Consider the following 51,240-nt stretch of genomic DNA (forward strand, 5'->3'; position numbering starts at 1 on the left):
TGAATAAAAGCGACCCCCCTCCCCACCTCCTCACCCCCCAGCGAGCAATTGGGCACACCCGCCGGAGCCATCCCCAGCCCCCCTTCCAACACCTCCACCACCAGCGAGGCATGGGGTAGGGCAGATGGAGGGTTGGATGTCAGGTTTGGAAAGGGCAAAAACCGATGCTCAAAGGCGCAGAACCGGGGCGTATAGTGGGTTGTGGCAATGTGTGCGCACACAGTCAGCGCAAGGGAGGTCATTTCCCTGCGCGGGCAGCTTGTTTTTGTAACAAAAATGACCATCAAGGGCGTGCTCGAGATGATTTTGGCGGTGAAAAATATATAAAAAATACAACTAACTGTTAAATTTTACTATCTGGAAGCGCTTTATAATATGTATAATTAGGTGGTTTGATAGAAAATATGTAACTTTGCAGCCCGAAACGGCATCATAAATACCGCCGCAATCGATTGATAATAACAAAAATAAATATATAAATTAAAAAAGTAAAACTATGCCTACAATTCAACAATTGGTAAGAAAAGGCAGAAACGTGTTGGTAGATAAGAGCAAGTCTCCCGCGTTGGACAATTGTCCCCAGCGTCGTGGTGTATGTGTTCGTGTCTATACTACAACACCTAAGAAGCCTAATTCGGCAATGAGAAAAGTTGCCCGTGTGCGTTTGACAAACCAGAAGGAAGTGAACTCTTACATCCCAGGAGAGGGCCACAACCTGCAGGAGCACTCTATCGTACTGGTACGTGGTGGTCGTGTTAAGGACCTCCCCGGTGTACGTTATCACATCGTTCGTGGTACTTTGGATACCGCAGGTGTCGCAAACCGTACACAGCGCCGTTCTAAGTATGGTGCAAAGCGTCCTAAGGCTAAGAAGTAATAGCCCGAAGATGTATATGCCGAAAGTTCACAGGCGGAGAAGCCTGAGGACTTGCGGCATGTAAAACAAAAGAAACATTATAATCGTTTTGCTGGAGAATAAGTCAAGGTTGAGTAAATGCCAGAGAGCTGGCGTTGAAGAACAAATGAGCAGCCTCCGCAGAATATTAATTTAACAAAAGCAATGAGAAAAGCAAAACCAAAGAAGCGCGTGATTCTTCCGGATCCCGTGTTCAACGACCAGAAGGTCTCTAAGTTCGTGAACCACTTGATGTATGATGGCAAGAAGAATGCTTCATACGAAATTTTCTACAAGTCTCTTGATGTCGTAAAGGAGAAGATGGCTAATGAAGAGAAGTCTCCCCTGGAGATTTGGAAGCAGGCCCTCGACAATATCACTCCCCAGGTAGAGGTAAAGAGCCGTCGTATCGGTGGTGCCACTTTCCAGGTTCCTACCGAAATCCGTCCCGACCGCAAGGAGAGCATCTCTATGAAGAACCTTATCGCTTTCGCTCGCAAGCGTGGTGGTAAGACCATGGCAGACAAGCTCGCTGCAGAGATTATGGACGCATTCAACAATCAGGGTGGCGCTTACAAGCGTAAGGAAGACATGCACCGTATGGCTGAGGCTAACCGCGCATTCGCTCACTTCAGATTCTAATCATTACATATATATAAGGAATAAAAGAAAATGGCAAACCGCGATTTACATTTGACTCGTAATATCGGTATTATGGCACACATCGATGCCGGTAAGACGACTACATCTGAGCGTATCCTGTTCTACACCGGTAAGACCCACAAGATTGGTGAGGTGCACGACGGTGCTGCAACAATGGACTGGATGGCACAGGAGCAGGAGCGTGGTATCACTATCACCTCTGCTGCCACCACTTGTAACTGGACTTGGAACAACAAGCAGTACAAGATAAACCTTATCGATACTCCCGGACACGTTGACTTCACCGCAGAGGTAGAGCGCTCACTCCGCGTTCTCGATGGTGCTATCGCTACTTATTCAGCAGCCGATGGCGTTCAGCCACAGTCTGAGACTGTATGGCGTCAGGCCGACAAGTACAATGTACCCCGTATCGGTTATGTGAACAAGATGGACCGTTCGGGTGCCGACTTCTTCGAGACCGTACAGCAGATGAAGGATATCCTGGGTGCCAACCCCTGTCCTATCCAGATTCCAATCGGTGCAGAGGAAAACTTCAAGGGTCTCGTTGACCTTATCAAGATGAAGGCTATCCTGTGGCACGATGAGACTATGGGCGCTGAATACGATATTGAGGATATCCCCGCCGACCTCGTTGACGAGGCCAATGAGTGGAGAGAGAAGATGGTAGAAAATGCTGCCAACTTCGACGACGACCTGATGGAGAAGTATCTCGAAGGTGCTGAGATTTCTGAAGAGCAGCTTATCGCCGCTATCCGTAAGGGTACCATCGCTATGGAGATTACTCCTATGTTGCTCGGTTCTTCTTACAAGAACAAGGGTGTGCAGCCTCTGCTCGACTATACTTGTGCATTCCTTCCCTCACCTCTGGATACAGAGGCTATCGTAGGTTCCAACCCCGATACTGAGGAAGAGGAGGATCGTAAGCCTTCTGAGGACGAGCCTACATCGGCTCTGGCATTCAAGATTGCCACTGACCCATTCATGGGCCGTCTGGTATTCTTCCGTGTCTACTCTGGTAAGGTTGTTGCCGGTTCTTACGTGTACAACCCCCGCTCAGGCAAGAAGGAGCGCATCAGCCGTCTGTTCCAGATGAACTCTAACAAGGAAATCCCAATGGAGTCAATCGACGCCGGTGATATCGGTGCAGGTGTAGGCTTCAAGGATATCCGTACTGGTGATACTCTCTGCGATGAGTCTAAGCCCATCGTTCTTGAGTCTATGACCTTCCCCGATACCGTGATCTCTATCGCTGTAGAGCCAAAAAGCCAGGCCGACGTTGCCAAGCTGGACAACGGTCTTGCCAAGCTGGCTGAGGAAGACCCCACATTCACCGTTCGTACCGACGAGCAGAGTGGTCAGACCATTATCTCTGGTATGGGTGAGCTTCACCTCGATATCATCATCGACCGTCTGAAGCGTGAGTTCAAGGTAGAATGTAACCAGGGTAAGCCCCAGGTTAACTACAAGGAGGCCATTATCGGCACAGCCCAGAGCCGTGAGACTTACAAGAAGCAGAGTGGTGGTCGTGGTAAGTTCGCTTGTATTGATGTTACAATCGGTCCTAAGGATGAAGACTACAAGGATGGCGACCTGCAGTTCATCAACGAGGTTAAGGGTGGTAACATTCCTAAGGAGTTCATCCCCTCTGTAGAGAAGGGATTCAAGGACTGCCTCGCCAACGGTGTTCTCGGTGGCTTCCCCATGACAGGTATGAAGGTTACTCTTACCGATGGTAGCTTCCACCCCGTTGACTCAGACCAGTTGTCATTCGAGCTCGTAGCTCACCAGGCATTCAAGGTTCTCTGTCCTAAGGCTAAGCCCGTACTGATGGAGCCCATCATGAAAGTCGAGGTAGTTACTCCCGAAGAGAACATGGGTGATGTAATCGGCGACTTGAACAAGCGTCGTGGTATGGTTCAGGGTATGGAGGAAGGCCGTAGCGGTGCCCGCGTGGTTAAGGCTATGGTTCCTCTGGCAGAAATGTTCGGTTATGTAACTGCTCTGCGCACCATCACCTCTGGTCGTGCTACAAGCTCTATGGAGTATGATCACCACGCTCCTGTATCAACAGCCATTGCCAAGGCAGTGTTGGATGAGCAGAACGGTCACTCAGAGCTCCTTTAATAGCAAAATCAATACTGGAAGAGAGACGCTGCTTAGCGAATGACTCTTAAGCAGCGTATCTCTCCTCCTATTACAATTACTAATATTAATAAAGTAAAAGACAATGAGTCAGAAAATCAGAATTAAGCTGAAGTCTTACGACCACCAGTTGGTTGACAAGTCAGCAGAGAAAATCGTGAAGGCTGTTAAGGCCACCGGCGCCATCGTCAGCGGTCCTATTCCATTGCCAACACACAAGCGCATTTACACTGTTAACCGCAGTACATTCGTTAACAAGAAAGCCCGTGAGCAGTTCCAGCTCTCTGACTTCAAGCGCTTGATTGATATCTATAGTTCAACTGCCAAGACAGTTGATGCGCTGATGAAACTTGAATTGCCCAGTGGTGTAGAAGTTGAGATTAAGGTCTAATTTGTAGTTTAATTATTTATTCATTAAAGAAATGCCAGGATTATTAGGAAAAAAAATCGGAATGACATCCGTTTTCAGTGCCGACGGTAAGAATATTCCGTGCACTGTTATCGAAGCTGGTCCTTGTGTTGTAACCCAGGTTAAAACCGTAGAGAAGGATGGTTACAAGGCTGTACAGTTGGGTTTCGCTGAGGCTAAGGAGAAGAATACTTCTATGCCTTTGCAGGGACACTTCAAGAAGGCCGGCACAACACCAAAAAAGCACTTGGCCGAGTTCAAATTTGATGAGGAGTACAATCTCGGTGACACTATCACTGTAGAGTTGTTCAATGACGCCGAATTTGTTGACGTAATCGGTACCTCTAAGGGTAAAGGTTTCCAGGGTGTTGTTAAGCGCCATGGTTTCGGTGGTGTAGGTCAGTCTACTCACGGTCAGGATGACCGCGCTCGTAAGCCCGGTTCTATCGGTGCTTGTTCTTACCCCGCAAAGGTGTTCAAGGGCATGCGCATGGGTGGCCAGATGGGTGGCGACCGCGTAACAACTCAGAACCTTAAGGTGTTAAAGGTAATTCCAGAACAGAACCTTCTTATCGTTAAGGGCTCTTTCGCTGGATGCAATGGTTCAACCGTTTTAATTGAGAAGTAAATGGAAGTTAGCGTATTAAATATCAACGGTCAGGAGACCGGAAGAAAGGTAGTTCTCAATGATGCTATCTTTGGAATTGAGCCTAACGATCACGTTCTTTATCTTGATGTAAAGCAGTATCTTGCTAATCAGCGTCAGGGTACAGCCAAGTCAAAGGAAAGAAGCGAAATGAGCGGTTCTACTCGTAAACTTGGACGTCAGAAAGGTGGCGGTGGTGCTCGCCGTGGAGATATCAACTCACCTGTACTCGTAGGTGGTGGTCGTGTATTCGGTCCCAAGCCTCGCGATTACGGTTTCAAGTTGAACAAGAAAGTTAAGGTACTCGCTCGCAAATCAGCCCTGTCTTATAAGGCACAGGAGAATGCTGTTGTTGTGGTTGAAGACTTCACTTTTGAGGCCCCCAAGACTAAAGATTTTGTAAATATTACTAAAAATCTTAAAGTTGAAGGCAAAAAGACCCTTGTTGTTTTGCCAGAAAGCAATAAAAACGTATATTTGTCGGCTCGTAATTTGAAGGGCTCTGAAGTTATCCTCGCTTCTGCAGTAAATACTTACAAAGTTTTGAACGCAGACGTGCTGGTAGTAACTGAGAATTCTCTCAAGGTTATCGACGAAATCTTAATGAAATAAGGAGAATTAGAATATGGCATTTATTATCAAACCATTGGTTACTGAGAAGATGAACAACATTACAGAGAAGATGTCGAATCGTTTCGGCTTCGTAGTTCGTCCTGAGGCTAATAAACTCCAAATTAAGGCTGAAGTCGAGAGTCTGTACAATGTTACTGTAGTAGATGTAAACACAGCAGTTTATGCTGGCAAGCGTTCTGCCCGTTACACCAAGGCTGGCTTGGTTAAGGGACAGAAGAACTCGTTCAAGAAAGCTATCGTTACTTTGAAAGAAGGCGATACAATTGATTTTTATAGCAATATCTAAATAGAAAATGGCAGTACGTAAATTTAATCCCGTTACACCGGGACAAAGACACAAAGTTATTGGCACGTTCGAAGAGATTACTGCATCCGTGCCAGAGAAGTCTCTCGTTTACGGTAAGCGTTCTACCGGTGGTCGTAACAACACCGGTAAAATGACTGTCCGCTATATGGGCGGTGGTCACAAGAAGAAGTATCGTCTTATCGACTTCAAACGTGAGAAAGATGGTGTTCCAGCAGTTGTAAAGTCTATCGAGTATGATCCTAACAGATCTGCACGTATAGCATTGCTGTATTACGCTGATGGTGAAAAGCGTTACATTGTTGCTCCTAACGGACTCAAGGTAGGTGCTACCGTAATGTCAGGTGCAGATGCTGCTCCTGAAATCGGTAATGCTCTTCCTTTGGCTAACATTCCTGTAGGTACAGTAGTTCACAACCTAGAGCTGCGTCCTGGTCAGGGTGCTCTGCTCGTTCGTTCGGCTGGTAATTTTGCTCAGTTGACTTCTCGTGAGGGCAGTTATTGTGTTATTAAGCTCCCTTCAGGCGAGACTCGTAAGATTCTCTCTGCTTGTAAGGCTACAGTAGGAAGTGTTGGAAACTCTGACCACGCTCTCGAGCAGTCTGGTAAGGCTGGTCGCTCACGCTGGTTGGGTCGCCGTCCTCACAACCGTGGTGTTGTTATGAACCCCCATGATCACCCAATGGGTGGTGGTGAAGGCCGTCAGTCTGGTGGTCATCCACGTTCACGTAAGGGTCTCTACGCTAAGGGTCTGAAGACACGTGCACCTAAGAAGCATTCTAACAAGTATATTATCGAAAGAGCTAATAAAAAATAAAGAGTAAATTATGAGTCGTTCTCTTAAAAAAGGTCCATATATCAACGTATCGCTCGAGAAGAAGATTCTTGCTATGAACGAAAGCGGTAAGAAGACCGTCGTAAAGACTTGGGCCAGAGCATCAATGATATCACCCGATTTCGTAGGGCATACTGTTGCTGTTCACAACGGAAATAAATTTATCCCTGTTTACATTACCGAGAACATGGTAGGCCATAAGCTTGGAGAATTCTCTCTCACACGTCGCTTTGGTGGTCACTCTGGTAATAGAAAGTAAATTAGGCAAACCATTTTAAAGTAAATAACATAACTAATGGGAGCAAGAAAACATGAAGCAGCTGAAAAGCTTAAGGCTGCTCGCAAAAATTTGTATTTCGCTAAGCTGAATGGCGTGCCCTCATCACCACGTAAGATGCGCTATGTCGTAGATATGGTTCGTGGCATGGAGGTAAACCGCGCACTCGGCGTATTACGATTCTCTAAAAAGCAGGCTGCCGCAGATGTTGAGAAACTGCTGCGCTCAGCTATCGCTAACTGGGAGAATAAGAACGAACGCAAGGCTGAAGACGGAGAGCTTTATATCAGTAAGGTCTTCGTAGACGAAGGCGTTACAATGAAGCGTATGAGACCTGCACCACAGGGTCGTGGTTACAGAATCCGTAAGCGTTCTAATCATGTAACTTTGTTTGTTGATGCCAAAACTAACGACGAAAAATAATAAATAGAATGGGACAGAAAGTAAATCCGATAAGCAACCGACTGGGTATTATCCGTGGTTGGGAATCAAATTGGTTTGGTGGCAAGAATTTCGGAGACAACCTGGTCGAAGACCGTAAAATCCGTAAATATCTCAATGAGCGTCTGGCTAAGGCTAACGTATCTAAGATTGTCATCGAGCGTACACTGAAGCTCGTCACCATCACTATTTGCACAGCCCGTCCGGGTCTCGTCATTGGTAAAGGTGGTCAAGATGTTGACAAACTGAAGGAAGAGTTGAAGAAACTCTATAAGAAGGATATTCAGATTAACATATTTGAAGTTAAGAAGCCCGATCTGGATGCTACAATTGTAGGCAATAACATCGCTCGCCAGGTAGAAGGTAAGGTTGCATACCGCCGTGCTATCAAGATGGCTATTCAGAATACAATGCGTGCTGGTGCCGAGGGTGTCAAGATTCAAATCTGTGGCCGTCTGAATGGTGCTGAAATGGCACGTAAGGAAATGTACAAAGAGGGACGTACTCCTCTGCACACATTCCGTGCCGATATCGATTACTGCCAGGCAGAAGCACTTACCAAGGTAGGTCTTCTCGGTATCAAAGTGTGGATTTGCCGTGGTGAGGTTTACGGAAAGCGTGACCTTACTCCTAACTTCACTCAGGAGAAGCAGAATGCCGGTCGCTCAAACAACGGCGGACGTGGTCGCGGTAATCGTAGAAGAAACAATAACCGTTAAAAGAAGAAGTTATCATGTTACAGCCTAAAAGAGTAAAATATAGAAGACCACAAGATGGACGTGGCAACAAAGGCAACGCTCACCGTGGTACACAGCTGGCTTTCGGCTCATTTGGTATCAAGACACTTGAGGCTAAATGGATTGACAGCCGACAGATAGAAGCAGCTCGTGTGGCAGTAAACCGTCACATGAACCGTCAGGGTCAAGTTTGGATCCGCATTTTCCCCGACAAACCTATTACACGTAAGCCTGCTGACGTACGTATGGGTAAGGGTAAGGGTGATCCCGCAGGATGGGTTGCACCTGTAACACCTGGCCGTGTCCTCTTTGAAGTAGAGGGAGTATCTTTCGACATTGCTAAAGAGGCTCTGCGCCTCGCAGCTCAGAAGCTCCCCGTTAAGACAAAATTTATTGTAAGACGTGATTACGACAAAAACGCTTAAGCTATGAAGATTAATGAAGTAAAAGAACTCGCCGACAAGGATCTGCGCGAGAAATTGGAGAATGCAGAGGCTGCACTTCACCAGATGAAGCTCAACCATAGTGTTACTCCTCTTGAAAATCCATCACAGATTAAGGCTGCACGTCGTGATATCGCACGCATGAAGACAGTGCTTCGTCAGAGAGAACTTAATAAATAACAATGGTCCAGATGGAAACAAGAAATTTAAGAAAAGTAAGACAGGGTGTCGTTATCAGCAACAAAATGGATAAAACCATTGTTATTGCAGCTAAGTTTAAGGAGATGCACCCTATTTATGGTAAATTCGTTCAGAAGACGAAGAAGTACCATGCACATGACGAGAACAATGAGGCTAATGTAGGTGATACAGTACAGATCATGGAAACTCGTCCTCTGTCTAAGACAAAGAGATGGAGATTAGTACAAATCGTTGAAAAAGCTAAGTAATTATGATACAGGCAGAATCAAGACTTACAGTATGTGATAACAGTGGTGCACGCGAGGCTCTGTGTATTCGTGTCCTCGGTGGTACACGCCGCCGTTATGCCAGTGTTGGTGACGTGATTGTCGTTGCTGTCAAGAACGTTGTACCTTCAAGTGATTTGAAAAAGGGAGCGGTATCTAAGGCTTTGATCGTTCGCACAAAAAAGGAAATTCGTCGTGCCGACGGTTCATATATACGCTTTGATGACAACGCTTGTGTGTTGCTCAACAATGCTGGTGAGCTCCGTGGAAGCCGTATCTTCGGTCCTGTTGCTCGTGAGCTCCGTGCCGTAAATATGAAGGTTGTTTCTTTGGCACCTGAGGTTCTTTAATTTTTAAAATTAGTAATCAATGACTAAGTTACATATTAGAAAAGACGATATGGTTGTTGTTCTTGCCGGACGTGACAAGGGCAAAACCGGTAAGGTGCTCAAGGTAATGGTTAGCGATAACCGTGCCATCGTTGAGGGCGTCAATATTGTATCTAAGAGTACAAAGCCTTCTGCAAAGAACCCACAAGGCGGTATTGTAAAACAAGAAGCACCTATTCATATCTCAAATTTGAGTTTGATAGATCCAAAGAGTGGTAAGGCTACTCGTGTTGCCATCAAGCACGAAGGCAAGAACGTAATCCGTATCGCTAAAAAATCAGGGGAGGTAATTAAGTAATGGATACAGCACAGTTAAAGAAAGTCTATAATGAGACTATAGCACCTGCTCTCCAGAAGCAGTTCAACTATTCTTCAGCAATGCAAATTCCTGTCCTGAAGAAAATCGTTATTAACCAGGGTCTCGGTGACGCTACACAGGATAAGAAAATCATCGATGTAGCCATTAATGAGATTTCAGCCATTACCGGTCAGAAGGCTGTTGCTACATATTCTAAGAAGGATATCGCAAACTTCAAGCTGCGTAAGAAGATGCCTATCGGTGTCATGGTAACATTGCGTCGTGAACGCATGTATGAGTTCCTCGAGAAACTTATCCGTGTAGCTCTTCCCCGTATCCGTGACTTCAAGGGTATCGAAAGCAAGTTTGACGGTCGTGGTAACTATACTCTCGGCGTTTCAGAGCAGATTATCTTCCCTGAAATCAATATTGATCAGGTAGATCGCATCCAGGGTATGAACATTACTTTCGTAACTTCTGCAAGCACAGATGAAGAAGGTTATGCTCTGCTCAAAGCTTTCGGTCTCCCATTCAAGAATGCTAAAAACGATTAATAGATATGGCAAAAGAATCAATGAAGGCCCGCGAGGTTAAGCGCGCAAAATTGGTAGCTCGCTATGCTGAAAAGCGTGCTGCTCTGAAGAAAATTATTGCGACCACTGACGATATCGCAGAGGCTTATGAGGCTGCTCGTAAACTTCAGTCTATTCCCAAGAACGCTAATCCAATTCGCCTGCACAACCGTTGCAAGATTACTGGTCGTCCAAAGGGTTATATCCGCCAGTTCGGTATCTCTCGTATCCAGTTCCGCGAAATGGCTTCTCAGGGTCTCATACCTGGAGTAAAGAAAGCAAGCTGGTAAGATATTTCAGAGAATGCGGAAGAAACTGTTTCTTCCGTGTTCTTCCGAAAAATCACAACGAATTTTTTTTAATATTGTCGGGGTAGTCCCGATTAATTAAACATTTATTTATATGACAGATCCAATAGCAGATTATCTGACAAGACTCAGAAACGCAATCATGGCTCATCACAGAGTTGTTGAGGTTCCTGCGTCAAACATGAAGAAGTCTATTACCAAGATTCTCTTCGAGAAGGGTTACATTCTGAACTACAAGTTCGTAGAAGATGGTCCCCAGGGTACTATTAAAGTTGCCTTGAAGTATGACAACAACACTAAGCAGAACGCCATTAAGTGTCTGAAGCGTGTGTCTACTCCTGGTCTCCGTAAGTATACCGGTTACAAGGACATGCCGAGAGTAATTAACGGATTAGGTATAGCCATTATATCTACATCTCAAGGTGTTATGACTGATAAGGAAGCAGCTGCCCTCAAGATAGGCGGTGAGGTTCTTTGTTATGTTTATTAATTAATTGGAGGATTTGATTATGTCAAGAATAGGTAAATTGCCAATTAATATTCCCGCAGGAGTTACAGTTAACTTCGACGAGAAGACCAACATCGTTAATGTTAAGGGTCCTAAGGGTGAGCTCTCTCAGTGGATTGACCCCTCAATCAAACTGACTTTGACCGATGGTAGCATCGTGTTCGAAATCGATGAGAACAGCCCCGTAAACTACAAGCAGAAGCAGGCTTTCCACGGACTTTACCGTTCACTGGTAAACAACATGGTAGTAGGTGTCAGCGCTGGTTATAGCAAGACATTGGAGCTCGTAGGTGTAGGTTATCGTGTTTCAAATCAGGGTAATCTTATCGAGTTCTCTTTGGGTTATACTCACCCTATCTTTATCCAACTTCCTAAGGAGGTTAAGGTTGAGACAAAGTCTGAGAGAAACCAGAATCCTATCATCATACTGGAGAGCTGTGACAAGCAGCTTCTTGGTCTCATCTGTGCAAAAATTCGTTCTTTCCGCAAGCCTGAACCATATAAAGGTAAGGGTATCTTGTTCAAAGGTGAGGTTATCCGCAGAAAGTCTGGTAAGACAGCTGCCGCTAAGTAATCTTTTAATTATTTACGATTATGACAACAAAGAAAGTAGAAAGACGAATCAAGATAAAATTCCGTATTCGCAAGAGTGTGAATGGTACCGCAGAGCGTCCTCGTCTCAGCGTATTCCGTTCTAACAAGCAAATTTATGCACAGGTTATCAACGACCTTACTGGTACAACTTTGGCTTCAGCTTCTTCTCTCGGTCTCGAAAAGATGGCCAAGATTGAGCAGGCCAAGAAGGTTGGTGCTCTCGTAGCCGAGAATGCCAAGAAAGCCGGTGTTGAGAGTGTTGTTTTCGACCGTAATGGTTATCTCTATCACGGACGTGTACAGGCTTTGGCTGATGCAGCACGCGAAGGTGGTCTTAAATTTTAAACGATTATGGCAATGAATAAAGTAAGAATAAATAGTGACGTTGAATTGAAAGACCGCTTGGTTGCTATCAATCGAGTAACCAAGGTTACCAAAGGTGGTCGCACCTTTACATTCGCTGCTATCGTCGTTGTAGGTGATGGCAATGGTGTTATCGGTTGGGGCCTTGGTAAGGCTGGCGAGGTTACCGCTGCAATTTCCAAGGGTACCGAGGCTGCCAAGAAGAACCTTGTTAAGGTTCCTGTACTGAAGGGTACCATTCCTCACGAGGTTGAAGTGGCTTTCAGTGGTGCCAAAGTTCTTCTCAAGCCCGCTGCTGCCGGTACTGGTCTTAAGGCTGGTGGTGCTATGCGTGCTGTACTGGAGAGCGTAGGTGTCAAGGATGTGATTGCAAAGTCTAAGGGCTCTTCCAATGCTCACAACTTGGTTAAGGCTACAATCTTGGCTCTTAGTGAGCTGCGTGATGCTTACACCGTAGCTGGCGAGCGTGGCATTAGTATGAACAAAGTATTTAACGGTTAATAGTAGAACTGACATGGCAACAATTAAAGTAAAGCAGATCAAGAGCAAAATCGGTGCTCCCCTGGACCAGAAGCAGACTCTTCAGGCACTGGGTCTCCGTAAAATTTCTCAAGTTGTTGAAATCGAAGATACTCCTAGCAACCGTGGTATGGTTCGTAAGGTGCATCATCTGGTTAACGTAATAGACTAATTAATTTTTTAACTACAGAAGATTATGAAATTAAGTAATTTGAAACCAGCTGAGGGTTCTACACATTCTCGTCGCCGTATCGGTCGTGGTCCAGGTTCTGGCTTGGGTGGTACTTCTACTCGTGGTCACAAGGGTGCTAAGGCACGTTCTGGATACAAGCGTAAGATTGGCTTCGAAGGTGGTCAGATGCCTTTGCAGCGTCGCGTACCTAAGGCTGGATTTAAGAATATCAACCATAAAGAGTATTTCGCAGTCAATCTATCTACACTGCAGAAGCTGGCTGAAGCTAAGGGCTATGCCAAGATTGGTATAGCAGAGCTTGTAGAGGCTGGTCTTACCAATGGTAAGGAGCTTGTAAAGGTTTTGGCTAACGGAACTCTTACAGCTAAGGTAGATGTAGAAGCTAATGCTTTCTCTAAGGCTGCTGAAGAAGCTATCAAGGCAGCTGGTGGTAACACAACTATTATCTAAACAAAGTAGATGAAAAAGTTTATAGAGACACTAAAGAACTGTTGGAGAATTGAGGATTTGCGCAAGCGACTCCTCATAACTCTCCTGTTTACGGCTATATACCGTTTTGGCTCGTTTGTTGTCCTTCCCGGCATCAATCCAGCCCAGTTACAAAACTTACAGTCGCAAACATCAGGTGGCTTGATGTCGCTGCTTGACATGTTCTCTGGTGGTGCATTCTCCAATGCGTCGATTTTTGCGCTTGGTATTATGCCGTACATCTCTGCTTCTATTGTCATGCAGCTTTTGGCTGTCGCTGTACCTTACTTCCAGAAAATGCAGCGTGAGGGCGAGAGCGGACGCAAGAAGATTAGCTGGTACACTCGTGTGCTGACAGTCTTCATCCTGTTCCTGCAGGGTCCTTCTTACCTTATCAACCTGAAGATGCAGGCCGGACAGGCCCTCTCTTCAGGTATTTCCTGGACGGTATTCATGTTCCCCGCAGCTGTCATCCTGGCAGCAGGAAGTATGTTCATACTTTGGCTCGGAGAGCGCATTACCGACAAGGGTGTAGGCAATGGCGTTTCGCTGATAATTGCCATAGGTATTATTGCCCGTCTGCCCCAGGCCTTCATTCAGGAAGTTACCTCACGCTTCACCGCTATTTCCGGTGGTGGTCTCGTAATGTTTATTGCTGAGATTCTCATACTCTTTGCCGTGGTTTGTGCTGCTTTGATGCTCGTACAGGCTGTGCGCAAGGTGCCGGTACAGTATGCTAAGCGCGTTGTCGGCAACAAGCAATATGGTGGTGCACGTCAGTACATCCCCTTGAAGCTGTTCGCTGCCAATGTGATGCCTATCATCTTTGCTCAGGCTTTGATGTTTATTCCTCTTGCATTTGTTTCATATGGAACAAGCAACGGAAGCTGGCTCGTACAGAATCTGATGGACAATAGATCTTTGCTTTATAATGCAATCTATGTAGCTCTGGTTATAGCGTTTACATATTTCTATACTGCCATTACCCTGAATTCCAATCAGATGGCAGAGGATATGAAGCGTAACAACGGTTTCATCCCCGGCGTTAAGCCTGGTAAGGACACCGCTGAGTATATCGATACAGTAATGTCTCGTATTACATTGCCAGGCTCATTGGCCATTGCATTTATCGCAATTATGCCAGCTTTGGCAAGCCTTCTCGACGTTCAGCAGGCTTTCTCTCAATTCTTCGGAGGTACTTCTCTGTTGATTTTGGTGGGTGTAGTCATCGACTCGCTTCAGCAAATTGAGAGCCATATGCTCATGCGTCATTATGATGGCTTGTTGAATTCTGGCCGTACTCGTGGCGGAAATGTTGCAGCATATTAAGGCTGTATCATAATGAAGATATTTCTGAAAACAGAGGATGAAATTTCGCTCATGCGAGAGGCTAATCGATTAGTCGGTCAGACTCTCGCTGAGTTAGCTAAACATATTAAGCCGGGTGTCAGCACACTCCAGTTGGACAAGATAGCCGAAGAGTTTATCCGCGACCACGGGGCTGTGCCTACTTTCAAGAATTTCCCCAATCCGTTTGGAGAGCCTTTTCCGGCAAGTATATGCACCTCTGTCAACGATGTGGTAGTTCATGGTATACCTGATGCCAAGACCATTCTTAAGGATGGAGATATTATTTCAATCGACTGTGGAACACTCCTCAACGGTTTCAACGGTGACAGTTGCTATACGTTCAGTGTAGGCGAAGTGTCCGCCGAAGTCAAACAGTTGCTTGAAGTTACCAAGGCCTCGCTATATAGGGCCATTGATGTGGCTCTGCCAGGTCATCATGTCGGTGATATCGGCTATACAGTTCAAGACTATTGCGAATCCCACGGGTATGGAGTAGTTCGTGAACTCACAGGGCATGGCATCGGAAAAGAAATGCACGAGGACCCCAAGGTGCCCAATTATGGTTCTCGTGGCAATGGCACAATGTTAAAAGCTGGTATGTGCATTGCCATCGAACCAATGATTACCATGGGTGACCGCAATATCTGGCTATTACCCGACAAGTGGAGCATTGTGACACGCGACGGCAAGCCAGCAGCGCATTTCGAACACACCATAGCTATCCGTAAAGGCAAGGCAGAAATTTTATCTGATTTTGAAGAAATAGAAAAGGTATTACACAATTAATATATGGCTAAACAGTCTGCAATAGAACAAGACGGAGTCATTGTGGAGAGCCTCTCCAATGCAATGTTCCGCGTAGAGCTGGAGAATGGCGTGCAAATCATTGCCCACATCTCTGGTAAAATGAGAATGCACTATATAAAGATACTCCCTGGCGACAAGGTCAAAGTAGAGATGAGTCCCTACGACCTCACTAAGGGCAGAATCGTTTTCAGATACAAGTAAACATTAAAGATATGAAGACAAGAGCATCATTAAAGAAGCGCACACCCGACTGCAAGATTGTACGTCGTAAAGGTCGTTTGTTCGTTATCAACAAGAAGAACCCTAAGTTCAAAATGCGTCAGGGTTAATGTTAAAATTGTGTAAATGTTTGATTAGGAGGATTTTTCTTACTAATTTTGCATGCTTTTAACAAACAACAGAAGTATTTTTTAATCAATTTTCTAAAATGGCAATAAGAATTGTTGGAGTAGATTTGCCCCAAAACAAGCGTGGCGAAATCGCATTGACCTATATCTATGGTATCGGTCGAAGTAGTTCAGCAAAGATATTGGACAAGGCAGGTGTTAGCCGTGACTTGAAGGTTAACGAGTGGTCTGATGACCAGGCAGCCAAGATCCGTGAAATTATCGGCGCTGAATTCAAAGTAGAAGGTGATCTCCGTTCAGAGATCCAGATGAACATCAAGCGCCTTATGGATATAGGTTGCTATCGTGGTATCAGACATCGTAATGGTCTTCCTGTTCGCGGTCAGAGCACAAAGAATAATGCTCGTACTCGTAAGGGAAAGAAGAAGACTGTTGCTAATAAGAAGAAGGCTACGAAGTAATTTTAGTTTAAGTGTTGATTGATTTCAATCGTAATTTTAAAGTAAGCTAAAAATGGCAAAGACAAAAGCAACATCAAAGAAAAGAAATGTAAAGGTTGACGCTTTAGGACAGCTTCATGTTCACAGCTCGTTCAACAATATTATCGTTTCCCTTGCTAATAGTGAAGGTCAGGTGATCTCTTGGTCATCTGCAGGTAAAATGGGATTCCGCGGATCTAAGAAGAATACTCCTTATGCAGCCCAGACTGCTGCCGAGGATTGCGCCAAGGTTGCCTTTGACCTCGGTCTCCGTAAGGTTAAGGCATACGTTAAGGGTCCAGGTAATGGTCGTGAGTCTGCTATCCGTGCCGTGCATGGTGCTGGTATCGAGGTAACCGAGATTATCGACGTTACTCCATTGCCACACAACGGTTGTCGTCCTCCCAAGCGCCGTCGCGTATAATTCAGAGTATTCTCATTATTACTCTATTCACATTTAATCAATAGCATTTATTAAATATTATGGCTAGATATATAGGTCCGAAATCTAAAATTGCACGTCGATTTGGTGAGCCCATCTTCGGCGCAGACAAAGTTTTGTCCAGAAGAAACTTCCCTCCTGGACAGCATGGCAACAGCCGTCGCAGAAAGATGTCTGAGTACGGTGTCATGTTGGCAGAGAAGCAGAAAGCTAAGTACACCTATGGTGTTCTTGAGCGTCAGTTCCGTAATATGTTTGAGAAGTCTGCAAAGGCTGAAGGCATTACCGGTGAGGTTCTTCTTCAGAATTTGGAGAGCCGTCTTGACAACGTCGTATTCCGCCTGGGTATCGCCCCCACTCGTGCAGCTGCACGCCAGTTGGTAGGCCACAAGCACATCGTTGTTGATGGCAAGGTAGTTAACATTCCTTCTTTTTCTGTTAAGCCTGGAATGGTAGTTGGCGTTCGCGAGAAGGCCAAGTCTCTCGAGGTCATCGAGAATGCACTGGCAGGTTTCAACCACAGCAAGTATCCATGGCTCGAGTGGGATGAGAACACCAAGAGCGGTAAGTTCCTCCACAAGCCAGAGCGTGCAGATATTCCTGAGAATATTAAGGAGCAGTTAATCGTTGAGTTGTACTCTAAATAATAAAAATCATTAAGTTAATGGCGATATTAGCATTTCAAAAACCTGATAAAGTCGTAATGTTAGAGGCCAATGAGCGATTCGGTAAATTCGAATTCCGCCCATTGGAGCCCGGCTTTGGTGTTACCATCGGTAACGCGCTTCGCCGCATACTTCTTTCTTCACTTGAGGGCTTTGCTATCAATACCATCCGTATTGCTGGCGTTGAGCATGAGTTTTCATCAGTTCCCGGTGTCAAGGAAGATGTAACTAACATTATCTTGAATCTCAAACAAGTTCGATTCAAGCAAGTAGTAGAAGAATTCGAGAACGAGAAAGTTAGTATCACTGTTGAGAACACTACTGAGTTCAAGGCCGGTGATATAAGTAAGTATCTGACTGGATTTGAAGTGTTAAACCCTGATTTGGTGATTTGTCATTTAGATAGCAAGGCATCAATGCAGATTGAGCTTACCATCAACAAAGGTCGTGGCTATGTCCCCGCCGATGAGAACCGTGAGTTCTGTACCGATGTCAACGTACTCCCAATCGATTCAATCTACACCCCCATCCGTAACGTAAAGTACGCAGTTGAGCCATATCGTGTCGAGCAGAAGACCGACTATGACAAACTCGTTCTCGAAGTTACCACCGATGGTTCCATCCACCCGAAGGATGCCTTGAAAGAGGCTGCCAAGATCCTCATCTATCACTTCATGCTGTTCTCTGACGAGAAGATTACTCTCGAGAATCCTGATCAGGAAGAGAACCAGGAGTTTGATGAAGAGGTACTCCATATGCGTCAGCTGTTGAAGACCAAGCTCGTAGACATGAACTTGTCTGTACGCGCGCTCAACTGTCTTAAGGCAGCTGAGGTCGAGACACTTGGCGACTTGGTACAGTACAACAAGACAGACCTCCTCAAGTTCCGCAACTTCGGTAAGAAATCGCTTTCAGAGCTTGATGATTTGCTCGAGAGTCTGAATCTGTCGTTTGGAACCGATACTTCTAAGTATAAATTAGACAAGGAATAATCCCTTGTAATTAAAGAACAAAACAAAAATGAGACATAACAAGAAATTCAATCATCTGGGCCGTACTGCAAGTCACCGTGGTAGCATGTTGTCCAACATGGCTTCCAGCCTGATTTTGCACAAAAGAATCACTACGACCCTCGCTAAGGCTAAGGCTCTCAAGAAATTCGTTGAGCCCCTGATTACTCGTTCTAAGGTAGGTGATACCAACAACCGTCGTGTTGTTTTCCGTTATCTCCAGAACAAGGAAGCTGTCAAGGAACTTTTCAACGTAGTTGCTGAGAAGGTAGGCGACCGTCCCGGTGGCTACACTCGCGTCATCAAGTTGGGTACCCGTCAGGGTGACGCTGCTCCCATCGCTTTCATCGAGCTCGTTGACTTCGATGAGAACATGGCTAAGGCTCCAAAGGCTGAGAAGAAGACACGTCGTAGCCGTCGTTCTGCCGCCAAGAAGGCAGAAGAGGCTCCCGTAGAGGCTCAGGCAGAAGAGACAGCAACAGAAGCTGCAGCAGAATAATCTTTGAATAGATATCTCACAACAATAAGAATCCCTGGTCTTTTTAAGGCCAGGGATTTTTTTCAGTATGCTCGGCATGAGCATTGTCTAACGGGTGCAACTCCCGAGTAAGCCCTTATAGAAGGCCCTTAGCCTCATGCCCTTAAGCAAGAATATTCCCCAAATCGGTCATTTGAAAGTGACAAGATTTTTTCTAATGACCAATTTGGGGTTATGAAACTTACATCAACCAACAGCAGAATCAAATCAGCTCTCGTCCATGGATGCACGAAATTTTCCTATTCCTTCTCTATGCGAATCTCTGTGGATCTGTTCTATAACATCCCGACATTTGTTGATGTCTAACTATATATAATCCAAATGTTTATGGATATATCTCAATATGGCTACTACCCGAGTTGCCATTCTTGATGATGCGAATCTGAGTCGTGATGCGTTCCGACATTGTATCAGTGTGGCTGATAACTCCGACCTTTTTGCCCTGCGATGTCTGAAGCATTGCAAGTGAGTCTATTACTGTGGCAAGTGTGTCGGGGTCGAGAGTACCGAAACCCTCGTCTACGAAAAGGTTCTCGAATGAGATGTTGCGAGAAGATAGTGAAGAAAGTCCCAAAGCTAGGCCGAGAGATACGATGAAAGTTTCACCTCCAGAGAGGGATGTTGTGTCGCGGATATCATCGGCACGGTCATGGTCTATGACGCGTATTCCCAGAGAGTTCTTCACCTGCTGAAGTTCGTAGCGGCTATTGAATTTTCGAATCTCCACATTGGCATGAGCTATCAGGAAATGAAGCGTGTAGCACTGGGCAACCTTGCGGAGAGTCTTGCCGTCAGCGCCTATCGCTTCCGAAATCTCTTTCCATTCATTCATGAACGTTTCTGCATCCTGCTTCTTTTTGGACATGGGGCCCATCTGTTGTTTTTGCAGATTCATGGCGTTGCATATGGGCTTTCGCCTCGACAAGTTCAGTAATTGAGCGAGCATCCAATTTCTTCTTGCGAGCTGCCAATTCCTCCTTTGTTAATATCGGCTTATTCTGCTGATGCTCGGTGTGAGCTTTCGTCTCATTTTTGAGCGTTGTTTCGGCTGAGGTCAGTGCATCGCCCCGTTCTTTCAGACAAGCGCGAATTTCTTCCCAATTATCCTTGGCCTCGGCGAGTAAAGCGATGTCTTCAACGGATAGTTTTTGCTGATGGCTTTTGTCGGCGTTGTAAGATGCCAGCCATTCCGTTAGTGCATTGACGGACGTCTCACGTTTACTTATGTTTTCAGCCTTTGTTTGGTTTGTACTATCAATCTTGCCATTGAGTTCTTTCAAATCGGCATTTAGATTGCTGATGGTTTCAGTCTTGTCTTTAACCGCTTTGTCAGCATTGTCCTTTGCCGTTGTAAGTGATTGTTCAAGGACATCAGGGTCGTTGTTGCCAATCTCTTTCTTGATAGCTTGTTTCTTGGCTTCTAGTTCCTCGTTAGCCTTGCGCAGCGCGTTTGTTGCATCTGACAGGTTCTTGTCTTTCTCAGACAGTTGTTCTTTGAGATTAGCAGTCTTGCCTTTTTCTGTTTGCAAATCGGTGGTGCATTCTGTCTGTTTCTTTTCAGCTTCTTTAATCTTCAGCGTGCTTTCGGTCTTGAAGTTGTTTGCTTCTTTTTCAGCCCTTTCTTTCACTTCGCGAAGACGGTCCACTTCCTTGACAGCCTTATTATATTCCTTCAAGGTGTTGCTGGCGTCGGCGGCGTCCTGCTCTACTGAAGGTTTCAGTTTTTCGAGATTATCAGACTCCAGAGGCCAATCCGTATGTTGAGAATGGATGACCCTCCACTCATCTTCTAAATTACGTAGTGCCTCCTTTGTGTCTGCAATAGTCGACTTGTTGGTCTCCAGTATGCCGGCGTTCTGACTTTTCTCGTTCGACAAACGCAGTTTCTTGTCATTCTGCTTTTTAAGTTTGTCTTCCTTCGATGAGATAAGTTCTTCCATTTCATGAACAACAGGCTCGAATGTCTCGCCAGATTTATACGGATGGTGTGTGGAGCCGCATAGAGGACATTCTTCGCCATCGTGCAGAGAAGCCCGATGTTCACGCCAGTTCTCACTGGTCATCAACGTGCACGTCTTTCGCAGAGTCTCAATTTCTTTCGTCAAATCCTCTGTGTTTACCTTTTTAAGCTCATCTTCGATTTCCTTGTTGCGCTCTTCAAGCTCTTTGTTCTTCTTTTCAAGATCGCTGATGGTCTTGGTGCCGGTTTCTATTCCTTTACGCACACGAATAGCCTCGTTCAGGTCTGTCTTCTTCTTCTCAGCAGCATCTTTTGTCTTCTGGAGGGTGTCGGAGTCTTTACCTTCAGTCTTCTTTTGTTCGTCTTCTAATGCCTTTTTCCCCTTCTCTGCTTCTTCGTTGAGTTCGTCTGCCTTCTTCTGCAAAACTGACTTTAATTTCTCCAAAGCATCTTTGGCGGCTTGCAGCATTTCTTCACCTTTTCTTATGGCAGCGGCATTATTGTCGACATCTTGTTTCGCTTTGCTGAACGCACCCTCGGCGTTGGTTTTGGCTATTTGTTTTTCTTTGACAGTCGTGTTTGCTGATTCCAGCTCTCCCTTAAGGGTACGAGCCTTGTTGATGTGAGGCTTTTGCTGTTCAAGAGTCTGGTTTGCCTTTTGGGCTTCATCCTTGAGCTTTGCGAGGTTAATGTTTTCCTTATCTATCTCTGCTTCTTTCTGTGCAACCTTCTTGCTAAGAGATTTAAGCTCAGTCTCATTGCCATCTATCTCCTTCTGCTTTTTCTCTGCGTTATCGTACAGCTTCACAGCTTCAATGGTTGAGTCATGCAGAGCAAGTCTTTCGGCATCAGCCTTTATCTCATCGAGTTTATTGCGTGCATCAGACAGTTTCCCCTCATATAGACTGATGTTCTTTTCTAAGTTGTCTTCTGTGTCATACCATCCCAAAGACTCCGCAATTTTCAAAAGTTCTGTTTTTGCACTTCTTTCCTCTTCTTCAAGTTTGTCTATGCGCTTGGTCAGTGCATCAAGTTCATTTTTATCCTTGATGATATCCTTATCGATGGCACCGAAATATGCGTTAATCTCATTAAAAGCACGTGTAGCTTCCTCTTTCACCTTACTGATACGGGTGGCAATATTGGTGTAGATTTCTTCATTGCCAATCAGTTTTTCAAGAAGTTGATAACGTTCATCCTCACTTGCAGTCAGGAAATTGGCAAACGTTCCCTGTGCTATCAGTACGGTGCGAAGGAATTGTTCGTAGTCGAGACCAATGATGGCGGGAATCTTGTTCCAATCTACTTCCTCCTCCTCGGTTTTTCCTTTTCTAGAGGTGAGCCTGTATAGCGAACAAATGGCGTTGCTATAATTCTTTGTTTTGAACTCTACATACCATTCAGCTCGGTATACATTGCCGTTGTTTGCCAGAAATGTCAACTTGCTATATCCTTCCTTCTTTCCTCGTGTAAGAATATTGCGACAATCTTTTGGAGACAGCCTGTTTTTCTCGCCTACATCCGGGATGCCAAGAATCTCCATCTTGTCTTTGTCACCTTTCTTTCGCGGATAACGGGGGGCTCTGTTATAGAGAGCCAGACAGATAGCGTCCAGCAGTGTCGATTTGCCCGAACCTGTAGGACCGACGATGCTGAAGATGTTGCTTTCGCCCAGTGCGCCTTCTTCAAAGTTTATCACTTCACCTCCTGCACGGTCGAGAGAGGCGAGATTGAGTATTTTAAGTTTTATAAATTTCATAGTGCGTTGTCGTTTTCAGCGGTTAAGGAATTCAGTAAGTCTGTCAGCATCTTTTCTTGATGTTCTGTCATCTCCTTGCCATTTTTTACTGCAAATGTCTCTTTTAGCGTGTCAAGAGGGTTGCGATTCAGTATGTCGTCAATGCTTTGAAGGTGTTGTGAGCCAGAAACAGTGGCAATGTCTAATTCTGGTATTATTTTCTGTATCTTACAAAGCACGGCGTTTTTAGTGCCAATGAGTGCCTCCAGTTCCTTAATTGCATCATTGTTTACCTTTTCGAGAGTCATCTTTAACGCCAGATAGACAAAGTCGTCACCCAACTTGCCGTCTGTTCTGTTCTGGAGTTCTGTATTGATAAGATTCTCCAGTTTCTTCAGGGAAAGTTCCTCTTCGGTTTCTGGTAGAGATATGAGCTTATGTTGTGGTTCATACTCTAGAAACTCTATTTGTGGTTTCGCCCCGTTCTCTATGGTGACCAGGTCTACCCCATGATGGTAATTTTTTTCTGCAAACGACATGGGGAGCGCGCTACCTGGGTAGTGGGCCCAGTCGGTATTCCAGATGTGCTGACGCTTATGGATATGTCCACAAGTGAAATAGTCGGGATGCTCGTCCCATCCGTGCATGTTCACCTCCTCCTGTCCTCCAATGACAATCTTCTCGCTGGCATCACTCTTGGCAATGTCAGCATCTTTAGCATACATGTGAGCCATCATGATGAGAGGTGAGTCGCTATACTTTCCCCTCGCTCTATCAGTCAGTTCGCGCAGTATAGTATTAACGCCATCCGAATAGTTGGCGTTTTGCACGACATCACTCCGAAGATAAGGCACAGTGAGAACTATTGCCTGTGAGCCGTCACCACCATTGATGGGAATCATGAGGTCATCGTAATTGATCACCCAGTTGCTACCATCTTTGTTTGCGACCCACGACCGATGTATATTGCCACGGATTTCAACCTTGTATCGTGTCAGCAGGGCACGAGGTGCCTCAAGACGGCTGGCAGAGTCGTGATTTCCTGCTATGATAACCACATTCATGTCGGGGCAAGTCTCAGTCGCATCTGCGAGGAACTCATAGTATGCAGACTGAGCTGCAGCCGAGGGGTTGCCGTTGTCGAAGATGTCGCCGGCTATAAGCAACGCATCTGGTTGCTGTTCTTTTATTCTTTCTAGAAGCCAGGCCAGGAAATGCTTGTGTTCGGCTATGCGGTCATTGCCATGAAACAAGTTTCCTAAGTGCCAGTCACTGGTGCATATTATTTTCATGTCTTGTTGGATTTTTGATTCAATGTATGGGGAAATAACTATACAAATGGACGAGTGCGGCTATTATCTCGAATTCTGGTTATTACTACCATAAGTAATATACTATTTCTCCGAAACGTTCGATGATGTCATCCTTGATTTGTGGGTTGAGGTTATTGCATCCGTTGAATTTACAAGTCGTTTTATATCAACAATTTGCGTATCAAACGGTAGAAAAGTGACGAGGAAATATATAAGGATTGCGGAAAAGATCAAGATTTAACGTTTTTAACTTTTTTAAACCACAAAAAGTGTGGCAGTGTGTAGATTATAATCTGTCATGATAACTTACATGGATACTTTAAATGATATATGTATTGAAGTCTTTGGTTTCAAGAACAAATAATAATCGCTAAATTTTGCACTCCTTCGATATAGTCATCTTTATATGTTTTTCAAAATGGCAATTCCCCATCGCCTTACGTTTTGTCAGGTTCGGTACCCGTATCTTCCTCTGAGGTTTCTATTGCCGTGGTCTCAATCTCTTTCAACACATCATTTATCTGTGCCTGCTCTTCCTTTGAGATACTCTCGTCGAAGTCGCAGTCAAGCACTTCGCCTGTCAAGAGGGCCTTTATCATCTCTATGTATGAAAAAGGTTTCTCTGCAGTTCCCTTGAACATGGTTACTTCCACATCGTCAGCCTCATTCTTCTTGAATATCAGTTTCATATCACTAATTGAACTTTTTCAGGTTATACTTCTTTACTCTCTTCTTGATTGAGGCCTTGCCTCCATCGGTCTGGTCTGCTATTAGGTCCAACACTTTCTTTCCGCCTATTTCGCCTTCCAGTGAAGCAGAGCGAATAGTTATCTTCTTGCCGTTGTTCTTACACAGCACAATGGTCTGCGCATCTGCCATCATGGGTATAGTAGCGTTGTGTGAAACCAGAACGACCTGCTTCTTGAACTTCATGTTCTTAATGGTCTTCACCAAGTCCTCGTTGATGTACTTCACAGCCAGGTTGTCCTCTGGCTGGTCAATGATAATGGGGGCATTACTGCCATCATAACCCAGAATCAGATCCAACAGAATCGCAGACTTCCATCCCGGGCTCATATCATAGAAGTCTATCCCGTGCTTAGACACGATCTTGTAGGTATTGTTGTCCATCTTCTTGAACCATTCGCAGATATAGTCACCCAACTGAGTATAGGTGGTTATTTTCGGTGCTCTTTGTTTGAATAATGAACTGTACATATTTTCCGGTCTCACGTCTTCCATACAATTGAAGTGGCAGTGTAGTGCATTATTAAGAACTTCCAAGAAGGCCGCCTCATTAAACTTGAATGTGTTAGTTATGGAAAGTGTATGCCCCATGGCCTTCACCTCTTTCGTGGTAAACGACCTGTTGATGTTCATCAATTTCTCCTTCTCCTCATTGAACTTACGCCTATATGATACATAGCTTCTCAAGTACTTGAGCAGATTCTGTCTATTTTGTACATTTGTCTGGTTGACACCCTGTCGCTCCTGCAGTTTATCATCCTCAATATCCTTGTACTCCGTAATCAAGGTTTCCACCTTCTCATACAAGGCATATCCTTCTCTTGCTTTCTTCAGCTCCTTCAGAATGGTCTCAATCTCTTGACTGATGTTTCCCGTAAACGGGTTCTCGTTTACTCGTTGTTCCAACTCCCGCAATATCTTCACATCCGACTTGTAATCAACAGCGTCATAATTGCACTTACTGTCTTCTCCTGGCTTGGGCAGCAAAGGCAGGAAGATATTCTTTCGTAGTTTGCCTTTTGTTATTAACTTGCCCGGATGGGGAATATCTTTCAGTAGGCGTTCCGTCTGCTCTAAGTGCTCCACACAAATCATCATTTCCCCTACTATGGCCTTCAGGTCTGCCAGTGCCTTGGCATTCTGGCGCTTGACATTGTCGTCACTTGGAAATGCCTTTTTCAGAATGGGTATATCATCTATCGAGCGCTCCTCATTCTTGTTTACTACCTCAGCAATGAAGTTCTGTGAAATGTAATAAGGGTGAATCTCAGACGGGTTCTTTACCTCTATCCTGTCCACATGGAACTTATCCTGATAGACAGATGACTTCAGTTCCTCTGTAAAATAGCGGTTAACTGAGTCCACGAACAACGTTTTGCCTGACGAGCTGCCGCCTATCACCACGTTCAGTCCTTCACTCAGTGTCACGTCAATATCTATATCATCGTTCAGTAGCTTCACGCGTCCTATATGCTCACAGGCTATCTGCGGCTTCTCCTTCTGGTAAAACAGCCTTGAACGTTCCGACAGCGATAGTCTCACACCATCATATGTGGGTTCTGCCATCATCCATGTAGGCATAAATGGAGAGGCCTCGTTAGCCTTGGGTTCGGGATATTTGCTAGGGTCATAGTTGTCCGAACAGGTCAGCAGGTTCACAAACTCCGAAATGCCCAGCTTCTCAAAATATTCATGCGTCTTTTCCAATCCCTTGTTCTCACGTGCTGTAAACCCGTCGAACTGATTGTAGTAGATGCTTCTGCTAATGGCATCGTCCACTTTCTCACCCTTATGCAACGAATAGTTAAACAGTCCGTGCTTCTGCCCAGCATGGGGAAGCAGCATAAACTCGTATGGATCAAACTTGTTGATAACCTTCTGAATATCAGGAATGGAGTTGTCGCTTCTGCATGGCATTTTTACAGGATACAACTCGTCCAGCAGTTTGTTCAGCGCATCAATGGCCTCTCCTGTCACATCCATGTTGAAATAGATGTGGCAGTGGAACGCCTCTACGTCATCGTGGTTCTTGATGTGCAGTTCTGCACCCAACAGCAGGCTCACCCCGACTGTCTTAGCAGCTAGGTATGCTTCCTTGTTGATGGTGTTGTGGTCGGTGAAGCTTATCAGGAATGGTTCGTTGCTATTATACTCCTTGATTTTCCTCACCAGTGTCGCAACATCATAGTCCGTCGAACGGTTGTTCGCATCGGGATAGGTGTGGATATGTAAGTCTATATACACTGGCTGCATGGTTTTCGCCTCCTTTCTCTATTCGTTACAACCTTTAAACTCATCCTCAAAGTATGGAATTGCCCCATACTTGCCTTCCAAATAGTTCTTCTCGTAGTTGCTATCTGTCCTAGGCTTTGCCCCATTGTCCAACGTTATACTCATCATCGGTGTGAGTTTCGTAGAATAGTTCGTTTTTGCCGTCTTTTCTACAAAAACCACCTGATCTCGTCTCAGCAGTTTCTTCGACAGCATATTGGTGTCGTGAGTCGTAAAAATCAGTTGGGCTCCGTGAGGGTTCGTTTCAGCACAGTTAAACAGTTTTACAATACGTCGCGACAGCAGCGGGTGCAATTGTGCATCCAGTTCATCCACAAACAGCGATTTCCCTTGCCGTAAGGTGTCAACAATAGGCCCGGCAAGATTAAACAGTTTCCTCGTGCCGTCCGACTCTCTTTCATCTATGTCAAAGTCCACCATCCCCACTACTTCACCATCTACATTTATTTTACTGTGCTTTGCATAGGCAACAATGGGCGGGTGTTCTTTCAACGAGGCCACTATTTCCGCTGGCAGTCCTTTGGGCAACATTTTTTCATCAATGAGCTCTTGTTCGGTAGTCACTTCGCGGAAGCCCACATCCATACCGCTGATAAAGTCCAGAATCTCGTCCTTGTAGTCTGTCCTGGTATGCAGCATCTCCTTTGTATAGCGTGAGAAGTCGCTGTCGCGCAAACCGGAAATCACATTGGGTTTGGTTCTGAACCACTCTATCACCCTTTTCGATATTTCCCCACCCAGCTGTGCCGCAAGCGAGATGAAAAGTCTATTGTTGTTCAGGGGGATGGCTCCTTCTTTTATGGCCAGCCCTTCCGGATAGTTCTGCTCATCTATCTCTATCATATCGGGAGTCCGTCTCATCAGCGTTTTCAGCGATCGCTTGGGAAATTTCGCTATTAGCCATTCCTCTTCTATCCGTTGTGCGGTATAGCTGAATCCGTAGGTAAACTTGTCGGTGCCGTCTACAAACGACATTTCAAATCTCGTTGGCCTCGCCTCTTTGTCCGAAAGCAGAAAGGCATCATACGGTAGCGTTTCGTTATCGTTCAGCCTCACCGAATGGATAATGATACCACGCATTCTTCCAATAGCCTTGAATACGTTCGACTTACCGCTGGAGTTGGCTCCATAAAAAGCCTTGGCGTTAAGCACACGAGTGTTTGCAACAATGGTGAAGCCTTTGTTGTTCATGTCTTTGATGCCCGTATCAGCTTCAAATGACAGTTTGATCTCTTCGTCTATCGAACGGTAATTCTCCGCGGTAAAGCTCGTTATCATAACTCGATTTTGTGATTTTTGCTCAAATTTAGGCTGCAAAATTAATCATTTTTTTAAATATACACGAGGAAAAATCGATTTTTCTTCAAATGTCTGACAAATTGACAGGAACAAAAAGTCAGTTTGTCAGAAACGCTCCCGACCGACAAGTTGACGCATTTTGGTGAACTTAGCGAAATATCAACGGGTTAGACGCTACCCGAAACTAAAAAATATTTTTAAATTTGAGGTTTTGGCTCAAATTTTAAGAATTGGCACGGAATTTGTTCCTTTTCAAAATGGTGGACTCGTTCCTGAGCACCGGAACCACCCACTAGAGTAAAGCTCTGCTGTACTGTTCAGACAACAGCGTCTAAAACCATACCTGCTCTATGACATACGTCAAAAACGCAAGTGGTACTTCCAGATGGTCAAAGCCCTCTACAGGTGAGTCATCTTGGTTGGAGTATTGGGAGAAGAAAACGGGTAAAAAGGCTACCCGTTGTGGCGCTACCGATTGCCATTCCACAGGCACCCTTGTTGGCGCTCACGTTCAGAAGGTGTTTGGAGGCAACGAGCTCTATATCACACCTCTTTGCACCGGATGCAATCAGCGAAGCGACAACTTCTGGGTTGACACCGAACTGGTCAGAGTACCCAGTGGACAGTAACCAACGCACGGTATGCAACGCCTAAAGTGCTCCGTAGCGGAATCGGAAGACCACCGCAATGTTTTAATCTAACCCCAACTATTATGAGGAAAGAAATACATATCGTTTCTAATCCAAACAGAGGAGGTTGGGATGCGAAAAGACCGAACGCAGACAGGGCTTCAAAGCACTTTGATACGAAGAAAGAAGCAATGGAGTGGGGGCGCGATCTGGCAAAGAGGGAAGGACTAGAACTTATTCCTCATGGTACAGATGGTAAGATTCAAAATCCCAACAGCTATGGAAATGACCCATGTCCACCCAAGGACACCAGGCATTAAGCATTACTCTTCTTGGACATAGCAGGTCTCTGATACGGCCTGCTATTTTTATTCTATTTTAAGTGTTTCCTTTTTTGTGCTCAATGCTCTTCAAGAGCGATTTTTTAATCAAAACTTCACTGGAGAAAAAGCCATCAATGGTTCCTGGCTTCAAACACTCTTTTGCTTCTGCCAGTTCTTCTTCTGTCAAATCTTCGACGGTAAGCACTCAGGGCTTTAGTTTTTTGTTTATTCTTTCGTTGATGGTCATACTATTTTTTAATCCGTATAGAATTACCTTGTTTGATTAGCTCCTTTGCATCTTTCAAGTGTGGTTCCAGTTCTTCCGAAGGAACAAAATAAACACCAGGCTTAGTAGCTTTAGGGAAGCGATTGAAATAAGGGTCGGTAGAAACCACCCATCTCAGTTCCGCCATTTTGGGAAAGTTTGGCATTGCATCCCATAATTCAAATAGTCTGGACTTCGTAGCAACAGTAACGCCACGTTTACCAGTTTTCAGACGTGATACACAGATGATGTGCTGCTGAACCCTCTTGTCACTATCCTGCTCCTCTTTAGTGGTATGGTGGGTGACAGATAGATTACGGTTAAACTTTCGGTTTATTTCCTGCATCTTTTCTATAAAGAGCTTACCGTGTGGTGCTGTGTCCTGCATCTGGTTACTCATGATGTAGTAGTGTATCATCTCGTGAATGATAGTGTCTTCCACTACATCTTCTGGTAAATCCATTACCGTACTTATCTTGAACACAAAGCCATAGTAATACCAAGTGTCATCTGGATTTTTCTCACGCAGGAAGAATACAGCACCGAGAAATGACTTGGCATTACTGAGTTTGAAGGGAAGTGGTTTTAACTTCCCTTCAAACATCAGATTGTTGTATTCGTCGAACTTCTGTTTGATATATTCAAGCGTTGCTCTCATTTCCTGATTCCTGTTCTATACTGGTCAAATAATCTACGTAGTTTTGTAACAGCTCCGTATCTTCAGAAGTTAGTTTCTTCTCTAGAACCTCATCAAGATGATATACGATATTCCAGATGCCAGCAGATTGGTCTGTTACATCCTGACCTTCATTGAATTCTGTATACACCACGTCCTGCTGTTCAAACGGACGGCAAACCATTTCGTATGGATCATCTTCCTTTAACTTAATAATGGCTTGACTTCCGCTCAAATCCATGGACGTGCGCAAATGCAAATACTTATAGTCTTTCACCTCAAACGGAAAGATATTATCATTGACTGTTGTTAAGTCGTAGTATTTGTCAGGGTCTGTTCCTTCAACCAGAATAAGTTTTCCCATCAAGTCTTTCTCTAAGAATAAATTGGCATTTGTCGCTTTTATTTCGCGCCAGTCTTCTTTCCTGTAATCAAGAATGATGTCAAAAAAGAATTCTTTCTTAATAGTCAAAGACAAAACCTCATCCTTTGGATAATTACCTAATGTCTCTAAGGAAATTTGCTTCTTTGCCTTACGGAATTTCTTGTTACCATTGACAGTAAATATACCAGCATTCATATTCTGAGGTGTGGTGAGCACGGGCCAGTAGAATGCAGTTCCGCGCCATCCTAAATCCTTTGAACCGTTTTGTTTGAGCAAAACAAGTACAGGACGGTCGATTGCATTCTTTTTGTCTATTTTAATTTCACCACCAGCCTCAGGAGCGTCAATGAAACGACCTCGTTTGTCAAAGATGTTCTCACGTTCACGGCTCAAATTACGATCACCTCTAACGGCGACAAGAACCATACCGTCTGTGTCATAGGTAAGATGTTCGAGCGGTGTCACCATGTCGTTGATGTCCCATTCCAATCCCACATTGTTATATTCTGTGGCATAGGTATATGATTCGCGAATAAGCGAAAGAATTTCCACGATATCGTTATAATGAACAAGATAGAATCCATCCTCATTTGCCTTCTTTCCTTCTACGGCATGTTGAAGAACTTCCTCTATCTTCTTCGTCAACTTATTGTTCTCTGTTGGCTCGATAGTTTGGAAACCTACTGGATACGTGCGCTGATATGGTTTCAATACCTTGGTGTTTGCTGGAGTGTATTTGTTCTGAGCACTTGGGCTGATACGTTTATCATATCCAATGACCATACTTGTGAAATCATCCGTCTGAACAGTATCACGGTGGGCCTTCAAATACTGGTAGAGATAATCATCAAACACATTCATCGTCTTCAGCACATCATAGATGTCTGGAGTCGTGAAGAAACGGGTGCAAGCCATGTCTTCCTTATCACGGGCGCCATACATACGAGCGTGCTGAAGCACAGTATCCATCTGGAATTTCTTCGGGTCACGTCCATAGAAGAAACAAAGCATATTGTCTATAGTGATTCCTCGGTCAAGAATAGAACCGCCAATGAAGAAATTCAGTGCCTGTTCCAAACGGAGTTGTCCTTTCTCATTTAGCATGGTAGCGACCTTACCGGGCTCTTCAGAGTTTACCACGTTGATAGTATAATCGTTATATTCCAGAATGCGCTTCACCTCTGCTTCCACTTCAGCAAATGTAGGGAACTTCTCATGGATAAGACCTTGCCTATTACCCAATTCATTGCTGAGTTTCAAACTCTCGTATGCATCTGATTCAAGATCAAGGATGTGGAGGTCTGAGTTCGCCTTATGCAGAAACGCTTGCTTGATATCTTCAATGATTTCTGTTATCAATTCTTCTTGCCAAGCATGCTTGTGCTTGTTGATTTCGCAGTGAATCAAGCAACTGGAATAATACTTCTTGTTGCTTTTTTTCTTTTTCTGAATGCTACGAACAGCTGCAGCAAACAAGTAACTTACTACTGCAAAATTCAGAGAGTCGAGATTTTCCGAATGAGCGCGGGATTCCAAATAGAACTCGTTTCGAGCAGACAAAATGTCGATACATATTTGGTCGACCGGCTGGTACAAGCAACCGTACATGTTAGCTGGATGGAAAATTCCCTCATCGTCAATTTCACCTTCTTGGCTATCTACATAGTATTGTTTTCCGCCAATGTACTTATCGTGTATGGGAACCAGCCCAGTATAACGAGGCAACCATGGGGATGCCTCTTGGCCATCACGCAACTGTACTGTACCATCGGGTTGCAGATACAATGAGTATGGTGTGGCGGTAATCTGCATGTAGCGGCAGAAAGCTGGCAGAGCAACAAACTTTTCTATATGCTCAGCAATGCGTAAAAGCGACAGTTCTCCCTTACGCTGATAATATGCGCGACTGGCAAAATCTGCCTCGTCATCACATATCAAGACCTTCTTCCTGCGGAGTACCTCACTATTCTCAAATAATTCAATGAGGTCTTTCAGGTTAGTATTCTCTTTCTTACAGACAATGATGAACTTGTTGGCAGGATCATTGAGCTGGTAATCACTAAGCCCACCTCGTTTATAGAGGTCAAGAATGTCATAGATGTAAATGACAACTTTTTGACCATATGTGCCATCATCCTTGAAGAAGCGAAAATCCTTGTTTAGACGTTCAATGGTCTGTTTGGTCAACGTATTGGTTCCCTTTGTCATTACCACTGCAACATCAATGCCACGGTCAAAGCACAGTCCCATGATGCTAAGGAACGTGTCTGTCTTACCACACTGCACTTTTCCAAGCAACAGGCATGGTTGGGTTGCATTCTCACCTTCCATCATCAGTTGGTCGGTCATTTCGCGCACAACCTTCTCCTTTTCTGGTGTCATGAACTTGTTGTGTGCTGCCATCGTACCGAAGACATATTCGTCTTCGTTCACGTTTTGAACCGCTTCCAGTCTGGCCTTTTCTGCCAGCATTTCTGCGTTAGGTTCTTGTCCGAAACTCCTTAACTGAGCTTCAAAAGCAAGATAAGCGTCAAGATTGTCAAAGTGCATAGTCGTATATTTTTTTGTTAATAATTGCAGGTTATGAATTCAAAGAACGGGTTACTGCCAATGTCATCATCCATCGTATAAGTCGGATTGTTGATGACAAATGCTTTGCGATAAAGGGTAAGAGCAAAGTCGCTATATCGTTCCTGCCGGATGGCTTCATAGATGCCAGCCACAGGTCGGTTCAGCAGACCTGCCTCAATGAACATGGGTAATACACAATAGAGGGCATTAGGCAAAGATCGGTTTGAACCGTACTTGCTTGCTATCCGTTGTGTTATCAAAGTTGTGTTCACTTGTTGTTGCACATGGAAATACTTACCCATGATACTTAGAGTATCGAAACCAAAGGGGTAAGCTGCACATATAACGGCTCCAAACAGCAGCGGTCTGTCATGTTTATTCTTCATTGCAGCCAATACAGTATCGACATGTTCATGAAGATAGCCAAAGATAGGATTGCGAACAGTGAGTTTGTTTATTACCGACACCGATTTTTTGATTCGGTTTTCTCCTTTGTATTCAGTAGCTGCCAGTTCACTGAAATATTCAGGTGAGGCTTCATCCTGAAGTGCTGCACATAAGGCAAGTTCCAGGATATGAATCGGAATACGCTGATTGATACCTATAGTGATATTCTCCATATTTCTTTTTTATAGTTGTACGAAAGGCACCACAACTTCGGTGAAGCTGCTGCCGCCATGTGTGATAAGTGAAACACCAGAACGCTCAAAAGCTCCGAAATCTCGTACTGCTAACCAATTATCGCGTAATAGCAACTTCATGTTTCCTGATGCGCTGTCATAGAGCTTGCGCTGTTCATCGACATGGTCAATATTATATATAAGGTGGCGTTTACCACGACTGCCATCTTTATAGAGAAACACCTTTTCTACTGGCGTTAGCGGACGTTGACCTATAGCAAATGTACTACCGTGGTCAGATGTGAGATAGATGGTAAACCCCATGTCTTTCAGAACCTTTAGCTGTGTGCAGAAACGAGGTGCCCATACATCTGTCAGCACAGCGAGGTCACGCATGTCGCGTGAAGCGTGCATTTTGTGATCCATTTCTACTGTGACGTATGCCAGGCGATTGACACCTTCATTGATTGCAAACTCTTCGTTGTCGTAGAGATATTGCAGTTCATAGGATGACATACCAACTTGATGCCAGAAGTCGTGCCATAATCGACGTTCCGCCTCTGGTGATTGCTTGTAGTCCATCTGTGGACGGTCGCCACGGAAGATGGCCTGACGTGAGAGCATGGTGATGGTGGGTAGCCACGCTGTGGTAAAATCCTCATTGGCGACAAAGTGGTTCTTCTGCAAATACCTTGCAAGAATACGCCACTGCCAGAAGGAAAGTCCGTCAACAACAACTAAAGCAACTTTGTCGCTACTACCATACTTATCTGCTAAATGTGGCAGTACATTATTTACACAAGCAGGTCGCAATAGCGGATTGCTGTTTTGCAGGGCGAAATAGCTATTATCCAACCAGTTCTGAAAAGATTCGTTGATACGAGTCCATTCCTCAGTTAGCTGATCGTATACCCCGGTCAGGGCTGCGTCTGCGATAATATCGCAAATCGCTGTTACTGTTTTGCCCATCATCCCCCAGTCGAGCCTGAGCAGCTGTAGCTTCTGGCGATAATGGTCAGCAGAATATTTTCGCTTTTCATTCTCTTCGTTACGAATGTCCTCCACCATTCGCTTACCTTCTGCCATGTTGATGCGACGTGTACCCATCTTATGGCTGAGCATGACCATTTCTTCAAATCTGAGTTGCTGCAATAGGTTCTTGTCTGCAAACAGAGGGAATAACTGCCCAATACCGAAATCAGTTATTCTCGCTTCCTGCACCATGTCTGGCAACAGAGTGTCAGTATTCGGACAAACATAAACGAAACGGTCATTCTCTGAAGCCTTGTAGATTAGCTCATAGTGGATGCGCAACTGAAGTTGTGAGCCAACTACGACATTCAATCCGCATTCCGAAAGGAGATGAGACTGTACGACAGGATTGGTGAGCAACCCGTCTGGGTTACTCACTATCGACAGACGGGTATAATCCGCTGCGATGCGTTCCGCTATCTTTCGTATCAGTCTTTGCATTTTAATTATAGTTTGCTTTGAGCGATGTCATAGAATTGTAGCAGTACCTCGTCTTCGGTCAGCAAGTTCTGTGGAATCTTGTTGCCTACTGTCACGATGGTCTGGAAATCCTTATCGACATAACACTGTTTGAAACCAGCTCTAAGGGCTTCCACACGAGCATCCTTAATTTTAGCCTTTGGCTTCTGTGCCTGTTCTGCGTAAATTCTGAATATTTTCAACAATTTCTTTGTGCGCATAGTTTCTTTGTCTGCATCGTCTTGCACATTTTGCAGTCGCCAACGACCATCTGGCATTTCAATGAAATTGTCTTCTAGAACTTCCTTCAACTCTGGCAAGATATCACCTTTACGTACTCCATTGATGGCTTGCATCCATTCTGGCTGTATTTGCTGATAGGTTTTTGGCTCATCACGCAATAGATTCTTCAACCACTCAATTCCATTAGCTTCATCACTTACAATGATGCCCATTGGTGCAAACCCGTCCGTATTTTTTCGTTTCTCCTCATATTCTGCAGCTTGTGTCGCCGTAAAGAACATACCATCTCGCTCAATGAAATTATCACTCAATCCTTTTTGAAATTTAAGAGCATCTATAGGAACGGGTAAACCATGCTGAACATAGTAACTTATGAGACGGTCATAAAGAATCTTTGGACTACGTTCAATGACAGTAGTTGTCTTGTTTCCTTTTTCTATATGGATGGTCAAATGCTCCAAATGTTCCTGTATGAAATCCCATACTGTACTTTCTTCAGAACCTTTTTGTGTTACAATGTTCACTAATTCTTTAGAAGGCTTGTAGCACGTGATAACAAGGTCTTGCTTTACAGCAGTGGTTGTCGTAACCGCCTTGAAAGAGCCTTGTTTCTTATCGAGTGCGGCAACATTTGCAACAACAAAACCTACACCTTGCAAAGCATTTTGTATTGAGTTCCATACAGATGCCGATGTATTACTAAACTCCATTGTAAGCCATTTGCCCGGTTTTAATATTCTATAGAATTCTCTTAATGAACGATTCATTAACTGCTGATATTCAAATAGAGTCTTGTGTTGGAATTCATTGACAATTGCTTCTGTCTGATTATTTGTGGAAACCTTTAACCACCCTTCCCACATGGAGTTAAGTTCTGAGTACATTATGTTTGCACCAAATGGAGGGTCAATAAATATATAGTCAATGCTGTCTTCTACTATTGTTTCAAGATTTGTTGCAGAGAGAAGTGAAACGACCGTGTTGCCTCGTGTGCTATAATTTGTAGATATAAAGTCTCTTATTTTCCCTTTTAATAGACGATAAGGATTTTGTTCAATATCAAGGGAAGGCGTGAATAATGTACCGCTTACAATCCCACCTTTACGGTCAAGCCTGAATTTATACATTTTTGAAGCATTTTGAATGACAGAAGTGAACCATGCATTCAAAAAAGCATCTCCGTTTGTAAGTTCTTTAACTCTTGACAAATATAAATGGTTTCTTCTTGTAAATAGTTGATGAACATGATAAAAACCAATGGAATAATTCCTATGAGATTCATCTCCGTCTGGTATCGGTCCAATATAGTTGTCATTTCGTACATCTTCAACTTGTTTTAACAAGTCAAAATCTTTGGTTGATAATTTAAAGTCACCACGAATCGGAGTGCTTACGTTATTTGCTACGGGAATCTTCTTAATAGTTTTTGTAGGCTCATGAATTATTGGGTCATAACTTGTTTCCCAAGATTTCTCCATATTCTTTTTGCTACATTCATAACCACAATGGGGACAAGGAAACTTTTCCTTTATGTTGTTATTATTAAGGTCTACAGACTCTTTCCAAAGCACAATTTCTTTTCCACAAGATGGACATATGAAAACATCACTCCAAATTGTGTAATTCACTTTTGTTTTTATTCCATTAATTTCCGTTTCATACATCCAGCCTAATTCTGCTTCAACTTGATTCAGTATCGCATTAGCTTTATATTCAAATTCTTTCGCATCGAATGGAAGAGTATAACTTGCAGCAATCAAAGTTGCTATTGGTGATAAATCAGAACAAATGCTGTGTCTCACTCCAACTTTAGCTCCTTTTTGTTTGAGCGCATCAACCTCTAACTTGGAGCCGCAAAGGTTGGCAGCAACTCCAGTCATTCCTGTACCAGCAAACCCATCGAAAACAATATCTCCTGGTTGAGTATAATGAAGAATGTACCGCATAATAGCAGGATGTGGACATTTAGTATGATATGCATGTGCCATATAAATGGGATTATTCTTTCCCTCACTCACATCGCTGGCATAAGGCTCCTTTACCTCAAAATCTGCTTTGCGTTTTCCTTCGGCTTCGAGTTCCGCTTTTTCCTTCTCCCACTGTGCAATGAAATCATTGAGCCAAGGGTTGGGACAAGCCGTGTAATATGGAGGGTCGCTAAGACGGATGATGTCCTCATCCTTTCCGATGGGGAAACCCTCTATCTGCCGTAGCTCGGGCAGTTTTTTCCGCAATTCTTCACGGAAGTATTCACGGCGGGCATCGTCATTTGGAAACACTACGCCTAAACAGGTGACTGGTTTGTTTTTTTCTTCCCAGATGTCACCGGGTGTGATACGTCCCATTTCCTCTGCATCGAAGAGGACTGGCTGCGGTATATTTTGGTCTTTCTTGCTCATAATACGTTACTTCAAGATTACTCTTACATTTTCGTTTTCATAGCCATTGGTCATCAAGTCGATATACTTGCCAAAGGCTTTCTTCGCTTCCTGTGGTGTCATTGGATGGTTGAGCGCACGGCGAATGTCATCCATCGTAATATCCACCTTCTGGATGTCACGGTGCAACTTGTCGATGATGACCATCAGACGGGCAGCATCCTCAGCAGAAGGCTTTTCTTCGCGGTTGTCGTGGAACTGCTTGAACAGTCGTTGCTCGCTTTGGTCAAGCACCGAAGTGGCATTACCTGCTAACTGCGGGTCTTCAGCCATTTCATGGAGCGACTTGATGATATTTTCATAAATCTGTTCCAGTTCATCACGCATGTCAGCAAGCTGAGGCAGCGTTCTACCTTGGAATTGCTTGGGATTGAATCCATGATATGGTACGTTGAGAATAGCTTCGCGAGTTACGGAAGGACTGGCCACCTGCAATTGGCTCATGCGACGGTTCCAATCTTGATACTGGGGAACAATGGTGATATAACCGCCACGGTCATTGCCACAAATAGCATCACTCACCTGTTTCTCGGTGCTACGCATGATACGGAGCTTTTCCTGCTCCTGCATTCCCGTAATGTGTAAGCGATTGTATTCTGCCAAATACCAGTCAGCATATTTGTCCATTAGAGTGTCAAGCAGACCCTTATAAGCCGAAAGTGCTTCATCGTCATTGACCATTGACGGAACCTCCTTTACACGTTCAAGTGCCGCATTGACATCTGTCTCCATCTGTTGGTCTGTCATATATTGCTTTGCCTGTACAAGGTAAGAGATTCGAGTTCGCAATTCATCTACCACTTGGAGCATATTGTCGAGCTGATTCATCAGTGGAATTGCGTCAAAGACATGGCCAAGTTGTTCCAAAGTCCATGGCAGATTACTCATCTTAGCCTTTGTGCCATAGTTCTGCAACTTGTCACAGAATGAAGCCAAAGCCTGCAAGCGGTTGGCATGGCTGCTACCATCGAAGGGAGAAAGCACTTCCTCGTTTTCAAGGAAGATACCACCACGTACCTTCTGTGCCAATGTAACGGCATGTCCAGCTTTCTTCTGTGCTGCCACAAGGAGTTTGGTGAAAGTGTCTTCCTTGTCAAGCTGGCGCGTCAGGTCATGGCCTTCTATCTTAATGAATATCTCGCGTACAAGTGGAAGATTCATTCCTTTCGGACGGCGTACATGTGAGAAGTTGTAAGCCATATCCTCTGGCAATGATGTAATGTCTGCAATGTTGGCTGCATTGATGGACTTATTCCCAGGCAGACTTATTTCTATCTCGCCAAGGCTCACCATCGTGCAAAGCACAAGGAATTCAAGGTCTGCCTCAATCTCGAAGTCCTTGGTGCGCCATGTCTGCTCGTAATATTGGTAGAGGATTTCATCCCGATTGAGTACCTGTCCTTCACCTTTGTTTTCCAGCTTCTGCTTGACACTCAGGGCATACTGCGAGGCCTCAATACTCAATGTTCCGTCTGCAAATAGTCCGAGTGCAGCAAGAATGGCTTCACTATCGCGGTTGGCTTGTGAAGGATTTGCTATCCTCTTCTTGGCTCCTGCTATCATGGTGGCGCGGTTGTTTGATGTGATAGGCAGTCGAAGGAGTGAGAACTTTGGATAGTTGGGCAGACGCTGGCAGAAGTACTCTTCGAGTATGTTGGAGGCAATTTCGCTAATAATCTGTTCCTTTGCCATACCTGCAGCCCCTGTCAGATTAACGGTTTGCAGCTCTCCTTGATAGTATACCTCAGTACATTGGATGAAATCACGCTGGAACACAGGGCGCAACTTGTCCTCGTATGTTTTTCTATACTGCTCATAAAACCGCTTCTGCGATGTGTCCACACTCTTGATAAGAGCCTCAGATGCTGCATAGAGTGAAATAAGTTGACGCATTTCGTCACTTACTTTGTCCATGCGAATATAGACGCTGTCCGGCTCGGTACCTACCTGTATTTTCTCTTTAATGAAGATAGGCATGAAGTAGATGTAGAAGTATTGCTCTGGCTGAGTCGTGCTACGTTCATCTGGGTTGCCCATGAAGATGTAGCCATCGAGTGAAATCTTATGACTCTTCCACTCTACGGAATGAGGATAGATTGGGAACTCCCTTCGATATTTCTCAACCTCAATAGGCAGGTTCTCCACCAAATAGCTGAAGAAATAGCTGTCAAGGGCATCAGGTGCCATTGTCAGAACATAGTCTTTGATTTTCTGCTCATAGTTCACACCACCTTCGATGCGTAGGTGATACTCTTGATTCTGAGCATTCTTTTCAAAATACTGTCCTACGGTAGCCGATACGATTTGTGATGCGGTGGTGTTGATAACCTCGCCCAACATTTCACGGTCGAGAATGGTGGGGTTGAGATAGCAAAGACCGTCAATCAGATTTTCAGCTGTCACGCCATTGGTATGCTCCAACGTGTCTTGGAGAATCTTCACAGCACAGGCATTGGCAATGCGGTGAGCTAAAACAGCTTTATTAGCTCTTGCACCAGTAAAGTTTTCCGTAATCTTCTGATGGACGGTCTGCATGATGGCAGTCACACGGCGCACATCTGCATCGGTCTGCATTTCGGGAGCCTGAAGGTCTTCCCAATACTGGTCATAGCAGATTAGACCGGGTTCTGTTTCGGGAATGTCTTTATCGAAGATGGCCTGGAACTTACCAGTCAAGGTCTTCAGTACCTCACGCTGTGATTTGCTGATGCGTATCTGTTGGAAGTTCTCAAAGAACGATGGATTGACAGGGAATAGCGAAACATAATCTTCCAGTTTGGCGTGCATGTCGGTGAAGAACTCCGTAAACTTGGAAAGATGACGACGAATAATATCACGTTGGGCATCGGTCTTTTTCAACAGTCGCTGCTGAACGACAAACTGCACGTCTTGTTTGGTTATGGTTATATCCTTATAGCGGTCATTTACCTTGTTGAGCATATCGGCAGCATACTGAAACTCTGGTGAGTTATATATCAGCTCCTGCACACCGAACATCATGCGGAAGCGTGATTTATCACTGGTTTGGCCAAGAGCTTGCAACACACTAAGGTCACGATTCAAGCTAACGCCATTGGCACGTGATTTCAAGTATGATAACATTTCGTCAATGACAAGCATCAGCCCTTTGTCTGGGAATTTGGCTTCAAACTGTGCCATCATGCGACGCAGTTTGTCGGCATACATGTCGGGCTTGTTATCATTGGAAATACTGTAATCTACGCCCCATGCTGCAAGAGCTTTGTCTATCTGATAGCATACAACGCGCCACAGTTCTTCGTCGGTTCCTAACTCAAAGCGAATAACTTTGTACTTGCCAGCAATATTGCCAAGAACCTTACGGGCACTTTCGTTATTCACCTCTGGAAGTAAGGTCGCATCCTCAGCTACCAGTGACACAAGTGACATCAAGTGTGACTTACCTGTACCATAGTTACCGACAATTTGCATACCAAACGTCTCGTAACTGGCAGTATAGTCGAGGTTCTTGCAAATCGCGGGTATAAATGTCTTCTCGTATGTCTCTGAGAAAACAAAGTTGCGAACAAGGGAATGGCGATAGTCTTCATTCGACAGTTGATCGAACTTCACCACCTCGTTGATTGGTTCAAATGATATTAGCTCTTTATATTTCATATGCTCAGCTATTATATTTCAATAAATGATAGTCCTTGGAGATTAAGTGCAAAGCGGGGGTCATCCATCAACAGATAACGGTTTTCCTTGATTGAGCCATTAGATAGCAAAATCAGACACTTGTTGATAGAAAAAGATTCAACGATACTTCGCAAATCAAGTTTCAGGTCTGGCTCAAAAAGAATTATCCAGTTTGATAAGGCGAGGTATGATCCTATTACCTCATCGTTGTATGTCTGCTCAAAGATACGCTTACAGGCACTTGAATAGCCGGAAGGCTCTTCTTGTTCTTTGATAACGAAAGACAATTCTTTGCCCACATCCACGAAATGTAGGTTGCTTATCGGCTCATGGCAGAAAATGATTTTATTTCTGCTCACTTGCGAAATGAACTGTTTTATCTTCTCTTTGCCAGACATCTGCTACATAAAAGAAGGGCTCCCAAGTGATGTCTCAACAGGCGACCAAGCCCTTTTTTACACCACAAGAGAGTCCCTTGTTTATCGTTCGCCCATTTCAGGGCATTTTGGTGGTCTTTGTTGAGCAATATCCATTCGTCTCTTTCCAAGAGACGGATATTTGGGTACAAAGGTACTTTTTTTCTTGCAAAATCCACCTTATTAAATAAGAAAAGCAACTTTTGGCATATCAATTTTTCACTTTGTTTAGCAAAAACAGGTAGAAATAGCTCCTGAAACGGTGATATAAGGGGACTTTTTGTTTCTCTACGTCTCTTGGAAAGAGATTGAGAAATTTGCTAAACAAATCTCTGTTTATAAAAGTCCTAATATCATCTTGTTTGCTTTATCAACTACTGACGTTTCCAAAGAAGCGAGGTATATTTGTGTTGTTGCTTCAGAATCGTGTCCCATTCCTTCGCTGATAACTGACAACGGCACATTCTTTGCCTTGGCTGCACTTGCCCATGAATGACGAGCCACATACATGGTGAGTGGTCTTTGGTGTTTCAGCATTGTCGAAAGTTCCTTTAGGCGATAGTTGACAAGATGCAGTGCCTTGTCATATTGCCTTCGCTCATTGCCTTGCTCTTTGATGATAGGGAGAAGAAAGTCTGTTTGATTTTCAGGGTATTTAGCTATGATTTCAGCCATACACTTCTCCCACTTGATGGTCAGCTCCTGACCTGTCTTTCGTCTGCGATAGGTCAGAATTCCGTTTTGAAGGTCTGTCTTTCTGAGGTATGCCATATCCACAAAGGACATTCCTCTGGTGTAAAAGCTGAACATGAACATATCACGGGCGAAGTCCAAAGATGGTTTCATGGATAAATCCAACTCCTTCAGGGCTTTGATGTCCTTAATGGGCATTGCTCGCTTCACGGTCTTATCTACTCCAGTATAGACATGCCGGAAGGGATTGTTCTGTGGAGTCAGTCCTTTCTCTACGGCTCTATTATAGACAGCCCGAAGGTTACGCATATAAAACGAAATGGTGTTCATACGAACACCTCTGGCTTTCAGGTAGGCTTCATACATGAGCATCAGGTCAGAACTAATGCCATCAATAGGCACGTCCTGCTCTTCGCGGAATGCCATAAAGCTATTGAGAGTGGTGGTATAGGTCTCTGAAGTTCGGACTCTACCCAGTTGCTTCAACTGTGCTATGACACCATGCATAAAGGTAAAGAGGGAGGACTCCTTGGTCAGTTTATGGAACATGGTGATCACATCGTCTGCTGTGAAGCGACGACGTTCCGTTTCCAACGAGCGGACAACTTTTTCCAGACGGGCCACATCCCATGCCAGACGTTCTTGAATACCCAACAGCAGGTTGGAGCGGTTACCATTTACGACAACGCTTTCCGACTCTGCATCCCATTCCTCTGCAAAGGCCTTATAATCAGTATTCAACTGACGGACTATCCGATTGTGGATAATCTGGAAATAGAGTCCTCCCTCCTTGCCATCCACCGTCGATGGTCTGAACTTTACCTTTATTGATGTCATCATGTGCGTTAATTAGTTATCATGCTATCCACTTGAAGTACACATAGAAAGCTATCTCTATGGCAAGCGTTATGATTGACAATAGGGAAAGAGAGCCAACAATGTAGAACAGTTTTGTGGAAATCCATACGCCCTCGTTGTTCTTCACGATGTCTGTGAGTCGTTGGCTCTGCTTCTGCCAACTTTCTTTCTGCTGCCTGTGATGGTCGTCAAGTGTCTGTTTCTCCTGTCCCAACCATTGGACATGACTGTCATGGAGCTGCTTCAAACTCTCATCATCAAGCCTCGTTTTGACAGGTGTCTGCTGTGCTTGGACAATGGCGTGGCAAATGCCCGTAATGGCGTTATCTGCGCTTTGGGTTGCTGCTTTGAGGCCATTCTGTGTCGTTACACTACTTTCCTTCGCTTCTTTAATTGCTTCAAGCAATTTCTGCAATAGGGCAAGTGCCTCCTTGATCTGCTCCAAGGTGGCATCAAAGCGGTTCTGCTCTTTCTCTTTTTCCTCGTCATCCTTGATGGACTGCACGAGGTTATTGTATTTGTCTTTTTGTGACATATTTTTTTTGTATTACTTGTGTTGATAATCTGTTTAATTACTTACCTCGTTTCCATCTTCTGACAATCGGCTTGCAGAGCCAGTTGGCCATCTTGGCACAGCGTCTGGCCCTTTCCAGTTCATCCTCGTCCTTGTCTTTTCCCCAGCCTGTGCCAGCATCTCCACCGCCACCATAAGACTCAGACATGGCTGTAGCAGCATTGACGTAGTTCAGGAACAACAGCATGGCGACTTTCAGAATGTCCCCATGCATGGCATTGCTGTTGCAGGGAACCTCGACATTACTGTCAAGCTCCTTGTAAATTCTTTCGGGGATGCTCAGATGTACCTGCTTGCCATCGATGAGGAATACCTGTTGGTAGTCGTTGAATGTGGCAGATGGTTTGGCTTGCGAGGATAATACATATGCCGTTGACGATTTATCCGTGATTGGAGTCTTGCTGTCCAATGGTTTTGGTGCTTGTACAGCCATCGGTTTCTGAACAGGATGCAGTTTTCTCCACGTGTCTTCTATCTTCGTCGGCATCAAGTTTCGTCCTGTGCCAAGTTCCGATGACTTATAAGAGGAATTGCCCTTCTTGACGGAATAGCCTCTGACAATGTTCTCCTTGTCACGCTGCAATTTGACCTTGTAGCCTCGCTTGTTAAGCAGGGCTTCGTAATCAGTCCAGTCGAAACGTGGCAGGTATTTGAGTACATCCATGCAGTCGCTGGTTATCTGTTGGAGGTGTTCTTCCCGAATCTCCATCGGGTCTTTCCAGCCGTGGCGCAGATTGATGGCATGGGCAGCAGCCACAGCCCGCTCGCCGATGAAGTGGCAGTCATTGATGTTGCCGTTCTTGTCGATGCGGTTCACCACCAGATGCAGGTGGGGAATCCCAGATTTGGCATCATAATGAAGGGCAGCGAAGTACTGCGAGTTCTTAATGTTCGTCGGGACAAGATTCTTGTGCTTGTCATCTGGTGTCTTGGTCACCTGGTCAAGTTCATCCAAGAACTCCTCAGTGAAGTGTCGCCAGTCTTCGAGCGTCCATCCGTTACTCTCGTTCATGGATGGGGAAACCTCGATGCGTATGGACGTCTTGTCAATGGGCTTCCGTGCGAACTTCTGCCTGAAGCGGTTCATGTGGAGCACCATCTCGTCCCACATGCCAATCGGGGGCAGATCCTCTGTCAGGAGGTTCACTTTCACGATGTCGGAACGGAAGTCTTTCGTGGCATAGTTGGTCATGGCCTGACCATGCGCTATGGGTCTTGCTGTTGCTATCATAGTCCTATCCTCCAAAGTTTTCCTTAATGGTGTCCCAGTGCTGGATGAGGTAGTTCACACCCTCTATCCATGCCTTCATGATTCGCTCGTTCCTGAAGTACCGCTTCCTCACCTCCTGAGGCAGTCCGTGAAGGGCATTGCGGATGCCGACAAGTTCTGACCTTGCGGCGGAAAGACTTTTCAATGCTTCCTCCTGTCCCTCGGTCATCAACTGCTTTGGCTGGTGCCCAAGGACTGCATTGTGGACATAGTTGCTTTTGTGCATTCCGCACTTGTTGGCGTTGGTGATAATCTGGTTGTATTCTTCTTCCGTGAAGCGGACATCGATATGGTGTCCTTTGTTCTGCCTCTTTTCTGAGGTCTTCGATTTTGTCTTAATCATAATTACACAATGATTTTTTTGTTGGGTTATAAATGTAATACTATCGGGAGATTGAAGTAAAAGCCTTGGACAGCCCGGTGCGAGCCTGCGAGCGACGCAAGAATCCAGTGGAAGGACAGTGCAGCGGAGCAAATCTGTCAGACATTGGGACTTCTTGTTTAGACCTCAGAAAAAATCACACTTCTTCGGGTTTGTCCGAGGCTTCGACTTGCAGTCAGTCGCTGCCTTGTAGTGCGTGCTCGGCGCTGTCGGCTGCATCCGCAGCTGTTGTACTGGGAGTTGGCGAGACAAGTTGATTTGTCGAATCTTCATTATCAGAGATGCCCTCTGGATTGGTAGGCATAGCAGGAGTGTCGCCTAATGCGACATCATTTGATGTGCTATATAGCTTATCGGCTTCTGGCATCAGGTTGGCATAGTGCTCGTCAAGTTGCTCTAAGTAGCCTTCAGACAGCTGTCCATCCTCTCCGTATGGAGATAGTTTATCTTCTTCCCTTTCATCATTGTTGGCATCAGTCACAGATGGGACGGGATTAGAAGATATAACCGATAGAGTATGGCTGTTGCCGATATTGTCCGAAGTCGGTTCCGAGGCATCACCTTGGACAGCCTGTTTTGGAGCGATTGGATTACGTTGATAATACGGATTCTTGATGGGAGTATCCTGCCCTTCCACGAACCAGAAGGCCAGACAATGAATGGTGTGGATAGTCGTACGGTTATTGGCTACGGATGTGAGAATCCCCACCTCATTGAAGAGGTCAATCATCTTCTGTGCAGTCTTGCGGTCACAGTGCCAGAGTTCGGCGAGTTCCACTTTCGATATGGCAAACTGACCGATACTGAGGTCAGCCGAGAAGTTCAGCTTCTCATAATGGAACGGTTCTATTGCCGCCAAAGAGAGAAAGGTATCAAGGGCTTTCATGCGGTGGAAACCTTGGTTGTCATCCTTGAGGAAATCAAGCTGTTCTCTGGTCAGCAGGATTCCATACTTGATATTCATATATTTCATCTTTACTTTTTTTTGTGGTGAGGGCTGGCATTGGTCAGCCCTCAGCCGTTGTTAATAATGAGATTTGAATGTGACTTGAAAAACAGGGTTACGTCGGACTGGTGTCGGCTTCGTTCTACCAGTCATGCTTGTCTGGCTTTCGTTTGTGTGAAGCAAGGATAGCATCGTTCTCCTCATCTGCGGTCATAGGAACGGTATTCCTGCGCGTGGTCTCCAGCCACTTGTCAAGCTCATCCTGATACAAGATCCATCTTCTGCCAGGCTTGGTGGCTGGGATGGTGCCGTCCTCCAGTTTCATGTACATCGTTCCCCTGGGGATGTGCGTGTACTCGATGGCCTCTTCCACAGTCATTGGCTTGTGGCGGTTCTCCTTTACGGGTTTACTACTCTCTACCTGCTGTCTGGTCAGCATGGCTCTCATGCCCATCACCTCATCCCGAAGCTGGGCGACGACCTGCGGGAGGTCGTTGAATGTCAGAATTTCTTTTTCCATAATTTATCACAGTTTTAGTGATTCGGCTGCAAAGGAACTTAATGATGCCATGCTGATTCCGATTATTCACGATAATCCACGAATAATCATATCAACATGAAATAATTGGGGAAAAAAGGGGGTACAAGGGGAATAATGATAGGGGAAAAGGTAAAAATAGAACTTGCGGCAAGGCTTATTGGTGCTCCCGACAGAAGATTACAAAACAGATAGTGGGCGAAAACCGATGCAATGACATCAGCTTTCGCCCACTATCATCGAGAGATTATCCATTTTAAAAGACTGCAAAATTTTAGAAAATGCATATTTTTTTGTTCAAAGCATTATATTTGTTCAAAATTCGTGAACAAACACCATTTTTTGAACAAAAAGTTTGGTTGTTTGGAAAATGTTCATTAAATTTGTAGCGTTCAAAATGCATGAACAAAAACAAAACAGTGAACAAGTATGGTCAGAGAAGAAGAAATCATCAATGATGTCGTCTATAATCTGAGACGATTAACGAACTTGGAAGATATTATATTCAAGGCAGCTGAACAAAGCAAAAGTTATGGCTATAACCTCACTATCAACGGGGTTACATTTGCTTGTGATGTGAGGCCACAAGTGAACAAGGCAAATTACAACCTTATTGTGCAGCACATGAGAAGTCTTAAGGAGCAGACAGACAAGCCGCTGATGCTGGTAGCAAACCATTTCTCACCAGAATCTTTTGACGGTCTGCCTGAAGAAGGAGTTAGTGTGGTGGAGAGCAGCGGAAACTGCAACATTGTTGCCGCTCCGCTGTTTATACGTATAAGCGGACAAAAGGCAATGCTGCCAAAAGAGGCAAAAGGAAAAGCGTTCAATGAAGCAGGTCTGAAGGTTATTTTTTATTTGTTGCTTGACGAAATAAATATCAATAAGCCTTATCGGACTATTCATGAAGAAACCGGTGTGTCACTTGGCACAATCAAGAACGTAATAGAGGAACTTGGCAGGGGGAAGTTTGTGCTTACCACAGAAAATGGACGCTTTTTGAAAAACAGGAAAGAGCTGCTAGATGTTTGGCAGACTCACTACAATCAAAGTCTGAAGCCGAAGTTGCTGCTAAAGGAAATGGAGTTTGTGGATGCCGACTGCCGACGAGATTGGAACAAAATAATACTACCAGATGGAATGTGCTGGGGAGGTGAAGGTGGAGCCTTTTTGATTGACCGCTACCTGATGCCAGAACTATTTGATATTTACACGGAAACGCCGAGTGTCAAGCTGATGATGACCAAGAAGGTGAAATTCCAGGAGAAAGGCAGGATAAAACTCTATCAGAAGTTTTGGAAAGACAATACTGACGAGAAAACGGCTCCCAAAATTCTAATATACGCTGACTTGATGGGAAGTGGTAACAGCCGTTGCATTGAGGCGGCTCAAAGACTGATTGAGAATGGAATATAAAATCACGAAAGAGGAACTTGGCAATGACTGGCTATATAGTACACTCGTTGCCCTGAATAAATGTATGGCAGAGCATGGGTTGCCACTGTATGTGGTAGGTGCCAGGGCAAGAGATGTAGCCATGAAGCTAATGAAAGGCGATGAACCAAAGCGCCGCACGGAAGATTTGGATGTAGCCATTGCCATAGAAGACTGGCAAACCTTTGATGACATCTGCAAAACGCTGGAGAATAACCATTTCAAGCGTCATGGAGAAACGCAGAAGTTCTTCTACAAAGGCGTGAACGGGGATTTAGATTTTGAGGTGGACATTGTTCCATTTGGCGGAGTCGCTGTGGACGAAAAGATTGGTTGGCCACCAGAAGGGAATCCTGTCATGTCGGTAAAGTGCTTTCAAGACGTGATGAACGAAGCGGTCACCGTGATTGTGAATGGCGAAATAGAAGTAAAGATGGCTCCGCTATGCGGTCAGTTCCTGATTAAGTTGGACACATGGAACGACAGAAACGCATCGACCGACAAGGATGCAGAAGACATGTTGTTCATCTTGAAAAACTACCTTGACATCCAGTTGCTATATCAAAAAGACAATGTGCCGCCCGACGTAGTGACTTTCGACAATGAGAGTCTGGATGCAATCATCTGGGGTGCGCAATGGATGGCCTACGACATCAGCAAACTGCTGACAACAGAACATCTTCAGTTCTATGCAGACTTTGCATCAGCAGAACTGAAGAAGGAGGAAAAGAGCAACCTTATTTATCACTTTATGAAGTATTATGGGAACAGTGAAATGGACGACATCAGTAGCAATTATGAGCCTTGTCGCCAAATCTGGAGTGTTTTCGTAGAAATCTATAGCAAAGAGTTAGAAGAAAGGAACAAACGATGAAAGTAAAATCATTTTCGATTAGCAGCAAACGTTATCCGAATGAGGATAAGATGGCCATACAAAATATGGGGATATACGGCATTGCCATAGTGCTTGCTGATGGTATGGGCGGATTGAGTCTTGGTAATTTAGCAGCTGATGTCGTGACTAACACCGTGGCTGATTATCTGATGAAGAATTATGAGGGATATGCCGAGAAAGAAGTCTTGCACAAGGCTCTGGAGCGTGCAGATCAGGAAGTGAGACGGGTAAGCATTGAGAAGAAAAGTAACATGGGTGCTGCAGTAGCCGTGGCAATCATAATAGATTATGAACTTTATTGCACATGGCAGGGAAATGTCAGAATCTATGCCCAACACGAAGGAAAGACGGAGTTGTTAACCACAGACCATATGGCAAATATTGGGTATGGTAGAACAGCCTTGACCAGATGCATTAAAGGGTCTGGTCTGCGAGATGATGTTCCTTTCCTATACCATAAGTTGTCAGAAGATGATACTGTGTTCGTCTGTACGGATGGATTGTACAAAGTTGCTGAAAAGAATCTGGGTGTGTTATCTGCAGATGAAATTTCAAGGAAACTGAATGATCCAGAGGATGATGCATCACTTATAGAGGTGTCTTTTAAATAGGAAGAATGGGTGCCATACAAAGTTTCTATCTATCACAAAAACGATACTTGTATTTAGAGCCCTCTAAACAACCACAAATAACGAAAAACATATGGAGATAAATATCTGTATATCAACCGCTTTTAGATTTTAACACTTCAGAAGCTGTTTTTGGGTGCTTCTGAAATTCCCTATAAATTTGCAACGTATTTCTACCGCAGGGAATTTACGAGGCTTTATTTTTGCCACATGGTGGACAGAGTTGATAAGAGTTGACGACAGGTTACAAGAGTTGACGTTTTTTTGACCCACTTTTGAGAAAAGCAATATTGTGGAAAAGGTTGATATAGGTTGTCAATAGTTTACTTGTGATTACTTGCGGAGAGGTACAGCAAAAGGAATGTTGAATCCATAAATATCGCAAGTATGCCAAAGACCAGAAAATGCGCTTATTGTGGCAAGGTTTTCACCACAAACAGCGGAATGCAGAAGTACTGCTCAGAGGAATGTGCCGAGCAAGCAAAGGAGAACAAGAAAAAGAGACAACGGGATTTCCTTCGGGCTGTCGAACCAGTGATGGAACTCCAGCAACAGGAGTACCTGACCTTTTCCAAAGCAGCCATTCTTCTTGGCTGCACCCGTCAGTATGTCTATAAACTTGTAGAGCAAGGGAAGTTGCCAGCTTCACGGCTGAGCAGCCGAATGGCCCTTGTCCGTAAGAGTGATATTGAGAATATGTTTGAGGCCAATCCTTATAATCGTGTCCTGCCATGTACTAAGCCCAAGAAGTCTGTTTCCAAGAAAATAAAGAATTCTGCAAAGGACAAGGCAAAGGAGGAACGTGCAACTGATGAAGTCCTCGAATACTACTCTGGCGAAGAAGTAAAGCAGATTTATAAGGTCAAGCAGTCATGGCTCTATGCTTCTGCCAAGCGTCACCAGATTCCTATGTGCCGTATTGCTGGACGAAACTACTACAGCAAAAAACACATTGATGCAGTATTTGGTACCACTATAGATCTTGATGCCATCGTCGATTGGCTGTCGCCACAGGAAGTGGCAGACCGCTACGGTATCAACCTTACGGCGGTCCGTTCTTATGCACATCGCCATAAGATTCCAAGTAAGCCTTAATTCCGCAACACTATAATTTAACTTTATTTATAAGTTCCTGAGCAACAAAAAGTTGCCCAGGATTTTGCCATGTCAGAATTTTCACTTATCTTAGTGTTGCAAAAAGAAAACAAGCAAAACT

General features: G+C 44.6%; 59 protein-coding genes. 39 read left to right on the forward strand and 20 right to left on the reverse strand.

Annotated features, from left to right (window positions below):
• Positions 1-496: 496 nt before the first annotated feature.
• The 33 genes from rpsL (at position 497) to rplQ (ending at position 18,703) form a co-directional block, all read left to right on the forward strand.
• On the forward strand, positions 497-877 hold the full coding sequence (gene rpsL / locus CIK87_RS08465; RefSeq protein ID WP_022311335.1) for a 30S ribosomal protein S12: 381 nt from the start codon (positions 497-499) through the stop codon (positions 875-877).
• A 183-nt stretch (positions 878-1,060) separates the two neighbouring features.
• Positions 1,061-1,537: a 30S ribosomal protein S7 gene (gene rpsG / locus CIK87_RS08470; RefSeq protein ID WP_022311336.1), complete on the forward strand. Its 477-nt coding sequence runs from the start codon at positions 1,061-1,063 to the stop codon at positions 1,535-1,537.
• Positions 1,538-1,567: 30 nt separating this feature from the next.
• On the forward strand, positions 1,568-3,682 hold the full coding sequence (fusA, locus tag CIK87_RS08475; RefSeq protein ID WP_094386826.1) for an elongation factor G: 2,115 nt from the start codon (positions 1,568-1,570) through the stop codon (positions 3,680-3,682).
• 103 nt (positions 3,683-3,785) lie between these two features.
• Entirely contained in the window at positions 3,786-4,091 is a 306-nt protein-coding gene (gene rpsJ / locus CIK87_RS08480) for a 30S ribosomal protein S10 (protein WP_022311338.1), read from the forward strand.
• Between the two features lie 31 nt (positions 4,092-4,122).
• Complete coding sequence (gene rplC / locus CIK87_RS08485; protein ID WP_094386827.1) at positions 4,123-4,737, forward strand: 50S ribosomal protein L3; 615 nt, start codon at positions 4,123-4,125, stop codon at positions 4,735-4,737.
• Complete coding sequence (gene rplD / locus CIK87_RS08490; protein ID WP_094386828.1) at positions 4,738-5,367, forward strand: 50S ribosomal protein L4; 630 nt, start codon at positions 4,738-4,740, stop codon at positions 5,365-5,367.
• Positions 5,368-5,380: 13 nt separating this feature from the next.
• A complete protein-coding gene (gene rplW / locus CIK87_RS08495) occupies positions 5,381-5,674 on the forward strand; it encodes a 50S ribosomal protein L23 (protein WP_022311341.1) in 294 nt (97 codons plus the stop codon).
• Positions 5,675-5,681: 7 nt separating this feature from the next.
• Positions 5,682-6,509 carry a 50S ribosomal protein L2 gene (rplB, locus tag CIK87_RS08500; protein WP_022311342.1) on the forward strand — a complete coding sequence of 276 codons (828 nt, stop codon included), beginning with the start codon at positions 5,682-5,684 and terminating at the stop codon, positions 6,507-6,509.
• A gap of 10 nt (positions 6,510-6,519) precedes the next feature.
• The gene (rpsS, locus tag CIK87_RS08505) at positions 6,520-6,786 is read left to right on the forward strand and encodes a 30S ribosomal protein S19 (protein WP_022311343.1); all 267 of its coding nucleotides are present in this window, start codon (positions 6,520-6,522) and stop codon (positions 6,784-6,786) included.
• A 36-nt stretch (positions 6,787-6,822) separates the two neighbouring features.
• The gene (rplV, locus tag CIK87_RS08510) at positions 6,823-7,227 is read left to right on the forward strand and encodes a 50S ribosomal protein L22 (protein ID WP_022311344.1); all 405 of its coding nucleotides are present in this window, start codon (positions 6,823-6,825) and stop codon (positions 7,225-7,227) included.
• Between the two features lie 8 nt (positions 7,228-7,235).
• Positions 7,236-7,964 carry a 30S ribosomal protein S3 gene (rpsC, locus tag CIK87_RS08515; protein ID WP_022311345.1) on the forward strand — a complete coding sequence of 243 codons (729 nt, stop codon included), beginning with the start codon at positions 7,236-7,238 and terminating at the stop codon, positions 7,962-7,964.
• A 14-nt stretch (positions 7,965-7,978) separates the two neighbouring features.
• Complete coding sequence (rplP, locus tag CIK87_RS08520; protein ID WP_022311346.1) at positions 7,979-8,407, forward strand: 50S ribosomal protein L16; 429 nt, start codon at positions 7,979-7,981, stop codon at positions 8,405-8,407.
• A gap of 3 nt (positions 8,408-8,410) precedes the next feature.
• A complete protein-coding gene (gene rpmC / locus CIK87_RS08525) occupies positions 8,411-8,605 on the forward strand; it encodes a 50S ribosomal protein L29 (RefSeq protein WP_022311347.1) in 195 nt (64 codons plus the stop codon).
• A 2-nt stretch (positions 8,606-8,607) separates the two neighbouring features.
• On the forward strand, positions 8,608-8,874 hold the full coding sequence (rpsQ, locus tag CIK87_RS08530; RefSeq protein ID WP_094386829.1) for a 30S ribosomal protein S17: 267 nt from the start codon (positions 8,608-8,610) through the stop codon (positions 8,872-8,874).
• A 2-nt stretch (positions 8,875-8,876) separates the two neighbouring features.
• Entirely contained in the window at positions 8,877-9,242 is a 366-nt protein-coding gene (rplN, locus tag CIK87_RS08535; RefSeq protein ID WP_022311349.1) for a 50S ribosomal protein L14, read from the forward strand.
• 19 nt (positions 9,243-9,261) lie between these two features.
• Positions 9,262-9,579, forward strand: a complete 318-nt coding sequence (gene rplX / locus CIK87_RS08540; protein WP_022311350.1) for a 50S ribosomal protein L24 — start codon at positions 9,262-9,264, stop codon at positions 9,577-9,579.
• Complete coding sequence (gene rplE / locus CIK87_RS08545; RefSeq protein WP_022311351.1) at positions 9,579-10,133, forward strand: 50S ribosomal protein L5; 555 nt, start codon at positions 9,579-9,581, stop codon at positions 10,131-10,133. Before rplX ends, rplE begins: the two co-directional genes overlap by 1 nt.
• 5 nt (positions 10,134-10,138) lie before the next feature.
• A complete protein-coding gene (rpsN, locus tag CIK87_RS08550; protein WP_022311352.1) occupies positions 10,139-10,441 on the forward strand; it encodes a 30S ribosomal protein S14 in 303 nt (100 codons plus the stop codon).
• A gap of 112 nt (positions 10,442-10,553) precedes the next feature.
• Positions 10,554-10,949: a 30S ribosomal protein S8 gene (gene rpsH / locus CIK87_RS08555; protein ID WP_022311353.1), complete on the forward strand. Its 396-nt coding sequence runs from the start codon at positions 10,554-10,556 to the stop codon at positions 10,947-10,949.
• Positions 10,950-10,968: 19 nt separating this feature from the next.
• Positions 10,969-11,541 carry a 50S ribosomal protein L6 gene (gene rplF, locus CIK87_RS08560; RefSeq protein ID WP_022311354.1) on the forward strand — a complete coding sequence of 191 codons (573 nt, stop codon included), beginning with the start codon at positions 10,969-10,971 and terminating at the stop codon, positions 11,539-11,541.
• 20 nt (positions 11,542-11,561) lie between these two features.
• Positions 11,562-11,906, forward strand: a complete 345-nt coding sequence (rplR, locus tag CIK87_RS08565; protein ID WP_022311355.1) for a 50S ribosomal protein L18 — start codon at positions 11,562-11,564, stop codon at positions 11,904-11,906.
• 6 nt (positions 11,907-11,912) lie between these two features.
• Positions 11,913-12,425: a 30S ribosomal protein S5 gene (gene rpsE, locus CIK87_RS08570; protein WP_094386830.1), complete on the forward strand. Its 513-nt coding sequence runs from the start codon at positions 11,913-11,915 to the stop codon at positions 12,423-12,425.
• Positions 12,426-12,438: 13 nt separating this feature from the next.
• Entirely contained in the window at positions 12,439-12,615 is a 177-nt protein-coding gene (gene rpmD / locus CIK87_RS08575; RefSeq protein WP_022311357.1) for a 50S ribosomal protein L30, read from the forward strand.
• Between the two features lie 24 nt (positions 12,616-12,639).
• Positions 12,640-13,086: a 50S ribosomal protein L15 gene (gene rplO, locus CIK87_RS08580; protein WP_022311358.1), complete on the forward strand. Its 447-nt coding sequence runs from the start codon at positions 12,640-12,642 to the stop codon at positions 13,084-13,086.
• A gap of 9 nt (positions 13,087-13,095) precedes the next feature.
• A complete protein-coding gene (secY, locus tag CIK87_RS08585) occupies positions 13,096-14,433 on the forward strand; it encodes a preprotein translocase subunit SecY (protein WP_094386831.1) in 1,338 nt (445 codons plus the stop codon).
• Positions 14,434-14,445: 12 nt separating this feature from the next.
• Complete coding sequence (gene map / locus CIK87_RS08590; protein ID WP_094386832.1) at positions 14,446-15,240, forward strand: type I methionyl aminopeptidase; 795 nt, start codon at positions 14,446-14,448, stop codon at positions 15,238-15,240.
• A 3-nt stretch (positions 15,241-15,243) separates the two neighbouring features.
• Positions 15,244-15,462: a translation initiation factor IF-1 gene (infA, locus tag CIK87_RS08595; protein ID WP_022311360.1), complete on the forward strand. Its 219-nt coding sequence runs from the start codon at positions 15,244-15,246 to the stop codon at positions 15,460-15,462.
• 11 nt (positions 15,463-15,473) lie between these two features.
• A complete protein-coding gene (ykgO, locus tag CIK87_RS08600) occupies positions 15,474-15,590 on the forward strand; it encodes a type B 50S ribosomal protein L36 (RefSeq protein WP_007899708.1) in 117 nt (38 codons plus the stop codon).
• Between the two features lie 98 nt (positions 15,591-15,688).
• On the forward strand, positions 15,689-16,069 hold the full coding sequence (gene rpsM, locus CIK87_RS08605) for a 30S ribosomal protein S13 (protein ID WP_094386833.1): 381 nt from the start codon (positions 15,689-15,691) through the stop codon (positions 16,067-16,069).
• 52 nt (positions 16,070-16,121) lie between these two features.
• Positions 16,122-16,511, forward strand: coding sequence for a 30S ribosomal protein S11 (gene rpsK / locus CIK87_RS08610; protein ID WP_022311362.1), 390 nt, complete (start codon positions 16,122-16,124; stop codon positions 16,509-16,511).
• A 59-nt stretch (positions 16,512-16,570) separates the two neighbouring features.
• A complete protein-coding gene (gene rpsD, locus CIK87_RS08615; RefSeq protein WP_022311363.1) occupies positions 16,571-17,176 on the forward strand; it encodes a 30S ribosomal protein S4 in 606 nt (201 codons plus the stop codon).
• Positions 17,177-17,193: 17 nt separating this feature from the next.
• The gene (locus CIK87_RS08620; RefSeq protein ID WP_094386834.1) at positions 17,194-18,186 is read left to right on the forward strand and encodes a DNA-directed RNA polymerase subunit alpha; all 993 of its coding nucleotides are present in this window, start codon (positions 17,194-17,196) and stop codon (positions 18,184-18,186) included.
• A gap of 28 nt (positions 18,187-18,214) precedes the next feature.
• A complete protein-coding gene (gene rplQ / locus CIK87_RS08625; RefSeq protein WP_022311365.1) occupies positions 18,215-18,703 on the forward strand; it encodes a 50S ribosomal protein L17 in 489 nt (162 codons plus the stop codon).
• 364 nt (positions 18,704-19,067) lie between these two features.
• Here the strand turns inward: rplQ and CIK87_RS08630 are convergent, their stop codons facing one another.
• From CIK87_RS08630 to CIK87_RS08655, 6 genes are all read right to left on the reverse strand, one after another.
• Positions 19,068-19,574 carry an SbcC/MukB-like Walker B domain-containing protein gene (locus CIK87_RS08630; protein ID WP_158216224.1) on the reverse strand — a complete coding sequence of 169 codons (507 nt, stop codon included), beginning with the start codon at positions 19,572-19,574 and terminating at the stop codon, positions 19,068-19,070.
• Positions 19,567-22,461 (reverse strand): AAA family ATPase, encoded by a 2,895-nt coding sequence (locus CIK87_RS08635; RefSeq protein WP_094386836.1) that lies wholly within the window; start codon positions 22,459-22,461, stop codon positions 19,567-19,569. The genes CIK87_RS08630 and CIK87_RS08635 overlap by 8 nt, the downstream gene beginning before the upstream one ends.
• Entirely contained in the window at positions 22,458-23,732 is a 1,275-nt protein-coding gene (locus CIK87_RS08640; protein ID WP_094386837.1) for an exonuclease subunit SbcD, read from the reverse strand. The genes CIK87_RS08635 and CIK87_RS08640 overlap by 4 nt, the downstream gene beginning before the upstream one ends.
• Positions 23,733-24,190: 458 nt before the next feature.
• Positions 24,191-24,442 carry a hypothetical protein gene (locus CIK87_RS08645; RefSeq protein WP_094386838.1) on the reverse strand — a complete coding sequence of 84 codons (252 nt, stop codon included), beginning with the start codon at positions 24,440-24,442 and terminating at the stop codon, positions 24,191-24,193.
• 4 nt (positions 24,443-24,446) lie between these two features.
• Positions 24,447-26,753 (reverse strand): hypothetical protein, encoded by a 2,307-nt coding sequence (locus CIK87_RS08650; protein ID WP_094386839.1) that lies wholly within the window; start codon positions 26,751-26,753, stop codon positions 24,447-24,449.
• An 18-nt stretch (positions 26,754-26,771) separates the two neighbouring features.
• Positions 26,772-28,109 (reverse strand): ATP/GTP-binding protein, encoded by a 1,338-nt coding sequence (locus CIK87_RS08655; RefSeq protein WP_144008156.1) that lies wholly within the window; start codon positions 28,107-28,109, stop codon positions 26,772-26,774.
• A 332-nt stretch (positions 28,110-28,441) separates the two neighbouring features.
• Between CIK87_RS08655 and CIK87_RS14040 the strand changes: the two genes are divergently transcribed.
• A complete protein-coding gene (locus CIK87_RS14040; RefSeq protein ID WP_144008157.1) occupies positions 28,442-28,720 on the forward strand; it encodes a hypothetical protein in 279 nt (92 codons plus the stop codon).
• A gap of 83 nt (positions 28,721-28,803) precedes the next feature.
• Positions 28,804-29,040 (forward strand): DUF2188 domain-containing protein, encoded by a 237-nt coding sequence (locus CIK87_RS08660; RefSeq protein ID WP_216822755.1) that lies wholly within the window; start codon positions 28,804-28,806, stop codon positions 29,038-29,040.
• A gap of 58 nt (positions 29,041-29,098) precedes the next feature.
• Here CIK87_RS08660 and CIK87_RS14735 read toward each other — a convergent pair whose 3' ends face one another.
• From CIK87_RS14735 to CIK87_RS08730, 14 genes are all read right to left on the reverse strand, one after another.
• Positions 29,099-29,230, reverse strand: a complete 132-nt coding sequence (locus CIK87_RS14735) for a hypothetical protein (protein ID WP_256388299.1) — start codon at positions 29,228-29,230, stop codon at positions 29,099-29,101.
• Between the two features lie 61 nt (positions 29,231-29,291).
• Entirely contained in the window at positions 29,292-29,966 is a 675-nt protein-coding gene (locus tag CIK87_RS08665) for a SprT-like domain-containing protein (protein ID WP_094386841.1), read from the reverse strand.
• Positions 29,950-32,919, reverse strand: a complete 2,970-nt coding sequence (locus CIK87_RS08670) for a Z1 domain-containing protein (RefSeq protein WP_094386842.1) — start codon at positions 32,917-32,919, stop codon at positions 29,950-29,952. The genes CIK87_RS08665 and CIK87_RS08670 overlap by 17 nt, the downstream gene beginning before the upstream one ends.
• Before the next feature lie 17 nt (positions 32,920-32,936).
• Positions 32,937-33,560 carry a hypothetical protein gene (locus CIK87_RS08675; protein WP_094386843.1) on the reverse strand — a complete coding sequence of 208 codons (624 nt, stop codon included), beginning with the start codon at positions 33,558-33,560 and terminating at the stop codon, positions 32,937-32,939.
• 9 nt (positions 33,561-33,569) lie between these two features.
• A complete protein-coding gene (locus CIK87_RS08680) occupies positions 33,570-35,033 on the reverse strand; it encodes a PglZ domain-containing protein (protein ID WP_094386844.1) in 1,464 nt (487 codons plus the stop codon).
• Between the two features lie 5 nt (positions 35,034-35,038).
• Positions 35,039-37,693: a DNA methyltransferase gene (locus CIK87_RS08685; RefSeq protein ID WP_094386845.1), complete on the reverse strand. Its 2,655-nt coding sequence runs from the start codon at positions 37,691-37,693 to the stop codon at positions 35,039-35,041.
• A 6-nt stretch (positions 37,694-37,699) separates the two neighbouring features.
• Complete coding sequence (locus CIK87_RS08690) at positions 37,700-41,368, reverse strand: DUF6079 family protein (protein WP_094386846.1); 3,669 nt, start codon at positions 41,366-41,368, stop codon at positions 37,700-37,702.
• A gap of 11 nt (positions 41,369-41,379) precedes the next feature.
• The gene (locus tag CIK87_RS08695) at positions 41,380-41,787 is read right to left on the reverse strand and encodes a hypothetical protein (RefSeq protein ID WP_094386847.1); all 408 of its coding nucleotides are present in this window, start codon (positions 41,785-41,787) and stop codon (positions 41,380-41,382) included.
• Positions 41,788-42,141: 354 nt separating this feature from the next.
• Positions 42,142-43,335 (reverse strand): site-specific integrase, encoded by a 1,194-nt coding sequence (locus CIK87_RS08705; protein WP_094386859.1) that lies wholly within the window; start codon positions 43,333-43,335, stop codon positions 42,142-42,144.
• Positions 43,336-43,354: 19 nt separating this feature from the next.
• On the reverse strand, positions 43,355-43,891 hold the full coding sequence (locus CIK87_RS08710; RefSeq protein WP_094386849.1) for a hypothetical protein: 537 nt from the start codon (positions 43,889-43,891) through the stop codon (positions 43,355-43,357).
• 37 nt (positions 43,892-43,928) lie between these two features.
• Complete coding sequence (locus CIK87_RS08715; RefSeq protein ID WP_094386850.1) at positions 43,929-45,161, reverse strand: relaxase/mobilization nuclease domain-containing protein; 1,233 nt, start codon at positions 45,159-45,161, stop codon at positions 43,929-43,931.
• Between the two features lie 4 nt (positions 45,162-45,165).
• Entirely contained in the window at positions 45,166-45,543 is a 378-nt protein-coding gene (locus CIK87_RS08720) for a hypothetical protein (protein ID WP_094386851.1), read from the reverse strand.
• A gap of 214 nt (positions 45,544-45,757) precedes the next feature.
• Positions 45,758-46,546 (reverse strand): hypothetical protein, encoded by a 789-nt coding sequence (locus CIK87_RS08725; RefSeq protein ID WP_144008158.1) that lies wholly within the window; start codon positions 46,544-46,546, stop codon positions 45,758-45,760.
• 124 nt (positions 46,547-46,670) lie between these two features.
• Complete coding sequence (locus CIK87_RS08730; protein ID WP_094386853.1) at positions 46,671-47,048, reverse strand: helix-turn-helix domain-containing protein; 378 nt, start codon at positions 47,046-47,048, stop codon at positions 46,671-46,673.
• 447 nt (positions 47,049-47,495) lie between these two features.
• Between CIK87_RS08730 and CIK87_RS08735 the strand changes: the two genes are divergently transcribed.
• The 4 genes from CIK87_RS08735 to CIK87_RS08750 all read left to right on the forward strand — a co-directional run bounded on the left by CIK87_RS08735 (position 47,496) and on the right by CIK87_RS08750 (position 51,119).
• Positions 47,496-48,482 carry a type IV toxin-antitoxin system AbiEi family antitoxin gene (locus CIK87_RS08735; RefSeq protein WP_094386854.1) on the forward strand — a complete coding sequence of 329 codons (987 nt, stop codon included), beginning with the start codon at positions 47,496-47,498 and terminating at the stop codon, positions 48,480-48,482.
• The gene (locus CIK87_RS08740) at positions 48,472-49,374 is read left to right on the forward strand and encodes a hypothetical protein (RefSeq protein WP_094386855.1); all 903 of its coding nucleotides are present in this window, start codon (positions 48,472-48,474) and stop codon (positions 49,372-49,374) included. Before CIK87_RS08735 ends, CIK87_RS08740 begins: the two co-directional genes overlap by 11 nt.
• Entirely contained in the window at positions 49,371-50,006 is a 636-nt protein-coding gene (locus tag CIK87_RS08745; RefSeq protein WP_094386856.1) for a PP2C family serine/threonine-protein phosphatase, read from the forward strand. Before CIK87_RS08740 ends, CIK87_RS08745 begins: the two co-directional genes overlap by 4 nt.
• 462 nt (positions 50,007-50,468) lie before the next feature.
• Positions 50,469-51,119 carry a helix-turn-helix domain-containing protein gene (locus tag CIK87_RS08750; RefSeq protein WP_254046536.1) on the forward strand — a complete coding sequence of 217 codons (651 nt, stop codon included), beginning with the start codon at positions 50,469-50,471 and terminating at the stop codon, positions 51,117-51,119.
• Positions 51,120-51,240 lie beyond the last annotated feature (121 nt).

The organism is Prevotella sp. P5-64 (genome assembly GCF_002251285.1).
GTDB lineage: Bacteria > Bacteroidota > Bacteroidia > Bacteroidales > Bacteroidaceae > Prevotella.

Bases quoted from the DNA above. Each gene is read 5' to 3' on its own strand.
- rpmC (WP_022311347.1), top strand. From the start codon at position 8,411: ATGAAGATTAATGAAGTAAAAGAACTCGCCGACAAGGATCTGCGCGAG.
- rplO (WP_022311358.1), top strand. From the start codon at position 12,640: ATGAAATTAAGTAATTTGAAACCAGCTGAGGGTTCTACACATTCTCGT.
- rplW (WP_022311341.1), top strand. From the start codon at position 5,381: ATGGCATTTATTATCAAACCATTGGTTACTGAGAAGATGAACAACATT.
- rplE (WP_022311351.1), top strand. From the start codon at position 9,579: ATGGATACAGCACAGTTAAAGAAAGTCTATAATGAGACTATAGCACCT.
- rplR (WP_022311355.1), top strand. From the start codon at position 11,562: ATGACAACAAAGAAAGTAGAAAGACGAATCAAGATAAAATTCCGTATT.
- CIK87_RS08645 (WP_094386838.1), bottom strand. From the start codon at position 24,442: ATGAAACTGATATTCAAGAAGAATGAGGCTGACGATGTGGAAGTAACC.
- ykgO (WP_007899708.1), top strand. From the start codon at position 15,474: ATGAAGACAAGAGCATCATTAAAGAAGCGCACACCCGACTGCAAGATT.
- map (WP_094386832.1), top strand. From the start codon at position 14,446: ATGAAGATATTTCTGAAAACAGAGGATGAAATTTCGCTCATGCGAGAG.
- CIK87_RS08635 (WP_094386836.1), bottom strand. From the start codon at position 22,461: ATGAAATTTATAAAACTTAAAATACTCAATCTCGCCTCTCTCGACCGT.
- rplN (WP_022311349.1), top strand. From the start codon at position 8,877: ATGATACAGGCAGAATCAAGACTTACAGTATGTGATAACAGTGGTGCA.
- CIK87_RS08620 (WP_094386834.1), top strand. From the start codon at position 17,194: ATGGCGATATTAGCATTTCAAAAACCTGATAAAGTCGTAATGTTAGAG.
- CIK87_RS14040 (WP_144008157.1), top strand. From the start codon at position 28,442: ATGACATACGTCAAAAACGCAAGTGGTACTTCCAGATGGTCAAAGCCC.
- rpsN (WP_022311352.1), top strand. From the start codon at position 10,139: ATGGCAAAAGAATCAATGAAGGCCCGCGAGGTTAAGCGCGCAAAATTG.
- rplX (WP_022311350.1), top strand. From the start codon at position 9,262: ATGACTAAGTTACATATTAGAAAAGACGATATGGTTGTTGTTCTTGCC.
- infA (WP_022311360.1), top strand. From the start codon at position 15,244: ATGGCTAAACAGTCTGCAATAGAACAAGACGGAGTCATTGTGGAGAGC.
- CIK87_RS08685 (WP_094386845.1), bottom strand. From the start codon at position 37,693: ATGAGCAAGAAAGACCAAAATATACCGCAGCCAGTCCTCTTCGATGCA.
- rpsQ (WP_094386829.1), top strand. From the start codon at position 8,608: ATGGTCCAGATGGAAACAAGAAATTTAAGAAAAGTAAGACAGGGTGTC.
- CIK87_RS08680 (WP_094386844.1), bottom strand. From the start codon at position 35,033: ATGCAAAGACTGATACGAAAGATAGCGGAACGCATCGCAGCGGATTAT.
- rplC (WP_094386827.1), top strand. From the start codon at position 4,123: ATGCCAGGATTATTAGGAAAAAAAATCGGAATGACATCCGTTTTCAGT.
- CIK87_RS08740 (WP_094386855.1), top strand. From the start codon at position 48,472: ATGGAATATAAAATCACGAAAGAGGAACTTGGCAATGACTGGCTATAT.
- CIK87_RS08715 (WP_094386850.1), bottom strand. From the start codon at position 45,161: ATGATAGCAACAGCAAGACCCATAGCGCATGGTCAGGCCATGACCAAC.
- rpsL (WP_022311335.1), top strand. From the start codon at position 497: ATGCCTACAATTCAACAATTGGTAAGAAAAGGCAGAAACGTGTTGGTA.
- CIK87_RS08735 (WP_094386854.1), top strand. From the start codon at position 47,496: ATGGTCAGAGAAGAAGAAATCATCAATGATGTCGTCTATAATCTGAGA.
- rpsS (WP_022311343.1), top strand. From the start codon at position 6,520: ATGAGTCGTTCTCTTAAAAAAGGTCCATATATCAACGTATCGCTCGAG.
- rpmD (WP_022311357.1), top strand. From the start codon at position 12,439: ATGGCAACAATTAAAGTAAAGCAGATCAAGAGCAAAATCGGTGCTCCC.
- rplD (WP_094386828.1), top strand. From the start codon at position 4,738: ATGGAAGTTAGCGTATTAAATATCAACGGTCAGGAGACCGGAAGAAAG.
- rplP (WP_022311346.1), top strand. From the start codon at position 7,979: ATGTTACAGCCTAAAAGAGTAAAATATAGAAGACCACAAGATGGACGT.
- CIK87_RS08695 (WP_094386847.1), bottom strand. From the start codon at position 41,787: ATGTCTGGCAAAGAGAAGATAAAACAGTTCATTTCGCAAGTGAGCAGA.
- CIK87_RS08730 (WP_094386853.1), bottom strand. From the start codon at position 47,048: ATGGAAAAAGAAATTCTGACATTCAACGACCTCCCGCAGGTCGTCGCC.
- CIK87_RS08705 (WP_094386859.1), bottom strand. From the start codon at position 43,335: ATGACATCAATAAAGGTAAAGTTCAGACCATCGACGGTGGATGGCAAG.
- CIK87_RS08670 (WP_094386842.1), bottom strand. From the start codon at position 32,919: ATGCACTTTGACAATCTTGACGCTTATCTTGCTTTTGAAGCTCAGTTA.
- CIK87_RS08710 (WP_094386849.1), bottom strand. From the start codon at position 43,891: ATGTCACAAAAAGACAAATACAATAACCTCGTGCAGTCCATCAAGGAT.
- rpsH (WP_022311353.1), top strand. From the start codon at position 10,554: ATGACAGATCCAATAGCAGATTATCTGACAAGACTCAGAAACGCAATC.
- rpsE (WP_094386830.1), top strand. From the start codon at position 11,913: ATGGCAATGAATAAAGTAAGAATAAATAGTGACGTTGAATTGAAAGAC.
- fusA (WP_094386826.1), top strand. From the start codon at position 1,568: ATGGCAAACCGCGATTTACATTTGACTCGTAATATCGGTATTATGGCA.
- CIK87_RS08665 (WP_094386841.1), bottom strand. From the start codon at position 29,966: ATGAGAGCAACGCTTGAATATATCAAACAGAAGTTCGACGAATACAAC.
- rpsM (WP_094386833.1), top strand. From the start codon at position 15,689: ATGGCAATAAGAATTGTTGGAGTAGATTTGCCCCAAAACAAGCGTGGC.
- CIK87_RS08720 (WP_094386851.1), bottom strand. From the start codon at position 45,543: ATGATTAAGACAAAATCGAAGACCTCAGAAAAGAGGCAGAACAAAGGA.
- CIK87_RS08725 (WP_144008158.1), bottom strand. From the start codon at position 46,546: ATGAATATCAAGTATGGAATCCTGCTGACCAGAGAACAGCTTGATTTC.
- rpsJ (WP_022311338.1), top strand. From the start codon at position 3,786: ATGAGTCAGAAAATCAGAATTAAGCTGAAGTCTTACGACCACCAGTTG.
- rplF (WP_022311354.1), top strand. From the start codon at position 10,969: ATGTCAAGAATAGGTAAATTGCCAATTAATATTCCCGCAGGAGTTACA.
- rplB (WP_022311342.1), top strand. From the start codon at position 5,682: ATGGCAGTACGTAAATTTAATCCCGTTACACCGGGACAAAGACACAAA.
- CIK87_RS08630 (WP_158216224.1), bottom strand. From the start codon at position 19,574: ATGAATGAATGGAAAGAGATTTCGGAAGCGATAGGCGCTGACGGCAAG.
- rplV (WP_022311344.1), top strand. From the start codon at position 6,823: ATGGGAGCAAGAAAACATGAAGCAGCTGAAAAGCTTAAGGCTGCTCGC.
- CIK87_RS08675 (WP_094386843.1), bottom strand. From the start codon at position 33,560: ATGGAGAATATCACTATAGGTATCAATCAGCGTATTCCGATTCATATC.
- CIK87_RS08750 (WP_254046536.1), top strand. From the start codon at position 50,469: ATGCAGAAGTACTGCTCAGAGGAATGTGCCGAGCAAGCAAAGGAGAAC.
- CIK87_RS08660 (WP_216822755.1), top strand. From the start codon at position 28,804: ATGAGGAAAGAAATACATATCGTTTCTAATCCAAACAGAGGAGGTTGG.
- rpsC (WP_022311345.1), top strand. From the start codon at position 7,236: ATGGGACAGAAAGTAAATCCGATAAGCAACCGACTGGGTATTATCCGT.
- rpsD (WP_022311363.1), top strand. From the start codon at position 16,571: ATGGCTAGATATATAGGTCCGAAATCTAAAATTGCACGTCGATTTGGT.
- rplQ (WP_022311365.1), top strand. From the start codon at position 18,215: ATGAGACATAACAAGAAATTCAATCATCTGGGCCGTACTGCAAGTCAC.
- secY (WP_094386831.1), top strand. From the start codon at position 13,096: ATGAAAAAGTTTATAGAGACACTAAAGAACTGTTGGAGAATTGAGGAT.
- CIK87_RS08745 (WP_094386856.1), top strand. From the start codon at position 49,371: ATGAAAGTAAAATCATTTTCGATTAGCAGCAAACGTTATCCGAATGAG.
- rpsK (WP_022311362.1), top strand. From the start codon at position 16,122: ATGGCAAAGACAAAAGCAACATCAAAGAAAAGAAATGTAAAGGTTGAC.
- CIK87_RS08650 (WP_094386839.1), bottom strand. From the start codon at position 26,753: ATGCAGCCAGTGTATATAGACTTACATATCCACACCTATCCCGATGCG.
- rpsG (WP_022311336.1), top strand. From the start codon at position 1,061: ATGAGAAAAGCAAAACCAAAGAAGCGCGTGATTCTTCCGGATCCCGTG.
- CIK87_RS08640 (WP_094386837.1), bottom strand. From the start codon at position 23,732: ATGAAAATAATATGCACCAGTGACTGGCACTTAGGAAACTTGTTTCAT.
- CIK87_RS08690 (WP_094386846.1), bottom strand. From the start codon at position 41,368: ATGAAATATAAAGAGCTAATATCATTTGAACCAATCAACGAGGTGGTG.